The organism is Burkholderia sp. Tr-862 (genome assembly GCF_011753085.1).
In the GTDB taxonomy this organism is placed as follows: domain Bacteria; phylum Pseudomonadota; class Gammaproteobacteria; order Burkholderiales; family Burkholderiaceae; genus Burkholderia; species Burkholderia ambifaria.
This window is the reverse complement of the sequence record NZ_VWWG01000009.1, coordinates 1-57,671: the sequence shown is the minus strand read 5'-3', so window position 1 is coordinate 57,671 and position 57,671 is coordinate 1. Positions and strand designations below refer to the sequence as shown.

Sequence of the window (57,671 nt, the reverse complement as noted above, 5' to 3'; positions counted from 1 at the left end):
TCAAAGAGTTGCTCGCATGGGACCTTGAGGCCGACCGCCTCTAGCAGCTCCTGCCCCTGTGACAGTACCTGGGCAACTGCGGGCGACATCTTGATTTCCGGCTTGGCGCCGTCAAAGACATAGGCGGCCACGTCGATGTCGAAAGCGAGTGGGGTCAGCTTCGGGAGGTCGCCCACCGCCCTAGCCAGAGATATCGCCTTGCTTCCTACCTCGTTGGCATACCCAGCAGCTTTGACGTAGCTCTGAATTTCGTGCGCCGCATGGCTTGAAAGGACGTCGGTTAGCACGGCCTCGGCCTGCCGTTTAGCCCAGTCCTCAACGACGTCCAGCTTCTGGCGTACCCCCTGCAACAGAAGCTCACAATCGGCGCCGGCATCGTCTATGGACTTGAGCAGTACATCGCGGGCCGTTCCTGCCAGTCCCTCGATCTTCGCGGTCATCGCCTGCACCTGCCGCGCAATGCGTTCCGAGGAAGGAGCAGCGGCTCGGTATAGTTCCTCCACGACATGGACCACTGCGTTGTCAAGGGCAGTCCTAGCCTCGCTGGTCACTTGCGCATACCGGGCGCGGAGCTGGTTTGCGCCGTCGTCAAGCTCGCGCTCGGCCGCCTCGAGAGCGGCAATTGCGCGGCTGCTGCTTCCTGCGGCGATGGCTTGGAGGATTTCTCCGATCCTGGCGTCTGCCGCGCTCACGAACAGGGCTTGCAACTGCGCTTCGGCCCTTGTCGCGAGCGTGTCGAGTACGTCGCCGAAGTTGGCTTCCAGGACGCCGGCGAGTTGCTCCACTTCCTCGACCAGCAATGCGAGGGCATCCGAAATGTCCTGTGCCACTGCGGGGGCGACACCCGCGACAAGGTCACCGGCTTTCGCAATCGCTTCCAGTTGGTGGCCAACGAGCGCCAGCCAGCCCGACAGCGGCTCCAGTGACTTCCTAAATGTCGGCGGGGTCTTGTCGAGCTTTGCGATAGGCTCGCCGAGCTTGTCTCGCGCGGCTCCTGCATTCGTCGAAAGCTGGGAAGCACTCTTCCTCAAATCGGTAGCCGCCTCATGGGCCGCCGTACTCGTGGCGACGCATGCGTCCTTCAGGGCAGCCACTGGAACGGTCAGGTGCTGGTGCAGGCGATCCTTGCACTCGTTGACGAATTGCTGGACTTCGGCCGATGCTCCCGTGAGTGCTCGCTTGGTCGCTTCGCCAAGGGTCGGGACGTTGGCCGGGATGTGCGCGCGAAGTTCGCGGAGCGTTCCGCGCAGCGCGGCTGTTCGCGCCTGCATGACCGCATCGGCGAGCATGGCACGCGAGATGAGCTGAGCGCCAATGGCCCTGTAGTCCCCCAGTACCGATTCTTTCCCGCGCGAAATCATCGCGGCCAAGTCGGTGCTGCTGAGCGGGTTCAGGTTTGACAGCAGCCGGGCGTAGGCAGAGTCCACTTCTCCCTTCAGCGCGCCCGTGATGCTTGAGCACGAGAAGCCCTGGCCCAGATTCCTCGCGACCATCTCCTCGATGCGATCGCGCAGAGCCTGGACGGTCGGGAGCAAGTTTCGGCTCGCCTGCTGTGCATCGGCGGTCCTGTGGAGGGTCTCGACGGCCGTGCGGAGCTCGGGAACTTTCGTGATAGGCACCGGCGTGGACTGTGAGCTGCGGCTGATCGATACCCTGTCGAGCAGGACGAGCATGGGTGTCTTGCCTCGGCCATGCTGTAGATTCACGGGCCCTTCTGACTCCACGGCGAGATCGAACCGAATGGAGGTGCAAAGGTCCCGGTTGGCGGGCTTGCGCTGCTCCAGCCCCTTCGTCTTCAATTCGGTCACGTCCCAGCGCGGGAGTTTCTCGAAGTCGACGCCAGCCTCGGGGATCCACGTATCTGTGTCGGGGCCAGACTTGGGGGCTGTCGAAGTGAAGAAGTAAAGCCGGTCAGGTTCACGGAACCATAGCTTGGTGAGGTGATCCTCTTCGCCGAAGCATTCGAGAAAGATCTTTGGCCTCGGATAGAACTTCGGGTTTCTCTCCGATGCGGCGCGATCCCACAGGGGTAACTCGTATCCTTGCCCCAAGTCGCGTGCCCATGCGCCATTGACGTAGATCCTCGTGCTTGCGAAAGCCGACGCGCGTATGAAGCCTGTCGTGTTGCTGTCCTTCTGCTCTTCCTTGTAGAAGTCACGCTCTACCTGGATCGGCTCGACATATTCCTCGGTCTTTCGCAGGAGAGGCCAGCCGTCGAACCTACCCGTAAGCGACTGTTCATCGGCAAACTGCGCCGAGCGGGCGGCGCTGCGCTCGTAGACTACGACGTGCTTGGCTTTGTTCCAGAGCGCACCCACGCGGCCGATGCGCGTCTTGACAAGCCGCGAGAGTTGTCCATGTGCCGCAACTACCGCAAAGCTCGTCTTGCCACTTGCAAACGAGGCCTCCATGCGGCCAGTGGCGCCAAGAGCCGAGAGCGTCAGTGCCTCCACCACACCGGCAACGGCCTGCGGTGTTTCTAGAACCTCGGCAAGCTCGCTGGGCATCTCGAAGGAATGCAAGAGGCCGCCGCGAATCGCGCCGTCGGTCTCGCGCGCCCAGTCGTCGTTTTTGAGGAACCGTCGAAACGCTTGGCTGACCTGGTCGAGGTCAATTGGGCTACTGGGGGGCAACGGGTCGGCCAGCGGAACTTCGTCTTGCGCGTAGTTGCGCAACCTAAATGTGATGTCCTCCGACAACGCCAGATCGTTGCGGGGGCGGGTTGGGTCCAGCAGATGGAGCTCGGCGAGACGATTGGAGTAGTTCAAGTGGACGAGGTCTTGCCTGCCCATGAGCTCGGTAAGTGCGTCAACATACGTCTTGTGGTCGACCGGTGAGAGGGACTCGAAGTATTGGTCGAGGGGCCGCGGCAGTTCCCTTCCTTCGTCGGAGACAGAGACGCGCTCAGTGGGGACGCCAAAGAAATCGCCGGCTTCCGCGATCACCAGTTGGCGGCTAGGCACCTTGGGACGCTGGTAGACAACGCTCAGCGGGTAGGCCATCTCGAACGCGAGCCGCTGCACATGGCTGCCGCGCATGAGTTGGCGAAAGTTCACTGGAGAGCCTTCGAATCGGCGGTTCTGCTCAGCCGGCGACGGAAGTAGAGTGAGGTACGCAGGTGGGGAGAAGCGGTAGCGAATGGGCTCCAAGTACGAGATGTCCGGCCTCGTTGGGTCAGCGTAGAAGCGATCCCCTCGCTCCATCTCCTCAACGACGGCTTGAGGTGGAAGCACTGCCGTAACGGTGGGATCCTCGACGCGCCACTGCGCACCTTGGGGGTCGTCGCTGCGCCAGGTCAGCGTGACCCGTGGCGCCTCCGAGTCAGGAAAGTCGACCAGCGCCGTCATGAATGGGCGCAGGTTCAACCAGAGTGCGGAGCCACGGGTAGAAGAGGCGCTCGTCTCTAGTTCGACCCTGAGCTCTGTCGTCGCATCGAGTCCCTGCCGGTAAGTTGTCTTTGCGGTCAACCATCCCTGCAGGGCCTTCGCTGGTGCGCCGGACCTGTCCCTCTCTAGGATCCGATGAACGATGGGAACCGACTCGCTCTCTTCGTCGACCTGCTCGCCGTCGAGTGTTGCCCATTCTCGTCGAGGGTCGTCGCCTGCGGCATATCGAATTTCGCATCGCAGGTTGCGCATCTCAGTCCTGGGGAATATCGCGGTGCCGCCCGTCCCCACCATGCCAGACACCTCGAACTTCAGCAGCGTCGCCCTGCCTGCTTCGGCTGTCGGGTTGTCGATGACCCGCAGTTCCATACTTCCAAGCCGGAGCCAGCTGCCCTCATCGCTGGCAGAGGGAGAGACAAGCCTGCAGTTGAGCAGTTCAAACTGCGCAAGTAGCTTCTTCCCTTTCATGTCGCTCGCTGCATCGAGCATTGACTTGAACGTGGAGGTCAGCTGCTGGCCGTTCCCCTCGTCCCACGCGCGCAAGAACTGATTCTGGTTTTCTCCGCCGTCAATCTCCCCGCGCAGCGTGAACCCTGTCCGCGCTTTCGAGAAGAAGTCATCCCTGACAGGTGAGAACCAATCGATATCGGCGAGCAGACCCTTGTCCTTGGCTTCGACACCGAGTTCGAGTCTCAGCAGCTTTGCCCCCCAGGCGCGCGGGTTCGCTGTGGAACGATCCTCCAGCGCGAGGAGTATCAAGGGATCGAAGTTCGGTTGGTCGGCCCGAAATGTCGGCACCAGTCCCTGGAAGGGCAGGCTTCCCTGTTGCGTACCCCTGACTTCACGCAGGGCCAGATTGAGGGCATCGAAGGCAATGTCTGGGTTGCGAACCGGCTGTACCCCATTGCTGTCACCTTGAGTGGTAACCGAGCGTTGCAGCACGTACCAAGGGCTGGGGTCCGCGCCCTGCTTCTCCAGCCGGTGGAAGAAGGCCGTTGTCTCCATGTACCAGCGCCGAGCGCTTGGCCCTCCCACTGGCAAGCCGACAGGATGGATGGCCACAACCCCAGATTCACCGCCAAGGTTGGTGCCACCTGGTCGAAGCTGGAGCCAATGCTCATTGCCTTGTTTGAACACCCCCGCGGCGAGCTGTGCCTCAGTGCTTCCCATGCCGCTCCAGAAGTCGAGGTTCGGTCGCGGCTCGATGTTTGGAAGGCCCAGCCGCTCATGGTGGGCATGGGTTCGCGCCAGCGACAACTTGAAGCGCTTAGCCCGCTCCTCACCTCCTGCGCCCAGCAAGTCGTCCTGGTCAACTGCAATGGGTCGAGGGGAAGTCGGGAGCGAGTCCAGGAGATCTTCGTCTCGCCACACCTTGTGAATGCTGTCCCACTTGGCACCGGTTCCGACCGGAATCTCCCAAGTTCGATTCGAGAATAGGCTGGGTACGAACCTTAGCTCTGCCATGAGGAACTCCTTGGGACGAATCGGTCAGCCCATTCACAGTGCTGGACCTCAACGATTGTCACTAGTGCCTCACGGCGGCGGCGATTCGCCGACGCACCGCAGGCAATGTGTGGTTCAACCTACTGCGAGTGTCAGTCGCGGAGACGCTGGATCGCTAGTAGCCCTAGAGCGATCGTCAATTCGATCATTGACTAAATCGGGCGATCCGGTGCGGGTACGCGGCATCTGAAGAAAGCGAACTTAGAACCGCGAACTCTTGAAGAGCTCACGGTCATAGAAGCCGTTCTTCGACCTAGGCCGTGCCCCAGGTTCTCGAACATCAATGAATGCGACCGTATCAGACTCGCCGATGTACACGGTGACGTGCCCCATGCCAGCCGAATTGGTCCAGCCGGCAATGTCTCCGGGGGCAAGCGATGGATAGGGCGGCCGAGATCCGACTGAGGTCGGAGCCGCACCCATAAGGTCGTTGGCTACTTCGTAAGGTACGCCAAGGACGGCGCTCACGAACTCGCTACACCCTCTCGGGTAAACCTTTCCTTCGGCGAGCAACCGCTTGGCCTCAGCGACACGCTCGTTGCGTGGTCTGACGTTAGGCAGGAGATCCCATTCAACAAGTGGCTCAACTGTTGCTGAAGCTTTTGTCCCCTCGGGTGCGAGGTAGAAGTTTTGAACCGTGCCAGTGCTCGATGTCGGTGACACCGCGCTCGTGGAGGTCGTGCGGAACATTGGTGTGATGGTGGGCTTGGCATCTGTCCCATACCCGAATCCGTCAGCAGGGTTCTTTCGTCTACCGTCAAGAAACCAGTCGGCATCAAAGTTGGTCGACTTTTTAACCAAACCGACCAGCACGAGAAAGTAGCCGAAGAACCCAGTAGCGAGGCCAACGCCATACCAGCCGAACAAATCTGGAGAAGATCCTTCACCTTTGAACAGGGTGAGGATTGTCCCGCCGCCAATGATGCCGATTAAGGTAGTCAGATCACTGAACGCAACATCGCCCTTTCTATAGCGATTCACGTAGTAGACATACCAACCAATAATCAAGCCAAACGCAAAGGCACCCGCCATAGCCATATTCACTTGCATTCTCTGATCTCCTCTCGATACGTTCGATTGATGTCCTGCCTAAGCCTGAACGAGATCGATGCACCCACTACAAGGCCTAGCGCGGCAATTAATGAGCCCTTTAAGCCTGCGAAGCTCCAACACGTTGTCAGCACGGCAATCGTGCTGACAACCGACAGCGACAGATGGCAAATGCGGGCCTGGGTGGTTCTCTTAGACCGAGGGAACCAGATGAACACAATGAGCCACGCAACAACATTGCCACAAGCGAAGGATCCGGCGTAATCAATGCTCATTGATATGCTTACCGAGCGGGTGCCAATTTCCAGGACTCGCCGCTAGGCAAGCTGCAGCGGCAGGAGACGGCGACGCCCCGGCTTCGTCGCCACGTGCCAGTTCACGCCGGCCCGGGCGTCCGGGCGTTTGTGCACGCCTTGATAGCCCGCATCGCCAAACGCGTCGGTTTTCTCGCCGTACAGCAAGCTGTTGGCTTCGAGAACGTCGCTGACGTTGACAGCGCATAAGAAGGCTGCCTCGACGCGTGCGGGCCCCCGCCCCGACGACAACGGAGTTCGTCATCGTAGTCCCCTCGCTCTACCATGAGCGTTCACGCCTCAGGCGGCGTAGCCATTCTTGTTCATTAACAGGACGGGGCTCGACTACCAAATTTGCAATCTTTTGGCATCGTGCATATATGATCCGTCTCGCCCACTTAATCCGGCGCCCAGAGGCCCGGATACCGTGCCATGAAAATTAGTACAAAAACAGAATTTCCGATAGGGCGGTGGAGGCAGGTGTTTTTACCGAGCCACGCAGAGCAACCGTACCGATAACATACTTTCATTTCACCAGTGAGCGGCCCCCAGCAAACAGTGCCATGATGTAAACGAGTTTTCGGCGGACTTTTTCAGTATGAAAGGAGCCGTACGATGAAACGCAAGCGCTTCAGTGTCGAGCAGATTGTGGCGGTGTTGAAACAGGCCGAAGCAGGCATGCCGGTAGCGGAACTGATTCGTCACGTGGGCATTTCGGAGCAAACCTTCTATCGCTGGAAGAAGGTATATGCCGGTTTGCAGACGGACCAGGTGCGGCAGCTCAAGCAGCTTCGCCTAAAACGGCGAAAGAAGCGTCCGAGTCATTTGCGCGTGGTAATGCCGACACCCAATGGCGCCGACGAAGGCTGGCGCCGGACCAATTCCGGCAATTGCATCAACCGAAAACCGGCGAGCCCACTAACTTACGAATGGTGTACTCGAAGGGGTAAGGTCACGCGGGCACTACGCGTGCTTCAAGATGACGATAGAAATTTCTACAAGACCGTGACCGTCGTGTTCGGTGTACCACCGTTCCGGAGCACCTGGGATCTACATTCGCTCATGGCGAATACGACCTACTTACGCACTCTAGTCCTCGCGTGAGCTTCAGCGGTGCAAATGATCCATTGGGTGCATATCAACTACTCGCGAAAGTGCAATCCGGGCTCCAAGGATCGGGGTGTAGTCGGCTAGCCGTTGCTCCGTTCGGCACGAAACCTACCGCGATCGGCGCAGCGCTTTACTGCGTAGAAAACCACGTCATGCGCGTCATCTATGACTACCCTGTACGGAAGCAGGAAAGGACGAAAGGCGTGCACTGTGTGCATCGTTACAGTATCGAATGGCAGTGAGCCGCGAAGCATCAAACCTTTGGATCTTCGGGACTAAGTGAGGGAGACGTCGATACAGCTCATCTCGGTCATCCTTGGCAATCGCGTCACGATGTTCGCGTCTCGGATACCGATCGACTGCCGCAATAAGTTCAGCCTCCACGCGAATCAGTTGAAGCCCAATGCGTTCCGTAGCTGATGCAACGGAACTCCCCGCCGGTCGACCAAGTCATTGCCCCTTTTTGTTAGAAGGGGATGTTGCCGGGCCACTCGCTTCTCAACTGCCGTCAGTCGTTCGGAAAGTTCGGATCCTGTCGTTGGCGGCATGCGCCAGCACTGGTCCAGATAGCCCGCGTTCTCAGTTTCCTCTAGTGCAGATGCCGCGGGTTCAATGCGAGAAAAATCGAAACCACATCGGCATCGCGCCATATTGGGGCGCGTCATCATGATCGGTTTCTCGCACTGCGGACAGACATCAAGCAATTGGACAGCATGCACGGGACATGCCGTCATCCAGGTAAGCCGATGTGCTGCAAGCATGATGCCGCTGTCTAGAAGGCAGAGCGGACAAATCCGCTCGCGCTCTCGAACAAGCAAGTGCCGTGCCTCAATCACGCGATGCCCCACCGCGTAACTGAAGGCAGCCCCTCGTGCTCGCCCACCGACTTCGACCGGACACATCGATCCCATGGTCGATTGCCCGATCCGGCAAACACGAGACAATTCCGCAATCTCAGCGGAAACTAACGGACCGAACGAGACGCAACCGGCGTCGCGCAGCAACGCCCCAACGCTTCTCAGACCGTTGGCATCCACTAGGCGCATGAGCACCGACGACAACGACTCGTCAGGATAGGGTTCGACGCGAAGCGCAAGCGGTAGCCGTAACATCGCATTCGTCGGTCTGACGGAACACGACATCCAACTTCGATTTTCCATATCGAACTCCAGATCGATGCAGTGCTCGTTCCTAGCGGTAGGCGCCTGTCTGCATGCTCAGCAGCGTCTGGATCACCAGTTCCTCTCCGTCGGCGGTATCGAGGTACGTGACCGGCTTCTTCCACCCGAGTGACGGGACCTCTTCGTGTAACCACGTACACAACCACTTTTTCGCATCAAATCCCTCAGGCTCGCCTGACTCGTTGACCATGCCTGACTCGTTGACCATTTTCTGCACAAGATTCACAAGCCTGTTCCAAACCGGTTCAGGCACGTGCTCGACCATACATTCGGATCGCCATGTGCCGCAACGACACGTTTTCATGATGTTCACCTCATCCAGATTCGAGGTCCTACGCCGGGACCCGTGGCGATCCGATTCGAATCGGATCGCCACGGTTCATTGAGAACACTGCGTCACACGGCCTGCACCACCGGACTGCCTATTGCGTCGACCAATGCGCGATGAAGGAATGCGAACGGTGGCTCCGGCACCTCCGTGAACAAACGCAAGGAAATGTGCTCAACGCTTCGGACCGAGCTCAGGATCGAACCCGACCGAGGTCGGTATTGCCGTTCCGAGTTGACCAGTTCCGCGAATCCCCGAGGCCAGTCCAACATGATCCGTCCGATTTTTTGCATGCGTGGCGTCAGTTCGGAAATGGCCTTCGAGCGCAGCCCCTTGTCTGTCGACCCACTCGTTGCACCACTGACGCGGTACAGAAACGAAAGCACACGCAGCAACTCCCCAAGGTCAAGCGCAGCGAAATCGGGAGGGACGCCTGGCGGACAATCCCGCACATCATGCTCAAAGCTCATACGCCAGCGTCGATCGATGAGCCGAGTGATCATCAGGTCGTCCGGCTTCGCGGGTTGACACGCGGCCGACCCGAGATCCGTCCCACACTGACAACGCGCCAGGCCCGGCCGCATGGACGACACATCACGTCGACAGCTCGGACAGCGATCGAGTAGTTGGACGCCGTGGACAGCGCAGCACGTCGCGAACACGTAAGCATTCACGCCCAGCACATGTTGGTGCTCAGCGATACACACTGGGCATATGCGCTCGTTGGCGCCGACAAGGATTGCATCGGGTTCAACCCAGTGACCGTACAAGCTGAGCTTCGCGTGCTTCACCCCGTTACAGTCCATCGCGCCTACGCTCAGCGGTGTCATCGCCCGGACCAGTTTCGGGGAAAGCCGGCAAACATGGGCAAGCGCATCGACCTCCGAGACGAAGCGCGGGCGCGCGGCCACCATGCCCGCGCGGCGCAGTACCATTCCTGGGCCACTCAGCCCGTTAACCTCCGCAACTCGATGTAGCAGCGACGAGAGCGCCTCTCCACGATGCGGCGCGACGCTGAGAAGAAGAGGCATCGTCATTGCACGTCTCCCGCAAACGGCTCACCCGGTTGGTCGAGCGGCACACCATTGAACTTCGCATCGAAGGGATTGCGCGACGGGGGCGCATCCTTCCAGATATGAACGCGGAACGCTGCGGCGAAATCATGTAGTGCGACGGCTTTCGCACCGCGTCGTTCGGCGATCTGGTAGGCGCCGTTCAACAGCTTGCACATGTAATCCACCAAGCCTGCAGTCGCGTAGTACAGCTTCATCGCAACACGCTTGTCAGCAATGTCCGTCATCGGCAGGGGCATATCCTTGGCAAGCGCCTGCATCACACCATTAAACGTGTGAGCACCCTCCTGGGTGTTCACATCGAACCGACGAATCTCCGTCACGCGCGAGAAACGGCGTCTCAACTGTCCGTTGACCCGCAGCACACCCAGCAGCGACGGGAGCCCGGCGAGCACAACAGCGGCGGGGAGCCGGTCCAGCAGCACCTTCAACCAGTTCGCGACCTGTCTCAGCGAACGACGATCGCCCTCGACAAAGTGCTGAAACTCGTCGAGCATGATGATCTCGACACCACAACCGTGTACCAGCTTGACAATCTGTTCCGTGAGGCGCGCACTCGACTGACCGGCTTGCGGAATCTCGCCCAAGGCAATCAAGATCGCTTCTGCAAGAGACCGAACGGTTGGCACAGCAGGCACGATGACGTACAAAACCGGCGCATGCCGACGCAGCAGCTCTTCGCGCACGGGGAACTTGGCGCGATAGCATTCGAGCACGGTCGATTTTCCGGCGCCAGACTCTCCGATCGTTGCCAGGCAACCGGCCTCGCCGGATTCCCGCAGCCACTGGTGGACGTCCTCGATGCTCTTGAGCGCAGCAACGAAATCGGGATGTTCGACGATGCTTTTGCGGACATTAAATCGTTTCATGATTATCTCCTCACCGTTCGATACGCTTCGTAACTGAAAATTCAGGAACACTATCGAATCTGACGACCGTTGGATCCACTTGATCGAACTGGGTGGAATCGTCCACGGCGTTCCCGCCAGCGGCTCCCAACAAAAGATCCTTGCTCGACTTCCCCTTGATCTGCGCAACCCATTTACGCTTCTTGAGTTTCTGATCAAGCTCCGCCTTGGCAATGTCGTCCGCGAGACGAATACGTGCTTTCCGAAGCGAGACAGGGTTGACGTCGATGCTACTGTCTCGCATGGCGCCAGTGACTTCGTTGTGCATCCATCTGGTCAAATCCTTCGTGTAATCCGGATCGGTACAATCAACGCGAAGGTATTCCTTCTGGCGTAGGTCATAGACGTAGACAAAGCCGGTCTGATCATTGAAATACCGAACCCTGACTTTTTCATCGTCGGGGATGCTGTGACGGAGCAACTGCAGTGCACTGGAGTTGTATGAAAGGTGATCAAACGTCACGCCACTGTTTGTAATCGGGCGCATGATGGTGTCCGAAAACGCGATAGATAGCTGATCCGGATCGGCCGGCATATAGATGGGTGTCAGCCGTGCACTCTCCTGCCAGACCTGGGCTGGCGTCTTGCGCTTCAGGCCGCGATGTGGCGCGTGCTGGTAACACTCCACAATCCAGCGCACGACAAACACCGTCAGCTCTTCGAGAGAGACGCACGCAAGCTTCTCGGACGGGTAGTCTCCACGGTCCTTGGTGTTCGATCGGGTCGTCCCGGGAATCAAGTGAAAGAGCTGTTCCGCTATCGTGCGCATGAACCGTTCGATGCGGCCTTTGAACCATGGCGCACGCCTCGGGCAGTACACGAGTGAAATCCCCAACTCGTCACAGCCTGCTCGCATGGCGGACCCGTGGAATTCCCACGCGTTGTCCCCGACGACCATCTCTGCCACACCTCGCGCCAGCCATTCAAGGTGCCCCAGACCCAATCGATTCAACAAATCGCGCTTGCTGAGCATGGCCATTCTCATTGCCCATCCGACTTCCTCCTGGCCAGGCGAGCGCGCCCCAATATGAAAGCCCATCACCATGCGGGTGTGCGCGTCAATGATGAGCGTCAGAACCGGACGGACAATGACCATACGGGTGCGCTCACAGACACACATCAAGTTCACCGGCGTGTGGTCAATCTCCCACCGTTCGTTGAGTCGCTTTGTTTTGAGCCGGCGAAACACCGGCCGATACCGCTTCAGTGCTTCGGTGCGGCCCTCCCGGGCCGCGGTGACGAGATAGCCATTCAGTTTCTCGACATGGCGATAAAGCGTCGCCTTACTAATTATTGGAAGCGGATTTTCCGGATCACGTTCGTTATGAACGTCAATGGCCTCCTCTACACGATCGTACAATCTCGCGACGTTGAGTTTCTGGTCATTGAGGTAGTGCGTCTCGATGACATCTTCCACCAGCGTGAGCAGTGGACCGTCAATGATCTCGCGTCGCCCCTTGTTTTCATGGCGAGGCACCACGTCCATCACATCACGTGAATGTCGGTAGCGCTTGCGCCAGCGACAGAACGTCCGATAGTCCGGCGGCATCGATGCGCCAACCTCACACGCCACCCGTTTGATGACGGTTTCGACCTCGTGAACGCGCGAGCACTTCGCCTCCTCGACGGCTCTCAGGTATACGAGCCTCGCGCGCATCACGACAATATCCTTCTCTTCGAATGTTGAAACATCGCGCCGGGCAACGACGATCGGCGACGCACCCGTCTCGAGCAGCGATTCGATACTGACGGACCATTGGCCATTACCATGCCGTGCCCAGATTTCAGTTTCGTGCAGGCGTATTGGCGAGCCGTAGTCTGAGCTGAGCTCGATACGACCATCGGGCAGCGCACTCTGGACACGCCAGACGTACTCGCCCTCACGGAACTCGACGCCACGCTTAATCAAAAATTTTTGCATGACGCACCTCCGAAGGAGCGACGTAAATGGCTGCGTCGGAGGTCAGCGGCACATCGAGATCGATACCCGCGGCGCCATTGGCGATCCATGTCAACGCGACATCGCGCGTACGGGCCAGATGCACGAGGTTTCGGAAGGTTTTCGGACGCTTCTTTTCAACAAGCCACTGTGCTTCCCGAATCCGTTCGGGCGCCATTCGCCCCCGCCACGGCCGCAAGAGCCGCAGCGTCTCGTGGCGCGTGCCGCAGATGTAGGTGCGTTCATCCCAAATGAAGAGGGCATGTCCATGCTGCGCGAGGACGGCTCTCGCACGCGCCATGCGGGCCCGCACCGAAGGTTTCTGTAAATCCTGTGCAGGCTTGGCTTCGACGAAGACAGTCGAGCCGTCGCGACGCACAATTTCGTAGTCGGGCGTGTATCGAAAAGTCTGGCCGCTCTCGCGGAGAAGAAATGTTCTATCTTGAGCACTGCGAAAGCGCAGTACCTCCGGGCTGAACTCGAGCAGGAGGGTCGACGCCTCTTCGGCCAACGAGTACCAGGGCATCGAGCAAGCGTTTTTGATGGAAGGCGTGAAACCTCTAAAATTCCCGCCACTGCGGGTATCGTGGGAAGGCATGGTGATGTCTCCTGCGCCCTTTTTGGGCGCGTGGATGTCGGGGGCGCCGGTCCACATGGACGAGCGCCGGCCGCGTGGATGTCATTTCCACGCAACGAGGAGACGAGTTGGGCTTGACGCGGACGAGAGGAGGGCTATACTGGGACTTACCAGATCGCCAGTGCCCCCGGCTCGGCCGGGTCGAAGAAATCAATCCGTCCTCGATGGGTTGGTTTTTTCTTTTTTGTCGAATAGGCAGCACTCCTAATCCATTAGGTTGATGGGAAAAGACATCTTTGAGGAACGTTACCGGTCGAGCCTCATCACCAGTTCATCAAGCAAGGTGACTTCGTCACCGCTCAGACGCGTCGACACTCGCACCAAGCGATTGATCAGACGCAACGTATCCGAGTGCAGGTCGTCAGGTAGTCGCAGTTTCTTTTGTGAATCCCGGGCCGCCTCGAGCAATGAAGCGACATCTGCTTCGCCCATGCTCAGTGCCGCGGCAATGCGCTCGATTTGCTCGACTGACGGCGGTGGCTTCACTCCGCGCTCAAGCTTCCACACGTACTGGATCGCGACCCCGAGTTGCTTGGCCAGATTCGTCTGACTGAGGCCGGCGCGCTTTCGGTAATTCACCAGTGCCTTCGAGAACGGGGTCATTGCTTCTCACATGGACGTTTCCTGTCTCTCAATTTATGTCGTGACCCAGCCGGCCGGCAAGGGAATTTTTCTTTTTCTGCCTAACAACGCAGGCAGAAGAAGTCTCATGTGAATAGAAAAATAGTGGGGCTTGTTATGGGAACGCAGAAAATTAGAAGAAAATAATTTCCCTTTTTGTACAAGTGCCGACTCGCACTTTTCCCGAGTAGGCTCAATTCATTCGTCAAACTTCTGAATAGCGTACGCAGAGAAATCGACAAAAATTGATCTATAGGTGTTCAAACGACGCACAAGTTATCGGCGACCGATGAGCAGCGGTCGGCAGCCAACAGGCACCTGTTGTGTGAAAGTTACACTTTCAGGACAACTGCGAGCTGGATCGCGAAGAGGCGTGGCTAGCCATGTATGTGGTGCATATCACGACAAGAGGATTTGTGCGGTGATAACGTGTACTCGCCGCAAGACGGCCGCGCTGAACACCCCACCTTACTTTGGAAGTCGTTGAGACGATCAACAACACTGTTCCGCGCGATCCGCTCGCGCTCTCTCGAAAGCATGGTGCCGACCTCCGATTTCGAGCGACACAGAGTGGCATCCACCTTCAAAGGCTCGGCGAGTTCTCGAATGTGCGTCTGTTACATAAGCCTCTCTAGTGCCTCCAAGATCAACTCACATGCCGCACGATGCTCGACAGAGCGCGCCGCGAAGTTACGAAACCGCTCCTCACGCGTTTGGGACGCGCCTCGGCCTGAAGTGTCCTGGTCCAGCTCGCTTTGGTCTACCCGCACATATCCGTGCGCACGAAGGAGTTGCAAATGGGCACCGTGTGGCCGACCGGCCAACACAGATAGCGTGCGCCCAACGCCTGAAGTCGATGCTTGCCGACGAAATGGCCGGGTACGGGATTTGAGGCCGTCAATGTTAGATCGAGCTATAATGTCTTGTTTACATGGGGAAATGAGAGCTAGTCATAGCGGCGAACGGCGATGTGCGGAACTTGGGCTGTGTGCCCGCAGTGTCCGACTGCACGGTGCTAATGTCTCTATACAAGATCTCACGGCTCGCAACTTACAGCTTGGCTACTGACGAACGGAGGGGAACATGTCGACTAAGCAAGTTCTCGCACTCCTGAGTTCGCATATTGATGGGGACGAAGATCAGGTCCTCTCAATCGCATTGCAGATCGCGGCCCAGGAGGCCCGCCAAGGCCGACCCGAGGACGCAGATAAGCTCAAGCGCCTCGTCCAAAAAGCTCGGGATCAGCGCCGGACGAGCCAGCCTGCTGGTGGCCAAACACCGATACCTTTGGCGCGACCCAGAGGCGAACTACAGGGCCTGGTCGAGAGCGTCTATCCGAAAACCACTTTATCGAGCATGGTGCTGTCAGGCGATGTCGCCAAACGACTCACGCGAGTTGTCCGCGAGCAACAGGAGCGTGCTACCTTACTCGAGTACGGCCAGATACCGCTGACTCACATGTTGCTCGTCGGTCCGCCTGGCACAGGTAAGACAATGACTGCCTCAGCCTTGGCGGGTGAACTGCGCTTGCCGCTCTTCACAGTGCGTCTTGAAGCTCTGTTCAGCCGCTTCTTCGGTGAAACGGCCAGCAAGCTGCGATTGCTTTTCGACCAGATCGCTCAGACACGCGGGGTCTATCTGCTGGACGAATTCGATGCGATCGGAGCGCGCAGGGGTGATCCGAATGATGTGGGAGAAATCCGCCGCGTGCTGAATTCTGTTTTGGCATTCATGGAAGAACCCAATTCCACCAACAGCCTTGTGTTGGCGGCAACGAATCATGTAGAAATACTGGATGAGGCGCTGGCTCGTCGCTTCGATGAAGTGATCGAATACACGTTGCCAGATTCAGCTTCTGCTCGCGAAATCGTCGAGCGTCGCCTTGGGAAGTTCAAGCCGACCTCTAAAACTTGGACTACGCTTTCAAACTCGCTTGAGGGCCTCAGCCAAGGCGAGTTGGTCCGCGCTGCCGACGCTGTAGTGAAACATGCAATTCTCGAAGGTGCCTCGAAGGTGTCGCCCGACTCACTTCGCGAAGCGCTTGAGAATCGTAAAGCGCTGAAAGGGAAATTTAGACGCCGGTCCGACCATTAGACATGGGTCTGAGACCAGTTCAATCGAACGCAAAAGAAAAAGTGGGAACATATGGCGGCTCCCGACAACTTCGATGCAAGAAATCGGCCTCATATCGCAATTGACGCCTTCCGCGAAAGAGCGGACTACATCTTTCCAACGCGCAACCTAGAACGCAAGCCGCGCCGCGATGACTATGCAGCACACGCGGCAATGCTGCTGAGCCAGCTTAGTGTCGCACTCGGAGAAATTCCAAAGGCCGAAGCAGATCCCCGTCTTTCCATTCAGGGACTGAAGCCGGGGACGATCGTCGAGGTTACCACGGCCGAACCGCCCGCCGGCTCCCGCACCAAGGCGATCAAAGTCCCTGCCACGTTGGAGTTTCCCTCTCAAGAGATCGTCGTCCTTCGCTCTCAACGAAACGACAACCGCACCGAAAGCGCTTTGCTGTTCGTTCCCGACGATGCCCGAACTTTCCTAGCAAAGCGGATCACCGACTACGGCAAAGATCCCGGTAATCAACGGCGCCCCGATGTCGAGCGTTTTGAGGTTGTGGAACGAGTCCAAGCGATCGAAACCCGCGCGCTCTTCACAGGCGACACGGATCTCTCGGCAACTGAAATCGCATGGTGGGAAATCTGGGTCCGCCAGTCGGCCACCATGGCAAATCGCTTGATCAGCGCTGCACGCAACGCGCACATCGACGTACATGATGACCGCCTCGTTTTCCCGGACACAACGGTTCTCTTCTTTCATACTTCTGCAGCTGCGCTCTCTGCTTTCGCAATACGAGTACCAGGTGCGATAACGGAAATTCGTCGCGCAGTTGGGACCATCGAGCCGTTTCTTGCTCGAGAAGCGACGGGAATTGGTCAGCACGATTGGACCGAGAATTTAGCGAAGCGAGTATCTGCCCCTAGGCAGGACTCGCCCGTGGTTTGCACACTCGACACCGGCATCGCCGCCGCACACCCTCTTATTGCGCCAGGCCTCCGTGGTGCCTGGGCATACGATGCGGCCTGGGGCATCGACGATCACCATCCTGGCGGCGGCCATGGAACACCCCTAGCGGGACTCGTCTTGTATGGCGACCTTGACCCACTAATGAATGATGCACGCCCGGTGATACTGACCCACGGCACGGAGTCAATGAAGCTGCTTCCACCTCGCGGGTTTCCGCCGACTAAACCACCGAGCTATGGTGTCGTTTCTCAAGGTGCAGTCAGCGCCGTCGAAGCGGAACGACCGAACGTCCTACGAAGCTTCTGCATTGCGACGTCCGCGACCGACTTTCCACCGAACCGGCCGTCGACGTGGAGCGGCGCGATCGATCAGATTGCATCTGGGGCCATGCCGGTAGAAGCAAATGAAGACGGCCCAGCGGCTAGACGCCCGAAGCGGTTACTTGTGGTGGCGACCGGAAATGTCTGGGGAGGAATGACAGCAGACGTTCTTCCATCCCAGCCACTGGAAGACCCCTCGCAGAGCTGGAATGCCCTGACTGTCGGTGGTTTCACACGCAAGGAGCACGTGCCGTCGCCTCCACCCGTGTTGCAGCCAGTGGTACCGGCCAACCATCGCAGCCCCTTCAGTCGCGGCTCCCGCTCTCTCCCCGATGAACTCACACCTATCAAGCCCGAGGTCCTTTTCGAAGCCGGCAATATGGTGTCCGATACCACCGGATTTTGCGGATGGGCACCTACGGTATCGTTACTTTCAACGGGTTCTGACGTGCTAAACGAGCCACTGGTGCCTTTTTGGGCAACCAGTGCCGCCGCAGGTATGGCGGGCAACTTTGCCGGCCGCTTGCAAGCAGCTCGACCTGACCTTTGGCCCGAGACGCATCGGGCACTTACTGTGGATTCCGCGCGTTGGCCGGAACCCATTCGCAAAAAATTTATCGGCCGCGGTGCGCACTGGAAAACAGGCACCAAAGCCGAAAAGCAACTGCATCTTCGCGAATTCGGTTACGGCGTTCCGGACATCGAACGCGCTATCCTCTCGGCACAAAATGACGCGACCTTGATCGCCCAAGCCGAAATTCAGCCTTTTACGACTGGAGCGGACGGTAAGACTGGCGTTTTCCACGAGATGCACTTCTACGATCTGCCCTGGCCGTCTGCAGCGTTGGAGCTCCTCGAAAACGAGGTAGTCACGATGAAAGTCACGCTGTCGTACTTCATCGAACCGAACCTGACCGGTAAAGCAGCCACGCGCCCTGACACATACCGCTCCTACGGTCTTCGATTCGATATGAAGAAACGAGGCGAATCAGATACGCACTTTCGCAACCGGATTACGGCCATCCAAATGAAGGATGGCGCCGAAAGCGATGACGAAACGAGCTATTGGCTGCTAGGACCTAAAGCAATTCAGGCAGGCTCCCTGCACTGCGATCTTTGGCGCGGGCGAGCAATTGAACTAGCCGGTCACGACGCCATCGCCATCTATCCCGTAGGTGGCTGGTGGAAGTCACACATCGGACAGAAGCGCATCACCGATAAGGCACGCTACGCCCTCGTAATCTCGATCTCTGCGTCAGGGCACAATGTTGACCTCTACTCGGAGATCGAGACGTTGGTCGACGCGAAACAAATCCAAGTACCGCTTGGCTGAAATTCCGCGCCAACTCGAAGTGAGCCAGCGTAGCGGTGCTGTCTTGAGCCGCGCAGGGCTGCCCTTGCCAATTCATCAGCGTGACACGCGCTTCGACTGACTACGTCAATTTTTGTATCATGCTTCCGATAAGTGCTCCGATCAGTCTCGACGCGAATTTCTTCTGCAGGGTTACATACACTGCACCTTCGACGCAGAGTCTGGAGAGCGAAGAGCGATCGGTCGAATGCTGTCCGCTGCCCCTGTCGTTGAGCCCCAAATCCTCTTTCAGACGAGCGAACCGCCGGCCGGGCGATTCGGTGCCGTTAGGCGAACGAACAGCCACTGCATGACGTCATTGTCCAAGAGTCCACAGACGAAAACTGAATCCCAGTTGTTCTTTCCGTCGTGAATCTCGTCCGTCAGCTCGAGGTCCTTCAGCAAAACACGCTGAAGATCGTCTTCGCTTTGAGGTGGCTCTGTTAGGGCGCGAATCACCCGCTCCGGCTTCTGGCAAAGATGTTCCCACCTGTGAACGAGATACTTCAAGATGGCCGTCTTGGAAACAATCTCTTGAACATGAAATCCCACCGCGCCGTATTGAGGGTGCGCACGGTCCATCAGGATTTTCAGGCTCACGCGCGGTACACGCCCGAGGTCCTCGAATCGCGCCGCGATGAGCCGATCACCAAGGCAATCATCAAAATAGGGGTGCAGGATACGCTCGCCAGGTCCGATACCAACAGTCCTTTGTCCGCGGTTGATATTGCATTTGCACGCCGGAACCAAATTGAACGAGAAGACGGCAAAGGCGGTGTAAACCTCCTTCGGAAGTACGTGATCCAGCGTTCCTCGATGCATCGAACCGCACATCGGGCAAATGCGATCCTCATCGTCTTGGCGTAAAGCGGTGATATATGAAAGGTCTCCCGGAGGACTCGCGTAGTGAGCCTTCAAATACCCCTTGACCTCCTCCGGAAGTGCAATATTAGCGATTTTGTGCGCATCGCCAAGTGCCGCGCGATATTGTACGTAGCCGGCTGTAATTTGAGGTGCAATCGCCTGCAAATGCGGAAAGCTCTTCACACGTGCATTGTTCGATAACCGCTGAAGAGCACCCGCATCGTCAATTTGTGGTTGCGGTAGCTTATTCATCTCGCCCCCCCTGACTCGAGAGCAATGCGCAACGACCCAAGCATCTCAGGTGACAGTTGGTCTTTGTAGTCCGCGTATAACTTGTCCCAAGTCTGATAGCGTGCGAGCAAGCGACTCTCTACTTCTGATGCCAGTTGGGACGGCCCATCCTCGCCGAAGACGAAGTATGAAATGGAACCGACGTCCGCACCGAAAGTCTGGAGACGCAGCGGCTCACTGAACACATATCCTTCACTGTCCGCTCTAAGTACGGTCACCTGTTCGCGAAATACTTCCCGCACGAAATATGCAGAATGTGTCGCGATTACAGCTGCAGATCCGGTCTGGGTCAGCACCGAGTTGAGCAACGCGACAAACTGACTTACGAAATTTGGGTGAAGATGCGTTTCCGGCTCGTCAAGCAACAACAGCGAGCCATTCTCGATATACAGACTGGTTTGCGCCGCAAATCGCAAGAACGAAATTTCCCCACTGCTCAATGGGTAGTTTTGCCCGTTAACGCACCTGACTGGCTCTCTGTTTCCGTCTATCGACAAGTACAAATCGAGCAAATCATCACCTAATTTCTGATGTTCGGCTGCTACGCTTAGGTCGCCTGCCGCGTCATCAACGTCGCCCACCCTAAGTTCCGACAGGGGAACTGGCGCCTGCTCCTTTTGGGTTTTTAGGAGAACAATCTGCTCCCATTCGGATATGGCCTGAATGGCCGTCAGAAAAATCTTCCACCGAGGAAAGTTCCCTATGTACCCATCCGAACGAGCGACTTGAAGCACTATGTCAGCGACACCACTAGCGCGACGCGTCCGCCCGCCCCGGTTGAGCGCAAAGCGCTTATACCAGACGCTTGCGGTCTTCCTGCGCTCTGCGGGAAAGACTGATGCTGACTCACTGCTCGGTGCGAAAGCCAGAAGCCGATTCATCAGTACACGCCCCCGAGTGCTTGCTTCTCGCAACGATGAAGCATCACCGCTCAATGCAGCTCTCGCAATATTTCCGAGAGCTTGACTCTTGCCGACTCCATTCTTACCTATGACCACCGCGATGCGTTTTGGAAGCTCGTGTTTGTGTTCGAATCGAAACTCCAGTCGATGTCGATTCTTCCGCCCGTCAAGTTGAAAGCTAACCTCAATGTCGTTAGACATTTCTCCAAATCGTTCGGACTCCAACCCTCTCAAAATAGGACCGGCATTCTTGTATGCAAAAAATGCCTCAGATGTTCTCGTAAATGACCGCTGGAAAACTCTGCTCTCTGAGGCAAGCCTTGGAATATCGGAGCGTGGGTTCAATTCTCCAAGAGCAACCACGTCATTGATAGACATTAAAAGCATCTGCGTGGTGTCGACCCCAATTACACGTACAACTCGCCGATAGTCCGCGAGGGAGGGCAACATCGTATAGAAGCGGCCTGATAACTTTCCCGCATCTACGAGACCGGCTTCTCCTCCGCTTCTCAGCTCCCGCTCGAGACGCCCAACGTCACTTCGTTCGTCTGGATTGGACGTGACGTAAGCAAAGAATCCACTGATGGACATCAACTCTAAAGCCCCCACAAGCTTTACATGGATGTCTACGTCGACGCGAAATTCTGAGTCTTTGTACTTCTCTTGACTTGGGACAATAAGAACAGTCCATGGCAGCAGCGAGTCTAGCGAGGAATCAGAGAGGGCGAATGCTACCCGGAATCTTGGATCGAACGTTTCGCTGCTTTTTTTCGTTGTCATCGTTGAATGTTCACAAAGGCCTTGTCGCGGGTTAGCTGACTATCATCAGACTGGCACGTTGCCATTTTAGAAGCATCGGCCGCCTCACCGCATAGCAACCACACGACGCCGCTCTCATCACCCCATAATCCCCTTGTCCATAGCCATCGCTCGTCATTTCCATCACTCTCGACGCACCTCTTCCATTTCGACGAAGTGATAGATTTCCAATTTCATTGAATTTCAGAATAAAAATATCGAAAAACACAATAAATTTGCAAATACGCCGAAGTTTCGCAACCGATGTGAATTTTTATTCAAAGACAACTTATTGAGACTGCGGACATCTTTTCTGAGAGACAACAATAAGGGCGACCAGCGCCGAGCACGCCTCCCCTCCCCGTACCGGCATCCGTCAACAAAACTGTACCGGTACTGTACCGAAAACCGTCGCTACACTGACTCCATCCCTGTCTCGAACACGAATGGAGAATCCGCGATGGAATTCCTCACCCTGAGCGCGTTGCCCGCCGGCATGCTGTTCGCGCTCGTCACGTCGATCACGCCCGGCCCCAACAACACGATGCTGCTCGCCTCCGGCGTCAACTTCGGTTTCCGCCGCACGATGCCGCACCTGTTCGGCATCAGCATCGGCGTCGCGATCCTGATGCTGTGCGTCGGCTTCGGTCTCGGCGAAGCGTTCCGCCGCTTTCCGGTCCTGTACACGATCCTCGAAATCGCGAGCGTCGCCTACCTGCTGTACCTCGCATGGCGGATCGGCACGTCCGGCGAAGTGAAGGCGCAAGGCGCCAAGCCGCGCCCGATGACGCTCCTCGAAGCCGCCGCGTTCCAGTGGGTCAATCCGAAGGCGTGGATGATGGTGCTGACCGCCGCGACGACGATCCGCCTGTCCGCCGACTACGGGATGAACGCCGCGTGGATGGCCGTCGTGTTCATCCTGATCGGCTTTCCGTGCATCTGCCTGTGGGCCGCGTTCGGCCTCGGCCTGCGCCGCTTCCTGTCGAACCGCCGCGCGTTGCGCATCTTCAACGTGACGATGGCCGTGCTGCTGATCCTGTCGCTGTATCCGCTCATCGCACATCTGCTGCCGCAGTAAGCGCGCACCAGCGCACCCGTTGAGCTTCACTTCATGCAGGCGTACCCTTTCGGTACGGGCGCGTGCAACCGCTTCGGCGGTTGCGCCGCAACTGCATGGAGATTGCCGTGAAGCCAATGCTGAAAGCCGGCGAGCACATCGAGGGCATGCACTGGATTGCCGAGTACCATCCGCTGACGCACGAGATCCGCGTGCTGCGCGAAGACATCGAGATCGGCATCTACTGCGCGCCGCCGACGATGTTCGGTGAAGAGGAAGACATGGGCGCCGCGAACCTCGCCGATCATCGCAGCCGGGAAGCCGCGCTACGCGCGTATCTGCGCAACTTCGTCAAGGAACACGACGCGGAGGAGTAACGGCGCCGCGGCCGTGAAATCAACGGGCCGCTGACGCGGCCCGGTCTGCTGTTACGCGTCGGCCGTCTTCCGACCCACCGCAACACACGCGGAGCCGGCGCATCGCCCCGGCCCCGATTGCGCTCAATGCCCGAGCGACTCGATCTTGCCGCCCGGCTGCGCGACGCCATGCGGCCGCGCCATCTGCTTGATCAGCAACGCGAGGCATGCGAGCAGGCCAGCGACCGCGATCGTCCCGAACACGCCTGCGAACGAAAAGTGCCGGCGCGTCAGCTCCGCAACGAGGAACGATCCGGCGATCCCGCCGAAGCGGCCGACACCCAGCATCCACGCCACACCCGTGCCGCGCCCTTCGGTCGGGTAGAACGCGGCGGCGAGCGCCGGCATCGACGATTGCGCGGTGTTCATCAGCACGCCGGCGATGAACACGACCAGCACGAGCAGCCCCACATTCCCCGCCGCCTGCCCGATCGCATACACGCTGATCGCGGTCAGCGCATAGCACACGGCGATCACACGGTTCGCGTTGAAACGGTCCATCAGCACGCCGCACAGCACCGCGCCGACACCGCCGAGCGGGAACAGCGCGGAGATCAGGGTCGCGCTCTTCGGCGTGAGGCCGGCGTCCTTCAGCAGGATCGGCATCCAGTTGATCGACGCGTAGAAGATCACGAGGCCCATGAAGTACGCGATCCACAGCATCACCGAACCGACGATGTACGAGCGCGACAGCACGACGCCGAGCCCCTTGCTGCCCGTCTGCGGCGCGGTTTCGGTCATCACGAACGAGCTGGCGTTCAGCGCATCGCGCGAAATCCGCGCGAGCGTCGTGCGGATCCGGTCGACGCTCTGGCCGTGCGCGACCATGAAGCGCACCGATTCCGGCATCTTCAGCAGCAACAGCACACCGAGCAGCAGCGGCGTCACGCCGCCGAGCATCAGCACGCTGCGCCAGCCGAAATGCGGAATCATCCACGCGGCGAGAAAGCCGCCGAACGCCGCGCCGAGCGGGAAGCCGCAGAACATCAGGTTGATCACGGTCGCGCGACGCTTGTCCGGGCAGAACTCGCCCATCATGGTGACCGCGTTCGGCATCGCGGCGCCGAGCCCGACGCCGGTGATGAAACGCAGGATCGTCAGGTGCCCGATGGTCGTGGAGAACGCGGACACGAGGCACGCGACGCCGAACAGGAATACCGAGCCGAGCAGCAGCGAGCGGCGCCCGAGACGATCGGACAACGGGCCCGACACGAGCGCGCCGCAGGCGAGACCGAACAGCGCGGCGCTCAGCACGGGCGCGAGATCGGGTTTGGTGAGGTTCCATTCGCCGAGCAGCGACGGCGCGATGAAGCCGATCGCGGCCGTATCGAAGCCGTCGAGCAGCACGATCACGAAACACATCAGGAATACGAGCCACTGAAAGCCGCCGAACGGCTGCTCGTTGATGAAGGTCTGGACATCGACCACGGGTGTGCGATTCATCGCTAGTCTCCTTGTCGGCCGAAACTGGCGCTTGAGCGCTTGCTTCGGTCCCATCCAACATTGATATATGCAACAAGCGCGGCCTCGTGGCCGCGCCTTGCCTTCGTTCACGCACCGATTCGCCGCCGGCGCGTTCGTCGATCGTCACGGCTCGCCAGCATCGGCAGGCCGTGCGATCGGATCACTGCCGGCGCTCAGCCGGCCTCGCCTAGGCGGCCCCATCCTGTTCCTTGAAGATCTTGTCCGCGAGATGGAACGCGGAGTTCGCGGCCGGCACGCCGCAGTAGATCGCGGTCTGCAGCAGCACTTCCTTGATCTCGTCGCGCGTCACGCCGTTGTTGCGCGCGGCGCGCAGATGCAGCGCGAGTTCCTCGCCGCGGTTCAGCGCGACCATCATCGCGATGGTCAGCAGGCTGCGCGTATGGCGCGGCAGGCCGTCGCGCGTCCAGATCTCACCCCACGCATAGCGCGTGATCAGGTTCTGGAATTCGTCGGTCACCTCGGTGCGGTTCTCGATCGAACGGTCGACGTGCGCGTCGCCGAGCACCGCGCGGCGCACCTTCATCCCTGCTTCATAACGTTGCTGGTCGTCCATCGTCGGTGCCTCACGCGGTCAGGAAGTCGAGCAGCGCGCGGTTGAAACCGTCGGTGCACTCGATGTTCGAAATGTGCGCGGCGTCGAATTCGACGTGGCGCGCGCCGGGAATCGCGGCAGCCAGCGCACGGCCCTGGTCGGGCGGCGTCGACATGTCCTTCGCACCGGTCACGACGAGCACCGGCAGCGCGATGCCCTTCACTTCCTCGCGCAAGTCGGCCGCGTTCAGCGCGTCGCAGTTCGCCGCGTAACCGTCCTTGTCGGTATGCACGAAGGTGTCGCGAATCGCGTCGAACAGGCGCGGCTCGCGATCGACGAACGCGTCGGTGAACCAGCGCGGCAGCACGGCGTCGGCGAGCGCGGCCATCCCTTCGGCACGCGCCTTCTGCGCACGCGGCGCCCACACTTCCGGCGAACCGATCTTCGCGGCGGTGTTCGCCAGCACGGCACGCACGATGCGCGACGGGAAGCGCGCGGCGAGCGCGGCGCCGGTCAGGCCGCCCATCGAGATCCCGCAGAAGTGCGCGCGATCGATGCCGACGTGGTCGAGCAGGCCGATCACGTCGCCCGCGAGCTGGTCGACCGTGTACGAGCCAGCCGGTGCATCGGAATGGCCGTGGCCGCGCGTGTCGTAGCGCAGGATGTTGAAGTGCTGCGTGAGCGGGCGAATCTGCGGCGCCCACATCTGCAGGTCGGCGCCGAGCGAGTTCGAGAAAACGAGCCACGGCGCGTCGTCGCGCGCGGCACGGTCGATCCGGTAATGCAGTTTCACGCCGTTGACAGTGGCGAAGGGCATCAATGTTCTCCTGGTTGTTTCGCACCCGCGTGCAGCGCGAGCACGGCGTCGACGTAGGCCTGCGCCTCGCCGACGTAATGTGCGGGATCGAGCAGCCGCGCGAGCGCGTCGCGCGACAGGTGGGCCGATACGGTCGCATCGGCGGCGAGCACGTCGAACAGCGTCGCGCCGGTGCGCACGGCCTCCTTCGACGCATGCTCGACGACATGGTGCGCATCGAGCCGGCCGATCCGGTCGCCGAGCGCGAGCATCACGGCTTCGCCGAGGATCAGCCCGTGCGTCAGGTCGAGGTTCGCGGCGAGGCGTTCGGTGTTCACGTCGAGGCCCGCGACGATCTGCGCGATCTGCGCGAGCGCGCCGCCGGTCAGGCGCGCGAGGTCGGGCAGCGCGTCCCATTCGGCCTGCCAGCCGCCGAGCGCGCGCTCGTGCTCCTGGACCATCCCCGCGAACACGGTCGCGACGAGGTTCGGCGCGCGCACAGCAGCCGTCAGCACGGCCGCGCAACCGACCGGGTTGCGCTTGTGCGGCATCGTCGACGATCCGCCCTTGCCGGCGGCCGCCGGTTCGCCGAGCTCGCCGACTTCGGTCTGCATCTGCAGCGACACGTCACGCGCAATCTTGCCGAGCGTGCCGGTCAGCATCCCGAAGCATGACGCGGCTTCCGCGATGCGGTCGCGCTGCGTATGCCACGGCACGGCCGGCACCGCGAGCTTCAGGTCGGCCGCGAGCGCGGCGCTCACGCCGGCCGCATGCTCGCGCAGGCTCGCGAGCGTGCCGGCCGCGCCGCCGAACTGCAGCACCAGCGCGCGCGCGCGCAGTTCGGCGAAACGCGCGCGATGGCGCAGCAGTGCATCGAGCCATTGCGCGAATTTCAGGCCGAGCGTGATCGGCAGCGCCTGCTGCAGCCACGTGCGGCCGATCATCGGTGTCGCGCGATGCGTGCGCGCGAGCGTCGCGAGCGACGCGCACGCTTCGTCGAGCAGCGGCTCGAGCACGTCGAGCGTGTCGCGCAGCTGCAGCACGGTCGCGGTATCGATGATGTCCTGGCTCGTCGCGCCCCAGTGCACGAACTTCGCGGCCTCGGGGTCGTCGGCCTTCACTTGCGCGGTGAGCTGCTTGACGAGCGGAATCGCGAGATTGCCGCCGAGCGCCGCGCCGTGCGCGAGCGCGTCGGCGTCGAGCCGATCGGCGTCGCACGCGCGTTCGATGGGCGCGACCGCGGTGGCGGGAATCACCTGCTGCGCGGCGAGCGCGCGCGTGAGCGCGGCTTCGACGTCGAGCATCCGCTGGATCGTCGCGCGGGGCGACCAGATCCGGTTGAGCGGCTCGGTGCCGCAGATGAGGGAGGTCAGGCGGGCGCTGTCTTCGAGCATGGCATCAGAGTGGGGAAACGGCGTGCGCCTATTGTCTACCCAAGCGTGCCGGCGTGCGCTGGATCGCGCGCGCCGGCACGCTTGCCGTTCAGGCCGCGGCCTTACGCGTCGCGTCGATCAGCGGCACGCCGGTCAGCTTCTGCAGTTCGTCGAACGACAGGTCGGTGAAGATCTCGCTCACCGCCAGGCCGTCGGCCGTCACGTCGAGCACGGCGAGATCGGTATAGATGCGGCTCACGCACTGCACGCCAGTGACCGGATACGAGCATTGCGCGACGATCTTGCTCTCACCCTGTTTCGTCAGATGTTCCATCATCACGAACACCTGCTTCGCGCCGATCGCGAGGTCCATCGCGCCGCCGACGGCCGGAATCGCATCGGGCGCGCCGGTATGCCAGTTCGCGAGGTCGCCGTTCGCCGACACCTGGAACGCGCCGAGCACGCAGTAGTCGAGATGGCCGCCGCGCATCATCGCGAACGAATCCGAGTGGTGGAAATAGGCGCCGCCGGTGAGCAGCGTCACGTGCTGCTTGCCGGCGTTGATCAGCTCGTCGTCTTCCTCGCCGGGCGCGGGCGCCGGGCCCATGCCGAGCAGGCCATTCTCGCTGTGCAGGAAGATCTCCTTGCTCGGATCGAGGTGGTTCGCCACCAGCGTCGGCACGCCGATGCCGAGGTTCACGTAAGCGCCTTCGGGGATGTCCTGGGCGACGCGCTTGGCCATTTCATCGCGGGTCAGTCGTTTCATTTCGAGTTCCTCAGGGCAGTCAGGCGGCTTGGGATGCGGCACGTTCGGCAGCCAGCTCGGCCGCATGCGCGGCCTGCGGCACTTCGACGACACGCTGCACGAAAATACCCGGCGTCACGATGTGTTCCGGGTTCAGCCCGCCGAGCGGCACGACTTCCGACACCTGCACGATCGCGACCTTCGCGGCGCTCGCCATGATCGGCCCGAAGTTGCGCGCGGTCTTGCGATACACGAGGTTGCCCCAGCGGTCGCCCTTGTACGCCTTCACCAGCGCGAAATCAGCGTGGATCGGCGTCTCGAACACATACGACTTGCCGTCGATCACGCGCGTTTCCTTGCCTTCCGCGAGCTTCGTGCCGAAGCCCGTCGGCGTGAAGAAGCCGCCGATGCCGGCGCCGGCCGCGCGGATCCGCTCCGCGAGGTTACCCTGCGGCACGAGCTCGAGCTCGATCTCGCCCGCGCGGTACAACGCGTCGAACACCTGCGAGTCGCTCTGGCGCGGGAACGAGCAGATGATCTTGCGCACCCGCTTCGCCTTGAGCAGCGCCGCGAGGCCCGTCTCGCCATTGCCCGCGTTGTTGTTGACGATCGTCAGGCCGCGCGCGCCCTGCTCGATCAGCGCGTCGATCAGCTCGGACGGCATGCCTGCCGTGCCGAAGCCGCCGATCATGATGGTCGCGCCGTCGTGGACGTCCGCGACCGCCGATTGAAGCGATTCGAAAATCTTGTTGACCATGTCTCTTCCTGATACGAACCCGCGGCACGATGCGCGGCCTGTCGAGGGGACACGCGGTGTCGCGTGCCGCGCCGGAGGCCGTTGTCGACCTTCGGTATTTGTTCGCCATTCGAACCTAGATTCGATTAGCGAACGATGGCCGATCATAGAGTCGCGCACAGCGCGTTGTCAAGGCGGGATCCCTCGGGGGTCGGCTGGTCGTCGAACGGCAGGCCGACGTAGTTTTCGGCCAGCGACTGCGCGGCGGCCCGCGAGCGCGTCACATATTTCAGTTCGGCAAACTTCAGGCGATTGACGAACGGCGAGTCGTCCGGCGACGCATGCAGCATGTTCGTCATGAAGTAAGAGAAGTGCTCGGCGCGCCACACGCGTTCGAGACAGGTCGCCGAATAGCGCTCGAGCAACGTCGCGTCGCCGTCGCGGTAGCGGGCGCCGAGCGCACGGGACAGCGCGCGGACGTCGGCCACCGCGAGGTTCATCCCCTTCGCGCCGGTCGGGGGCACGATGTGCGCGGCGTCGCCGGCGAGGAACAGGCGGCCGTGCTGCATCGTCTCCGAGACGAAGCTGCGCATCGGCGTCACGCTCTTCTGCGTGATCCGGCCCTCGGTCGGCGTCCAGCCGGTGTCGTTCGAGAAGCGCGTGTGCAGTTCGTCCCAGATCCGCGCATCGGACCATTCGGCGAGGTTTTCGTCGGGCTTGCACTGCAGGTAGAGGCGCGTGACCGTCGGCGAGCGCATCGAGAACAACGCGAAGCCGTTCTCGTGATGCGCGTAGACGAGTTCGTCGAGCGACGGCGCCGCGTCCGCGAGGATGCCGAGCCATGCGAACGGATACACGCGCTCGAACGTGTTCAGCCGCTCAGCGGGAATCGTCTGGCGCGCGATGCCGTGGAAGCCGTCGCAGCCGGCGATGTAGTCGCAGTCGATGCGGTCCGCGCGGCCGTCCGCGTGCTTGAACGTGACGAATGGGTGCTCGCTCTCGACATCGTGCAGCGCGACGTCGGTGACTTCGAAGTGCATCGCGTGGCCATGCGCGTCGCCGGCCGCGATCAGGTCGCGCACGACTTCATGCTGGCTGTAGACAGTGATCGCGCGCCCGCCGGTGAGCGCGCTCAAATCGATGCGATGGCGCTGGCCGGAGAACAGCAGCTCGATGCCGTGATGCTCGAGCCCTTCGCGGCGCATCCGCTCGCCGAGGCCGGCTTCATTCAGCGTGTCGACGGTGCCCTGTTCCAGCACGCCGGCACGAATCCGGTTCTCGCAATATTCGCGCGAACGCGCTTCGACGAGGATGGCATCGACGCCTTGCAGGCGCAGCAGATGGGAAAGCAAAAGGCCGGACGGACCGGCGCCGATGATGGCGACCTGGGTGCGCATTGTTCGTCTCCTGTGTCGACCGGAGTTAGTGCTTCAGCACTTACTTCGGTCCCATGCCTTGTGCGGTCGGCCCGACTTGGCGCTTCAGCGCTTAGTCGGGACCCATGCAAGGCAAATTGGTTCGAGTAATTGAACACATTTGAGCGCTTTCCCGACTATGCAGCAACGCGATTCAGGAGATATGTTGTATACGCTTTCTAGATACTGGCCCCGGCGATGGACACGCTCGATCTGAACCTCATTCCTTACCTCGTCGCGCTCGACGACACGCGCAACGTCAGCCGCGCCGGCGACCTGCTCGGCGTGAGCCAGCCGCGCGTGAGCACGGCGCTCGGCCGGCTGCGCGCGTATTTCGGCGATCCGCTGTTCGTGCGCACGTCGCGCGGAATGGAGCCGACGCCGCGCGCGCTCACGTTGCTGCCGGCCGCGCGCGACGCGCTCGCGCAGATCGAGCGCGGCCTGGTCGCGCCGCACGACTTCGATCCGACGGCGAGCACGCATACGTTCTCGATCGCGCTGTCGGACGTCGGCGAGATCGTGTTCCTGCCGAAGCTACTGCAGGCATTCGCGTCGCGCGCGCCGCATGCGAACCTGCGCTCGGTCTCGCCCGCACACGACGAAGTCGGCCGCGGCCTCGAAGCCGGCTCGATCGATCTGGCGGTCGGCTACTTCCCCGATCTCGACGGCAACAACTTCTTCCAGCAGCGGCTGTTCACGCACCGGTTCGTCTGCCTGATGCGACGCGGCCATCCGTTCGAACAAGCGCCGCCGTTCACGGTCGAGCAGTTTCTCGGTTGCGGGCACGCGGTCGTGCGCGCCGAAGGACGTAGCCAGGAAGTGCTCGAGAAATACCTCGCGAAGCAGCGCATGCACCGGCGCGCGGTGCTCGAGACGCCGCACTTCATGAGCCTGCCGTTCATCCTCAGCCGCACCGACCTGATCGCGACGGTGCCGCACGCGATCGGCTATGCATACGCGGCCGAGCACGCGTTCATCGTGCCGGTCGAGCCGCCGCTGCCGCTGCCGCGCTTCGACCTGAAGCAACACTGGCATCGCAAGTTCCACAACGATCCGCGCACCGCGTGGCTGCGCGGAGTGGTCGCGTCGCTGTTCAACGACGAGCAGGACGAGTGGCCGAAGTGAAGCCGGGTGAGCGGCGGCCCGCACACACGAGCCGCGAAAGCATGAAACAATGGCCGGATATCCGCGCCGCCGCAGGCGGCCGCATTCGATGGAGCGACTAGATGGGTAAAAAATCCGCGCGGCCCGAGCCGGCCGCATCCCGCCCGAGCCGGAAAGAAGCCGAGGAAGCCGTTCGCGTGCTGCTGCGCTGGGCCGGCGACGATCCCGCCCGCGAAGGCCTGCACGACACGCCCGCACGCGTCGTGCGCGCGTACGAGGAGTTCTTCGCCGGCTATGCGCTGGAGCCGCGCGAGATCCTCGCGCGCACGTTCAGCGAAGTCGACGGCTACGACGAGATGATCGTGCTGAAGGACATCCGCTTCGAGAGCTACTGCGAACACCACATGGTGCCGATCATCGGCCGCGCGCACGTCGCGTATCTGCCGAACCATCGCGTCGTCGGCATCTCGAAGCTCGCGCGTCTGGTCGACGCATTCGCGAAGCGCCTGCAGATCCAGGAAAAAATGACCGTGCAGATCGCCGACACGCTGTTCGACGTGCTGCAGCCGAAAGGCGTCGGCGTGATCCTCGAAGCCGCGCACCAGTGCATCTCGACGCGCGGCATACACAAGCCGGGTGTCGAGATGGTCACGTCGCGCATGCTCGGCACGTTCCGCACCGACCCATCGACGCGGCGCGAATTCCTGTCGATCGTCGCGAATCCTTCTTCAGTCAACCTGACGAATACGTAATGCAGTCCACGAAGCAAGCGGCGAACGCGCCGGTCGTACTCGTGACCGGCGCCGCGCGCCGGGCCGGGCGCGCGTTCGCCGAGTATTTCGCCGCACACGGCTATCGCACCGCGGTCCACTACGACCGCTCAGCCGATGCCGCGCATGCGGCAGCCCGCACGATCGCCGAACGCGGGCACGACTCCGTCGCGCTGCAGGCCGACCTGTCGGATGCCGCGCAGATCACCGCGCTGATCGACCAGGTGTATGCGCGCTTCGGCCGCCTCGACGTGCTGGTCAACAACGCGTCGGTGTTCTGGCAGGACCATTTCCCGAGCTTCGACCTCGCGGCGTTCGACCAGGCGTGGGCCGTCAACTGCCGCGCGCCGATCCTGCTCACGCGCGCGTTCTACGAACGGGCCCGCGCGGCCGGCACGCAGGGTGTCGTCGTGAACGTGGTCGACCAGAAAATCAAGGAAAACTTCCACCGCGACCATTTCAGCTACACGGTCGCGAAGGCTGCGCTCGGCAACCTCACGCAGATGCTCGCGCTGTCGTCGTCGCCGGTGCTGCGCGTGAATGCGGTGTTCCCCGGGCTGATGCTGCCGAGCGACGACCAGACGCAAGCCGACTTCGAACACGCGAGCCGCGCATCGACGCCGCTCGCGCGCATCGCCGGCCCCGACGACGTCGCGAGCGCGATCCTGCTGCTGACGGGCAGCGCCTACAACGGCGTGGATTTCGTCGTCGACGCGGGGCAGAACCTGATTCGCGTCGACCAGGACGTGCTGTACAAGCATCGCTCGCCGGCCGGCAAGCACTGACCCCGGATGAGCGGCGCCGTTCGCGCGCCGCGTTACGGCTTCTCGGCGCTGCCGCCTTCGCGAACCTTGCCCTGTGCGACGCTCGTGCCGGGCGGCACGCTATGCGTGAGCCACACATTGCCGCCGATCACCGAGCCGCGCCCGATCGTCACGCGGCCGAGAATCGTCGCGCCCGCGTAGATCACCACGTCGTCCTCGACGATCGGATGGCGCGCATTACCCTTCACCAGCGTGCCTTCGCCATCGGCCGGGAAGCTCTTCGCGCCGAGCGTGACGGCCTGATACACGCGCACGCGCTCGCCGATGATCGCGGTTTCGCCGATCACGACACCGGTGCCGTGGTCGATGAAGAAGCTCGGGCCAATCTGCGCGCCCGGGTGAATGTCGATGCCGGTGGCCGAGTGCGCGATTTCATTGATGAATCGTGCGAGCAGCGGCACACCGAGTTGGTGCAAGGCATGCGCGAGCCGATGGTGCATCATCGCGAGCACGCCGGGATAGCACAGCAGGATCTCGGTGATGTGCTGCGCGGCCGGATCACCCGCATACGCGGCCTGGATGTCGCTGACCAGCAGCGCGCGAATCGACGGCAACCGCCGGCCGAACTCGCGCGCGATCTCGAACGCGCGTTCGTCGAGCTCGGCGAACGGCGTGTCCGCATGCTCGGGCAGGAACGGCAGCGCGCGGCGAACCTGCTCGGACAGGATCCGCAGCGTGCTTTCGAGCGTGTGGCCGACGTAGTAGTCGACGCTTTCGTCGGTCAGATCCGGCGCGCCGTAGTGCGTCGGAAACATCGACGCGCGCAGGCCGGTGACAATCTTGCAGATCGCGTCGCGCGACGGCAGCTCGCGGATGCCGCGCGGATGACGTGTGCGATGGAGTTCCTCGCGCGACTCGCGCAAGCCGGCGACGATTTCCTCGAGGCCCCACTGACGGACGGGTGATGTCGACATATGCCAATGCAGGCGGCCGCGCTCGATCGCACGGCCGCTAATAAAGTGACGGGTTCCGCAAGATTACCGCGTTTTCGTCCGGCAGCGGCACGCCGGAGGGATCGGCCGGACGGCCAACGTCGGCGCCGCGTGACGGCGTCAGATCGTGATGCTGCTCGCGTCGATCCAGCGCACGGCCCAGTCGCGCGCGTGCGCGATTGCGTCGCCTTCGTCGTTGAACTGGAGCTCGGTCGGGAAAAAACGGTTGGCGACGAGCTCCCCGTCGCTCGATCGGGAGATCACGACGTAGGGCTTGAACGACCCGTCACTGGCGCGCGCGGGCGCGCAATTCAACAGATAACCGCGGTGCGTGAAAGCAGTAGTCGCTTGCATGAATCCACCACCTCTAGTCCCTTGCTTTGTTGTTCACTACCCGTCTCTAAGGGTGCTGCGACGTCCCCGTGCGGGCAGAGGCGGCGAGACCGCATCCCCTGTCGCCGCTTCGCAGGAAAAGAATCATACTCTGTAGAAAACGGCGGTTCTAGCTGAAATAAATCATGACAAATCAGCGCGCGCCGGGCGATCGCGGCGATCGCCCGCGCGCCGTCTTCCCGTCTTGCCCGGAACGGGACTTGCTTCGATCCGGAGCGCTTCGCCGCCAGGAGAGCCGCGATGGAAACGTCAGCTCAAGGGCACGCCGTGCACCCGCGCAGCATCGAACTCGACAACGATGACACGCACGACAGCACCGTCGACACCGACGGCAAGAATCGCGAGGCCGCCCGTCTCGCGAGCGGCCTCGCGTTCTCGCCCGACCAGATCACGCGCAGCAACGCGTCGCTCGTCAACGCGATGCCGGAGGGCGCCGACGGGTTCGCCGGCTTCGACAGCCGGCCCGGCGGCAATCATCCGGCGTTCGCGCTGCGTGCCGGCTACATGGTGATCGAGAAGGGGTTCGACGCGCCGTCGCACCCAGCCGACGAGCCGTACGGCCCGATTCATCGGATGTACGGCAGCACGTACTGGCCCGGCCACGGACGCCGGCCGGAACGGGTGATCGAAATCACGACGGTGCCGGAGTAGCGCGCGCGGCGTTTGAATCGGTCGTCCGAGTGCGGGGTCGAAGCGGGGCCGGCGGCCAACGCGCGCCGGTTGTCCGGTCGGTATGTCGACCGCGCGATCTTTCGGATCGGCGCTGGTATCGATATCAGCGCCGGATTTCGGCATTCTCGGTTTCGCGACGTCGGGCGTCGAAACCCGAGCGACGCCGATGCACGGGCGTTGATCGAAGTCACGCCGTCGCGGCCGCGGATGCGGTCCAATGGAGGGCGAGGTTAGCGGTTTGTCAGGTGGTCGTCGGCATGCGCCGACGACGCCGGTGTGCGGCCCGGACGCGCTCGCACGCCGCGCCGTCGCACGATGCCCGTGCAACCGCGACCGGTGACGAGCCGATATCCGCACGACGCTCGCGCGCTGTCATTGCGCGCGGCCAACCGTTGCGATCTGTCGCGTCCATCGCGAAACGCGGCATGCAGCGCGCGCATGGCCCGCGATCGCTGCGCGCCGCCGCGACGGCCGAAGCGCCGCGATCGCGACGACCGGCACGTCGCTGCAGAGTCCCTGCCGTTGGTTTACTCTGCCTCGCAGCAACGCACCACCCGCTCGGCCGTTCGGCCGACTTTCGTCCAACCCGCCACTCGGAGACACTATGTACAAGCGCATTCTGGTTGCCATCGACGGCAGCGACACGTCCCGCCACGCGTTCGACGCCGCCCTCGTGCTCGCGAAGGAGCACGGTGCCGAACTGCAACCGTTCTACGTCGTCGAGAACGCCGCGATCTACTACAACGTGCCGGGCTATGACCCGTCCGTGCTGCGCGACCAGCTCGTCGCGCAAGGCAATGCGCTCGCGGCGGATTTCACGAAGCTGATGCAGGCGGCCGGTGTGAAGGGCGCGACGGTGATGAGCGAAGCGTCGTCGATCAACGACGTGTCGACGCTGATCCTCGATGGGGCGAAAGCGTTCGGCGCCGATCTCCTGGTGCTCGGCACGCACGGCCGCCGCGGGTTCCGTCGCCTCGTGCTCGGCAGCATCGCCGAACAGTGCGTGCGGCATGCAACGCTGCCCGTGCTGCTGATCCCGGCCGCCGCGCATACCGACGATCAGGAGGGCTGAGCGTCGGCGGCGTGCGCGGCGTGCGCAGCGCACACGTGCAACGGCATGCGTGCCTGCATGCCGCTGCGATGCCTGCGGCATGCGCGCGCGGTCGCGACGTTTTGTCACCCGACAGCGGCAAGTTGCGGTGGGACAATGATTTCGTCGATTCAACGCCGGAGTAAACGATCATGCTGACGCCCGTCGCCACACGCCCCGCGGCCCCGTTCCATGCAGCCAGCCGGGCTCCCCGCCAGGCCCCGCACTGCTCGTCGTGCGCCATGCGGCACCTGTGCATGCCGCAGGGCCTCGCACCCGAAGCGCTCAGCCGCCTCGAGTCGGTCATCTGCGCGGCGCGGCCGGTCAAGCGCGGCGAAGCGCTGTTCCGCGAAGGCGACACGTTCGACAACCTGTACGCCGTGCGCTCGGGTTCGCTGAAAACCGTCGCCACGCGCCACGACGGCCGTGAACAGGTCACCGGCCTGCACCTCGCGGGCGAAGCGCTCGGCCTCGACGGCATCTGCGACGATACCCACCCGCGCACCGCGGTCGCGCTGGAAGACAGCTCGGTCTGCGTGATTCCGTACAGCGCGCTCAAGTCGCTGTGCTCGGAGGCCGGCACGATGCAACTGCGCATGCACAAGCTGATGAGCGAGCAGATCGTGCGCGAAACGTCGCAAACCATGCTGCTCGGTTCGCTGAACGCAGAAGAGCGCGTCGCCGCGTTCCTGCTCGACGTGTCGTCACGCTACCTGAAGCGCGGCTATTCGCCGTCGGAATTCAACCTTCGGATGACGCGCGAAGACATCGGCAGCTATCTCGGCATGACTCTCGAAACGGTCAGCCGCACGCTGTCGAAGTTCCAGAAGCGCGGCCTGATCGAAATGCAGGGCCGCCTCGTGCAAATCGTCGATTTCGACGGCCTCCATCAAGTCTGACCCCGCGCGGCGCGCGACCTGCGCGCCGCCGCCCGCCCCTCCCGCCTCTCCCGCTTCGATCAGTCGAGAAACAGCGCGGCACGCGCCTTGAGCGCCGCGCTGAAGTCGTCGAGCCAGCCGATCGACAGGCGCCAGCTCTGCCAGTACAGCTCGATATCGACGGTCCGCCCGCGCGACATGTCGACCAGTTCGCCCGCCTGCAGTTGGCGATCGACCATCCGGTCCGGGCACATTCCCCATCCCAGCCCCGTTTCGCATGCGCGCAGGTAGCCCGCGACGTGCGGGATCCAGTGTTGCGGCGGATCGAGATCCGCACGCGTCACGCGCCGGATGAAGCGTGCCTGCAGGCCATCCTTCGGATTGAACATCACGCACGGCGCGCGGCGCAGCGCATCGCGCGTGATGCCCGCGCCGAAATAGCGGTCATAAAACGCCGGCGAACACACCGCGCGATAGCGGATACGCCCGAGCCGCGTCGACCGGCATCCCTGGATCGGCTCGGCCTGCGCGGTCACCGCGCCCTGCACGCTGCCGTCGCGAATGCGCGCGGCCGTGTAGTCCTGGTCGTCGATCACGAGGTCGAGCAAGGTCTCGCGCTCGGTACAGAACGGCCCGACCGCATCGATGAACCAGGTCGCGACACTGTCGTCGTTGACGGCCACGCGCAACGTCGGCCACGCGCTCGCGATCTGGCCCGGCAATGCGGGCATCCGGCCGCCCAGTTCGGCCTCGAGCAACTGCACGCGCTCCGTATGCCGGCACAGCAGCGCGCCAGACGTCGTCGCGACGCACGGCTGCCCGCGCTTGACGAGCACGCTGCCGACGCGCTCCTCCAGCAGCTTCACGCGCTGCGATACCGCCGACGGCGTGACGTTCAGCTCCTTGGCCGCCCGTTCGAACGAACCGTGCCGGATCACCGCGGCAAGGGCGTCGAGCAACGCATAGTCGAGCATTAGATTTCCTTAATCAGCATTAGGTGAATTAGCTTCTCTTATGTTGCGGCTGACCGCAGACTAGCGCTAACCGATTCCCCCGTCTACCGCCTCACCTTTCCCCATCATGAACTGGATCGCTTTTTCCCACGGCGCCGCCCTGTGCGGGTCGCTCATCGTCACCATCGGCGCGCAGAACGCCTTCGTGCTCCGGCAAGGCATCATGCGCTCGCATGTCGGCAAGATCGTGCTGCTGTGCGCGCTGTCCGACATGATCCTGATCGGCGCGGGCGTCGGCGGCGCGTCGGTGCTCGTCGAACGCTATCCGACCTTCGTCCATGTGGTGCTGTACGTCGGCCTCGCGTATCTCGCATGGTTCGGCTTCAACGCGCTGCGCCGGGCATTCAAGCCGGGACACGAAACGCTCGACGTCCGCGGCGACGCCGTCGCGCCGCCGCCGCAGAGCACGGTCGCGATCGTGCTGATGACGCTCGCGTTCACATGGCTCAACCCGCACGTGTATCTCGATACGTTCCTGCTGATCGGCACGGCCGGTGCGCGCGAGCCGGAAGGCGCGCGCCTCGCGTTCGCGATCGGCGCGATGGCGGTCAGCGTCGTGTGGTTCCTCGGGCTGGGATACGGGGCGCGACTGCTCGCGCCGTGGTTCCGCAAGGCCGTTGCATGGCGCGTGCTGGATGGCGCGATCGGCAGCATGGTGCTGTTTCTCGCGGCCGTGCAGTTGCGGTAACGCTTGATGCTGACGGATCGCGGGCGGCCACTAGCCGCCCGTGTTTCGTTCCGCTCCGATGCTGCGTCACAGTACGCCGGTTTCCACCCGCCTCTCGACCGTCCGCCGCCGCGCCCAGCCACGGCAAAATTCGGTTCCCGATCGAACGCAACCACACGAATCGTGCACATAGCGGACGATTCGCCCGTCATCCGCCGCAAGTCCTCCGTCACCGCGGCCACGCGATCGCTGCACGATTCCGGTCGATCGGCGAGAATATTCGAGCACCCCGCGACAACGGCGAAAGCGCGTCGCCCCTCCGCCATCCCATCGCATTCAACTCGGCCGATCCCGCGGTTCAATCCCGTCACCCCGCAGCATCAGGAGAGCAACATGGCACTACGCACCCTCGGCACGTCGGACATCCAGGTTTCCCCGCTCGCCTTCGGCGGCAACGTCTTCGGCTGGACCGTCGACGAAAACGCATCGTTTGCGCTGCTCGACGCGCTCGCCGACACCGGCATCAACTTCATCGATACGGCCGACGTCTATTCGGCCTGGGCGCCCGGCAACAGCGGCGGCGAATCCGAAACGATCATCGGCCAGTGGCTCAAGCGTTCCGGCAAGCGCGACCAGGTCGTGATCGCGACCAAGGTCGGCCTGCTCGAGGCGCGCGCGGGCCTGACGAAGGACAACATCCTGAAGGCCGCCGACGATTCGTTGCGCCGCCTGCAGACCGACTACATCGACCTGTATTTCTCGCACCGGGATCTCGCCGACACGGCCCCGCTCGAGGAAACGCTCGCCGCCTACCAGACGCTGATCGACGCGGGCAAGGTACGCATCATCGGCGCGTCGAACTACAGCGGCGCGCGCCTGCGCGAAGCCGCCGACATCAGCAAGCGCGCCGGCCTGCCGGCTTACCAGGTGATCCAGCCGGAATACAACCTGATCGACCGCGCCGAATACGAGCGCGATCTCGAACCGGTCGTGCGCGACCTGAAGCTCGGCGTCGTCAACTACTACGCACTCGCGAGCGGCTTCCTGTCGGGCAAGTACCGCAGCGAGGCCGACCTGAAGAAGAGCGTGCGCGGCGATCGCGTCGCCGGCTATCTCGATGCGCGCGGCCTGCGCATTCTCGCGGCGCTCGACGACGTGTCGGCGAAGCACGGCACGCAACCAGCCGCGATCGCGCTCGCGTGGCAGATCGCCCGGCCGACGATCACCGCGCCGATCGCGAGTGCGACGTCGCTGTCGCAGCTCGCGCTGCTCGGCGAAGCGATCCGCGTGAAGCTCGATGACGAAGATATCCGCAAGATCGACAAGGCCAGCGCGGTCTGAGGGCGTTCGCGGCCGGGCGGCGGCTTGGATCGCGGGGTTCGCGGTTCAACGGATCGATGGATTGCGGATCCGCGATGCGTTGGCGAGCATGATCGCGAATTGATGCGGCGTGCCCACGCCGCGACGAAAACACAATAAAAACGAAAACGGCGCGTGAACCACGCGCCGCTTCAACACCGGTTCCGCTGTTTCAACAGGCGCTGCGCAGCGCCATCGGCGACGCACCGTAGCGTTCGCGAATCGCGCGGCTGAAGTGCGCCTGGCTCGAGAATCCCCAGCGAAACGCGATCTCGCCGATGCTCGTCTTGCGCAGGCGCGCATCGACCAGTTCGCGATGCGCATGCGACAGCCGCTCGGACCAGATGTGCTGCGTGATCGAGTTGCCTTCGGCGGCAAAGAGCCGGCTCAGGTGCCGCAACGACAGCCCGACCGCATCGGCGACCGCCTGCGGCCCAAGCTCCGGGTCGCCGAGATGTGTCGCGATGTATTGCTTCGCAGTCAGCAGGTACGACAGCGACGCGCGCGATGCGCCCGCGCCGTTCACTTCCGCGTCGATGAGCTCCGCGACCAGCGTGCGCGTATGTTCGACGAAGCGCGCGGCGTCCTCTTCGACCGGATCCCTCATGAACCGCTCGACGCTCGCGCGCAGCGTCGCGCCGAGCATCGCGCCCGCGCCCGGTTTCGGCGCGATCCGCAGCGGCAGCGCCGCCAGCTCCGCGTCGAAGCGGTCGTCGAACGTGGTGATCGGAATGTCGACCAGCAGCTGCCGCATCGGCGTCAGGAATCCGAACAGGTAGGGCACGCGCGTGTCGTACACGACGACATCGCCGGCTTCCGCGAGCAGGCAGCGGTCGCGCTGGATGAAATACGCACGACCGCTCAGGATCTGGCACGCGAACAGCGACTCCTTCGGCAGTTGACGCACCAGCGCGGGGCTACGCTCGATCACGTGATCGCGGCCGCTGATGTCGGCGACGCCGAGCCCCGGCAGCGCGAGATCGGTTTTCTCGACCTCGAGCCCCGCCAGCGACAGCGACGAGCAGCGCAGGCCGACCAGCGTCGCGGCGTTGAACGCATCCCAGTACGCCATCCGGTCGCGCACCGGCACGTCGGCCGTCGAGCCTCGCGTGCATGAAAGAACGGTCGAATTCGTCACGTCGCCTCCTGGAATCGCCTGTCGTGCGGAGCGGCACGGATTGGGGGATGGTGCGTATGGGTATTGATGCAGTGCGGTGCGATGTCCGGCCCGATCAAGCAATTCGTCCAGCCCAGTCAAGAGCGCCGCGCACCGGCTGGCTAAAGTCGACCCCACGATACCCAACGACAAGGAGACACACCGTGGTCGACAAAGCCGTATCCGAATTCTGGCAAAACATCGCGCCGATTGCCAATCCGTTCAAGCCCGATGCGCTGCCGGAAGCTTACATCCCGAACGCGGCCACCGACGACGAGCGCTATTACGTTCCGTTCACCGAAACGGTTTCATCGCGGCCGCTGTGGATCTCGCCGTCGCAGAACAAATGGTGCGACATCCTGATGGCGAAGGAGGCGGGGCTCGTGAACCGCCACTATCATCCGCACGAAGTGTTCGCTTACACGCTGTCGGGCAAGTGGGGATATCTGGAGCACGAATGGACCGCGACGCGCGGCGATTTCGTGTATGAAACGCCCGGCGAAGGCCATACGCTCGTCGCGTTCGACCATCCGGAACCGATGCGCGCGTTCTTCATCGTCAAGGGCCCGCTGATCTGGCTCGATGACGAAGGCAACCCCGACGGCTACTTCGACGTGCATTCGTACATCGCGATGTGCAAGGCCCATTACGAGCAGGTCGGCCTCGGCGCACAAGCGATCGAGAAGCTGTTTCGCTGACGCGCGACGAGGCCGCTCATGACATCCCACCCCTCCTCCAGACCGGCATGGACGTATGAGAACAGGCTGCTGCTGATCCTGTTCATGACGTTCGGCTTCGTGTTCTTCGACCGCCTCGCGCTGTCGTTCCTGTTCCCGTTCATGTCGGCCGAGCTGCATCTGTCGAATACGCAACTCGGCATGGTGTCGTCCGCGCTCGCGCTCACGTGGGCGCTGTCGGGTGCCGCGACCGGCGCTTGGTCCGATGCGCGCGGCACGCGCAAGCCGCTGCTGATCGCCGCGGTGCTCGGCTTCTCCGTGTGCTCGGCGCTGTCGGGGCTCGTCGGCGGCTTCGCGAGCCTGATCGCGTTTCGCGCGCTGATGGGCATCGCCGAAGGGCCCGTGCTACCGCTGTCGCAATCGCTGATGGTCGAGAGCTCGACGCCGAGCCGCCGCGGACTGAACATGGGTCTGCTGCAGGGCTCGGCCGCCGGCCTGCTCGGCGCGATGATCGGCCCGCCCGTCGTGATCGGCATCGCGACCGCCTACGGCTGGCGCGAGGCGTTCTACGTCTCGTGCATTCCGGGCTTCCTGATCGCGTTCTGCATCTGGCGCTGGGTGCGTGAAGTGCCGCCCGGCGGCGTACGGCACGCACAGGCCGTCGGCGCCGGCGCGCCGGCCGCGAGCGGCGCGGCGATCAACCGCTGGACGCTGCTGAAGGAACGCAACATCCTGCTCTGCGTGCTGATCAGTTGCTTCTTCCTCACGTGGTTCGTCGTGATCATCTCGTTCGCGCCGGTCTTCCTCGTGGAAAGCCGTCATCTGTCGCCGGCCGACATGGGCGTCGTGATGACCTGCCTCGGCGCCGCGTGGGTGTTCTGGGGCTTCGCGGTGCCTGCGATCTCCGACCGCATCGGCCGCAAGCCGACGATGATCGCGTTCGCGCTGATCGCGGCCGTATGCCCGGTCGTGATGATCCATGTCGGCTCGGTCTGGGCGCTCGGCGCACTCGTGTTCGTCACGTACACGGGCCTCGGCTGCTTCACGCTGTTCATGGCGACGATCCCGGCCGAAACCGTGCCGCCCCGCGCGATCGCCAGCGCGCTCGGCCTGATCATGGGCGCGGGCGAGCTGATCGGCGGCTTCGTCGCGCCGACCGTCGCGGGCTTCGCGGCCGACAGGTACGGCCTGCAGTTCGCGATGTGGACGTCGGCCGCCGGCGCGATTCTCGCGTGCGTGCTGTCGTTCGGCCTCGTCGAAACCGCGCCCGCCGTGCTGCGCAAACGCGCGCTCACCGACGCCACCGCCCGTCTCGATACCCAGAACCTCGGAGGACGCTGACATGCGTGCACTTCAATGGCACGGCCCGCGCGACCTCCGCGTGGTCGATCTCGACACGCCGCGCGCCGGGCCCGGCGAGGTCCGCATCGCGGTCGCGTATTGCGGCATCTGCGGCAGCGACCTGCACGAATATGCAGACGGCCCGCACGCGATTCCCGTCGACACGCCGCATCCGCTGTCCGGCCGCACCGCCCCGCTGACGCTCGGTCACGAGTTCTGCGGCACCGTCGTCGAAGTCGGCGCGGGCGTGACGACGCTGACCCCGGGCGACCGCGTCGCGGTCGAGCCCGAGTATCACTGCCACCAGTGCGCGTACTGCCGCTCGGGCTCGTACAACCTGTGCGTATCGATGGGCTTCGCCGGCCTGATGGGCGATGGCGGGATGGCCGACTTCGCGGTCGTGCCGGCCTACATGCTGCATCGACTCCCCGACGACGTCAGTCTCGAACAGGCCGCGGTGATGGAACCGGCGGCCGTCGCGTTGCATGCGCTGCGGCGCGGCGAGCTGCGGCTCGGCGACACCTGCGCGGTGTTCGGGCTCGGGCCGATCGGCCTGCTGCTGATCATGCTCGCGAAGCTGCAGGGCGCGACGACCATCGTCGCGGTCGACGTGTCGCCCGAGCGGCTCGCCGCGGCCGCGCGCTTCGGCGCGACGCACGCGTTCGACGCGCGCTCGCTCGACGCGCAGGTGCTGCGCGACGCGATCCGCGAAGCGGCGGGCGGGCTCGGCGTCGACGTGAGCTTCGAGGCGGCCGGCCTGCCGGCCACGTTCGAGGCCGCGATGCAGGGGCTGCGCAAGGGCGGCCGCCTCGTGATGGTCGGCCTGATGCCGCATGCGGGCTTCGATGCGTTCCGCGCGGTCAACGACGAGCTGACCTTCACGGCGAGCGTCGGCTACCGGCACGTGTATGAAGACCTGCTGCGGCTGATCGCGTCCGGCGCGCTCGATCTCACGTCGATCGTCACGCGCACGGTCGCGCTCGACGATGCCGTCGCCGACGGCTTCGACGCGCTGCTCGCCGATCGCGCGCAGATCAAGATCCTGGTTGCGCCGCCGCGCCGGCATGCGCGCCGTCTTCACACCGTCTGGAACATCGAGCATGAGCCGCCCTTGGTCGTTTGACGGCAAGACCGTCGTCGTGACGGGCGGCACATCGGGCATCGGCGCGCGCACCGCGTGGCGTTTCGCGGAAGCGGGCGCGTCGGTCGTCGCGCTCGGACTCGAGGCCGCCGGCCCGCATGCGCCGGTGCATCCCGGGATCCGCTGCGTGGAGCTCGACGTGACCGACAGCGAAGCGTTGACGCGCAGGATCCGCGCGCTGCCGCGCGTCGACGCGCTCGTCAACGGCGTGGGCATCAGCCGGCACGCCGACGAGTACAGGCTGGACCAGTTCGAGCTCGTGCTGAACGTGAACCTGACGTCGGTGATGCGAGCATCCGACGCCGCGCTGCCGGCGCTGTCGGCGAGCGGCGGGAGCATCGTCAATGTCGCGTCGATGTACACGTACTTCGGCAGCAAGGACCGCCCGGCCTACGGCGCGAGCAAGGGCGGCATCGCGCAGCTCACGCGCTCGCTCGCGCAGGCCTGGGCCGAGCGCGGCATCCGCGTGAATGCAGTGGCGCCCGGCTGGATCGACACGCCGCTCAGCAGCGCGCTGATGGCCGACACGCAGGCGTCGCGGCGGATTCTCGAGCGCACGCCGCTCGCGCGCTGGGGCACGGCCGACGAGGTCGCGGAAGTGATCCTGTTCCTGTGCTCGCCCGGCGCGTCCTTCGTCACCGGCGCGATCGTGCCGGTGGACGGCGGGTATTCGACGGTATAGCGGCCGGCGCACGCGGGCATCGGCGCATGCGCTGCGCGCCGATTCACTACCTTCATATCAATCAGTAGTCCCATCAAAAATATTCCGGAAAGACCGGAAACATGTGAGGAGCATCTGGAGATGACGAAAAAGACCCTGCTGGCCCTCGCGGCCTGCACGATCCCGGCCGCGGCCTTCGCGCAGAGCAGCGTGACGATGTTCGGGCTGCTGGATGCCGGCATCAGCTATGTCAGCAACGAAGGCGGCCACGGCAACGCGAAATTCGACGACAACATATTCTTCCCGAACCTGCTCGGCTTCGAGGGCAAGGAGGATCTCGGCGCCGGCACGCGCGCGATCTTCCGGCTCGTCAATCAATTCTCGCTCGCGAACGGCTCGATGATCGGCGGCGGGTTGTTCGCGCGCACGGCCTATGTCGGACTGCAGAACGACCGCTACGGCACGCTGACGCTCGGCAACCAGTACGAGTTCATGGTCGATTCGCTGGCCGCGAGCGGCAACGAGATCGCGCAGGATCTCGTCGGGCTGTACGGCTTTCGCAACGGGCCGTTCGACGCGCTCGCGCTGCCGAACAACCCGACCGGCGCATTCGACTGGGACCGCGTCGCGGGCAGCAATCGCGTCGCGAATTCGGGCAAGTACACGAGCGCGTCGATCTCGGGCCTGACCTTCGGCGCGCTGTACGGCTTCGGGAACGTCGCGGGGTCGGTCGGCGCGAACAACACGGTCAGCGTCGGTGCGAGCTACGACAACGGCCCGTTCGGCGCGGGCGCGGCCTATACGAACCAGAAGTACGGCGCGGCGGATGGGCGCCCGGCTACCACCGTGCGCAACTGGGGCGCGGGCGCGCACTACACGCTCGGCACGGTGACGGCGAAGGCGCTTTTCACGGCCGTGCACAACGCGTGGAATGGCGCGGGCGTGTGGTCGGCGGAGGCCGGCGCCGCCTGGCATCCGTCGCCGGTCTGGGTGATCGGCGCCAGCTACACGTACATGAAGGGCAACGACACGCTCGAGAACACGCATGCGCACCAGCTCCTGGCCGCCGTCCAGTACTGGCTGTCGAAACGCACGATGGTGTACGTCGCGGGCGTGCATCAGCGCGCGAGCCACGGCAGCCACGCGCAGATCAACGGCGTGATGGACGCGAACGGCGCGTCGAGCGGTGCGCTGCAGTCGGTCGCGCGGATCGGGTTCAGTACGCGGTTCTGAGCGGCAGCCGCTTGTGACTGAAACGCCCGCCCGGTCCTGCCCGGGCGGGGTTCGCGGGAGGTGGCTTCGTCAGAAGCGAATGGTCACCGCTTTCGGCTCGGTATAGGCGTCGATGAACGACGAACCATATTCGCGGCCGATGCCGGACCCCTTCGCGCCGCCGAACGGAACGGCCGGGTCGACCAGCGTATGCATGTTCACCCACACGGTGCCGGCTTCGATGCGCGACACGTAGCGCAGCGCCTTCGACAGATCGTTCGTCCACAGGCTCGCGGTCAGCCCGAACGGCGTGTCGTTCATCATCGCGATCAGCTCTTCCTCGTCGTCGAACGGCACGAACGCGCCGACCGGCCCGAAGATCTCCTTGCGGTACGAAGCCGATTCCAGCGAACGCGGCAGCACGATCGTCGGCTTCACGTAGAAGCCGTCGCGCGCGTACGCGCCGCCGCCGGTGACGATCGTGTCGCCTTCCGAGCGTGCAAGGTCGAACGCGTCGACGCACTTGCGGAACTGCGGTTCGTTGCAGACGGGGCCGATCATCCCGGCGTCGTCCATCGGATCGGCCGGCTGGAAGGTGTCCAGGCGCGCCTTCATCTTCTCGACCACCTCGTCGAACGTCGAACGATGCACGAAGAAGCGTTCGGCCGACGCGCACACCTGTCCGCTATGCAGGAACCCGGCCTCGACGATGCCGTCGAGAATCCTGTCGACCGGCGTATCGGCCAGGAACGCCGCCGCGTTCTTGCCGCCCAGCTCGAGCGTGAAGCGCGTGAAGTTCGCGTTGACGGCTTGCTCGCCGATGATGCGACCGGTCGGCACCGAACCCGTGAACGACACCTTCGCCACGCGCGGATCGCGGATCACCTTCGCGCCGACCTGGCCGGTGCCGTTGATCACGTTGAGCGTGCCGGCGGGCAAGCCGGCTTCGGTCGCCAGCTCGGCGATGCGCAGCATCGTGAGCGGCGTGAACTCCGACGACTTGATGAGCACCGTATTGCCCGTCGCGAGCGCCGCGCCGAATTTCCACACCGGGATCATCACCGGGAAATTCCACGGAATGATCCCGAACACGACGCCCAGCGGTTCGCGCAGCGTGAACGACGTGTAGCGCTCGCCGTTCATGCTGGGAAACGACGGGGCGAGCGTTTCGCCCGCGATCTTCGTGGCCCAGCCCGCGTAATAGCGCAGCCAGCGGGCAGACCAGCCGACCTCGATCACGCGCGACAGCCCGATCAGCTTGCCCGACTGCGCGGTTTCGATCTGCGCGATCTCTTCGCCATGGGCTTCGATCAGGTCCGCGAAGCGCAGCAGGATGCGCTCGCGATCGGCCGGCGTCAGGTTTGCCCACTCGCCGCGGAACGCGCGATGCGACGACGCGAGCGCGGCTTCGACGTCGTCGTCGGTCGCCTGCGCGACCGAGCCGATCACCGCGCGCGTCGCCGGATCGTGCACGTCGATCCGTTCGCCGCGGCCGGCCACCGCGCGGCCGTCGATGTAATGACCGTGTTCGCGCGCGAGAAACGCCCTGACTTCGTCCAGCATCCGAACCAGTGCCATCTGTATTCCTCCGGAAATCCAATTGAGTATGAAAGACCCGATCAGGCCGCGTGGGCGATCAGGTCCGACGCCTTTTCGGCGAGTGCGATGGTCGGCGCGTTCGTGTTGCCGCTCGGGATGCTCGGCATCGTCGAGCTGTCGGCCACGCGCAGCCCCGCGATACCGTGCACGCGCAGTTGCGGATCGACGACGGACGACGCCGCATCCGTGCCCATCCGACAGGTGCCGACCGGGTGATAGACCGTCTTCGCCGCGCCGCGCACCCAGTCCTCGATCCCCGCGTCGTCGTCGGGCGGGCAGTCCGGCGAGAAGATCTCGTCGACGTGCTCCGCGAGCGCCGGCTGGCGCAGGATCTTCAGCGCGAGCTTCGCCGCCCGGATCTGGCCGTCGACGTCGCGGCGGTCGGCCAGATAGCGGCCGTCGATGCGCGGCAGCTCCTGCGGGTTCGACGAGCGGATCGTCACGCGGCCGCGCGAATACGGTTGCAGATGGCCGGTCTTGATCGTGATGCCATGCGTGCGACCTGCCGTCACGCCAATCGGATCGTCGAACGAGTCGATCGTCGGCAGGAAGTGGAACTGGACGTCCGGCTGCCCCTGCCCGCAGGTATCGACGAACGCGAACCCTTCGAGCACCGGTGACGTCAGGATCCCCGAGCGGAACCACTTCCACTGGATGCCGTGCTTCAGCGCGCGCCATCCCTTGTCCTGGCCGTAGAGCGACACCGGCGTGCGGATCGTCGCATTGACCGACATGTGCATGTGATCGTGGAAGTTCTCGCCCACCGGCAGCACGTGCCTGACCTGCACGCCGGCGTCCTCGAGCACCTTTTGCGGCCCGATGCCGGACAACTGCAGGATCTTCGGCGAGCCGATCGCGCCGGCCGACACGATGATTTCGGCCCGGGCGCGCGCCGTCACGCGACGGTTGCCCTGCCGATACGTGACGCCGGTCGCGCGGCCGCCTTCGATTTCCACGCGCTCGACCAGCGCATCGACTTCGAGGCTGAGTTCCGGACGGTTGCGGATCGCGCTCAGGTAGGTCGCCGCCGTGGAGCCGCGCTCGCCGTTGAAGATCGTCGCCTGATAGAACCCGACGCCCTGCTGCCGCTCGCCGTTGTAGTCGACCAGGTAGTCGAGCCCCATCTGCTGGCCCGCCCGCACGAACGCCTGCGACAGCGGATGGCGATAGCGGATCTCGGTGACCTGCAAATGCCCGTTGTTGCCGTGATAGGGCGCCGTCAGCGATTCGTTGTTCTCGGCCTTCGCGAAGTAGCGCAGCATGTCGTCCGCGCCCCAGCCCTTGCAGCCGAATTCGGTCTCCCAGCGGTCGTAGTCGTTGCGGTGCCCGCGCACGTACAGCATTCCGTTGACCGAACTGGAGCCGCCGAGCACGCGCCCCTGCGGCACCGCGATCGAGCGGCCCTTCACGTCGTCCGACGGCTCGGCCGCATAGGGCCACGTGTAGCGCGGAATCGCCTTCGCCAGCCCGCCCGGCATGTGGATGAACAGATCCTTGTCGTGCCCGCCCGCTTCCAGCAGCAACACGGTGCCCAGGCCGCGCTCGACGAGATGGGTCGCGATCGTGCAGCCCGCCGAGCCGGCGCCAATGACGATGTAATCGAAAGTTCTATCGGACATCCTGGTATGCGCCCGCTGTCGTGCGCGCGACGTTCACCGGCGCGCGCTGCCGCCGCATGCGTCCGTCGCCCGGCCTGCGGCGGCGTCTCCTTGAAAATCGGTGGTTGTTTCTCATGGCGCGAGCCAGCCCGTGCGATTCGACGCGCCGACGGGCTGCGTGCAAGCAAGTGCCCGATTCGACAGGACAGCTTGCCGACCGCTTTCCGATTCTAGGGATGCGCCGTCGGCGCCGTTCGGCGATGCGTGCACACTTTTGGCTTCAGCGTGCAGATCGATGCCGTCGCGCGACGGCGACCCCGGAGAACGTGGAGAAACCACGATTGACGCCGCTGGGCCAGGCTGTCGACAATGGCGGTGTCTGAACGCGCGTCCCGATCGTTTGCATTAACCTTGGCGCGTTCCCCGGCCCTCTCCCTCTTCAGGCAATGGCACACGAACTCGTCGTCGACGCCAGCAACAGCAGCGCGAATCTGCGCGACCTGATCGCGGACAGCTTCCTGCCGCTGGTCTTTCACGACACCGGCTCGCAGTTCCGGATGTCGGTGCGGGTTGCGACGGTGGGCGGCCTGCGCATGGCGGAGGTCGACACCACCGCGATCCGCGTCGATCGCGACCGCTCACTCGCGTCGCGCGCGGACAGCGATTGCTACAAGATCCTCTTCCAGATCGCCGGACAAAGCCGCGTCACGCAGCGCAACGCGACGTCGATCGTCAATCCCGGCGAGTGGGTGATCTACGATGCGACGCAGCCGTACATGATCGAATCGACGAACGCGTCACGCTTCGTCGCCGCGCTGACGCCGCCGAGAAGCGGCACGATGTGGCGCTGGTTCGTCGAGCGTGCGGGCGTGCAGGTACGCCGAACCGTCGGCAATGCGCAGTTGGCCCTTCAATCGATCCACTACCTGATGGACGGGCAGGTGCCGAACGATCCGGAAAGCCTGTTCGGATTCGAGCAGTCGACGCTGATGCTGCTCGATTCGGTGATTCGACGCGAGGCGAGCGATTCGCTGACCGGCGCGGATGCGCGCAGCGCTGCCCTGCGCATGAACGCGGAAATCTACCTGTCGCATCACTACAGTGATCCCGACTTGTCGCCGGACAAGCTGGCGAGCGCGCTGAACGTGTCGCGGCGCACGTTATATAGCGCGCTGGCCGCATCCGAGCGGACACCGCAGAGCCTGATTCAGGAGTATCGGCTGCAGGCGAGCCGCCGCGCGCTGGAAGATCCGGCCGATACCAATCGCACGCTGCTGGAACTCGCGATCGCGTGCGGGTTTTCGGACATCACGCATTTCGGGCGGGCGTTCAAGGCACGGTTCGGGTGTAGTCCCGGGGTGTATCGGGATGCGTATCGGAGTGCTCCGAGCGAGTGATGTAATCCGCATGGTGCGAATCCGCTGATCGGTCGGGCGGATCGCAGCGTCCTGCTGCAAGGCTTTGCGCAGCCCCCACGAGCCCAATATTTTCGCGAATCCGGATCGCCCGACGATGAAGGCGCGGCGCCGGCTCGAGTCGTTGCTTTCGTCCCCCTCGACGACGACTACTGCCCCCCTGCTTCCCTCATGTCCTGCCGGCCTTCGAGCTTGTCTGCCCAGAAGCCGGCGAAACAGCTCAGCGTGTCGATCGACATCGGCAGATCCCGGGGCACGAAGCATCGACATATCCGGCCCACTGCAGGACGCGGGTTCCGGCGACGCCGGGACATCCGTGCACCGGATGCAGGATTCAAATGCACGCGTGCTGTAAGCGTGTGTAATCGATTCGCGGATCGATCCTTCGTACGCTGTCGATACTCTTCCGCGCGCCGCCTTCTCCGCAAGCGCCGCTTCGCAGGATGGGAGAGATGCAGATGCCACGGGCGTCGTCACTCAGCAGAGTGTTTTTCAACGAGAAAGCGTGAAAGGAACTGCCATGCCCAAAATCTTGGATACCTTCAAAATCGTCGATGTGCTGATCGCGTTCGATGTCGACGAGATCCTGAAGAGCAACAACAACTCGCTCAGCCAGCATCCGGACCAGCCGACGTCGCTCGGGAACAATCCCGATACCGTCTACATGATCACCACGCTGGCGAATGCGGCGTACGGCTACGGCCAGGGCACGACGCAGGGACAGAGCGAGGGCGAAGGAGGCAGCAATCTGCGGATCAAGGCCGAGGTCGCCGACGAGATCCGCTGGCGCACCGTGTCGCTGACCGGCACGGCCGAATACAAGTGCTTCTTGTATAACTTCGTTCCGAAGACCGCCAATCTGCTGGGCTACGTTTCGTACCTCACCGACAACAGCACGGAGCCCTATCCGGCGCCGGGCTGGCCCGAGAACAACAGCGTGAACGAGGAAGCACGCGCGGACTACTACGCGAAAGCGACCGTGGTCCGCCCCGGCAACAACGAAACGTATTCGTTCGTCGCCGCCATTTACGATCGGCACGCGCAACTGAAGGGCTACGTCACCTGGGATGCGTACCTCACCATCAGCAACCAGTGATGCCGAACAGGCACCTCGACATGGCCGGGGCATGATCCGCACGCGGTGCCCGGCGGCACCGGGCGTGCCGAATCGGTCCGCCCGGCGCGTTCCGCCGCCGCTGACGCGCCCGCGGTCATGTCACAGAAACAGCAGCGCCGGATTCAGCTCCATCTCATCGCAAGGCTGCGCACGCCAACCCCGTTCGACCGGCACCGAATACAACCGTCGCGCGCCGAACCGCGGCCAGAAATGACACAGCCCCGGCGCGATGACCTGCACCACGGACAAGCCGATGTCGGGCCGCGTCTTGTCGACGACGAGCACGTCCATGCCGGCCGCCGCGATGCGCCCCGTGCAATGCGCGAGCGCTGCCGGTAACGACGCGGCCTCGACCGGTTGCCACGTCGAACGCGTCGTCGCACGCGCGCCCGCCGCCGGATACAAAAATTCGGTGGCCGGGAGCTTGTCGCGGTCCCACGGAGGCGGCGCATCCGCGGCGACATCGAGCAACTGGTTGACTTCGGTCAGTGCCCGCTGCACCGCGATCCGGCCGTCCGGATGACAGCCGAAGCCGATCGAGAAGCGCCCGTCTTGCGGATTTTCCGCGAGCGCGGCCACGGCCGGCACCGCGAGATCGGTGGTGATGTCGAGCGCCCACAAACGCCACCCGAGCGTCGCGTATTCGTGCACGAGCGCATCAAAATACGAATCATCGAAACTCGCGAGATCGATGCCGGGGCGTGCAAGCCGGTTGTACCACCAGATCGCGACCGCATCGCGCTCGATCAATTCGAGCATGCCTTGCAGAATCGCCTCGTCGATGCTCGAACCCGCCGCGCAGCCGTTTGGGTTGTGCACGCACGCGGCCGGCGCCTGCGCACTGTCCGGCGTTTCCGCATAGCAGTAGCTCAGCGGCACGAGGCGGCGCCTGCCGCTCACCAGTGACCATGCAGGCGTCCAGTCGATCACGTCGCGCGACGTGAAGCGCGGAGGCACCTGCTTGCGGACATCGCGGGTCAATGCATTGATCGCGTCGCGCGCATCGAATTGCCGTTCGCTGAACTGCTGAAGATCGTTCACGTGGATGGGCTCGGCGTCGCAAACCGGATCGGCGAGCAGGCTTTCCATGCTGCCGGTCAACCTCGCCTCGTCGCCCTGATACACGCTGCTGAATCGTTCGAGCGCTTCGCATAGCGCGCTCACGCGTGCTTGCTCGTCGGTGCGGCCTTTGCCGGAGCAGATCCTGTCGAACCGGTTGCTGCCCGGTACGGCGGCCGGGCACACGAGAAAGCCCGACGCATAGACTTTGCGCAGGCCCGCGTGCCGCTTCGGCATCGGGTGCAGATAGGCGATCGCGCCACTGACCGGCGAGATCAGATGGGCATAACGCTCGAACACCTGTTGCGGATCGGCGGTCCGGTAGCCGCCGTCGGTGCGCGTCAACGGCGCATGATCGGCGAGACGCGGCGCACGCGCCGCCTGTGAGCGCATCCACGCGGGATCGCCGCAGCACGGGCATTGTGGACGCTTGAGCACGCGATGCCGTTCAGCGGCCAACGTATCGATGCGCTGCGCCACGATATGCGTTTGCGAACGTTCCGCTATCGTGCGGTTGACCACGATCTGCTCGACCGCCGCCGCAACGAGCGCCGCGGCGGCAGCGGCGCCGGCACGCGACGCGGCCGGCGGCAGACGCGTTGCCGCGCTGCCGTGATGGCGCGCACGCAGCGCCTCGACCGGCCGGTTGATGCGAATCCAGTAGCGCACGCATTCGACGCATGGCGCATCGGCCTGCGCGCCGCCGCCCAGCAACGGCCCGATCAGCGTCTGCACGCCACCGGCCGCCACAAGGAGCAATGCCCCGCCGCGCGCCGCCACGCGCTCGGCGCACGCGGCGAGATCGTCGCGGTCGTGCGTATCGGCGATCGCGACGGTCAGTTCGGCCTCCGGTACGACATCGATGCCGGCCGTGTCGAGCGCGCGCCTGAGCGCCGCATCGTCGGCGCCGAACGCCTCGACCGCGACGCGCAGTTGAACGGCGCGCGCGCAGGCCGCGTCACCGTCGAGACCGGTGCGCTCGAAGAAGCCGCGAGCGGCATCGTCGTAGTGCGGCGAGTCGGCGCGCACATACCCACGACGCACCAGGTGATCGAGCCGCGCGAGCACGTCCCATTCTCCAAACGTGCCGGCAAGCGATGTCACGATCTCGGCGATCGTCATCCGCGCCCGCAAGCAGGCGGCGATCCGCACGAAGATCGCACCGGACAGCATCGTGCGCTTGAACTCGTCGACGACGAACAGGGTTTCGGGCCCCGCATCGAGCACGAGCAAATGCGGCTTGAAGCGCAACACGCGCGAAAGGTCATCAAGCATCGTCGGATTCCGTGCGGAGGATCAACAAACATCGCGCGACCCGGGCAACCGCCCCGGGTCGCGCGATGGGGTGCGGCTCGGCCGCACCAGGTCAGCAGCAGGTGAACAGGTAGCTCGGCCCGGCGTCGCAGTAGGCCGCGAGCGCGACGGCCTCCTCGTCCAGGTTCGTCGGTTGCTCCGGTATGCCGACCGTCATCACGTTGCGCGGCAGGTTCCAGCTCCCGCCGCCTTTCCCGTCGCTCGTCCAGCCATGATCACCGTGCGTCTTCTCGATCTCGATGTCGAGGATCCACGGACACTGGTAACCGAAGTATTTAGCGAGCGTATCCAGCGGCTGGTCCAGCAGTTCGTGCTTGAATGCCGGGTCCCGCCATGAAAGCGCGATCGCACGCAGATAGACCTTCTGAAACTCCAGCATCGATTCGAGCGTCGGATTAGCGTTGTCCTTTGCCATGTCGGTTTCCCCGAGGTCATTCCATGATGGTGATGTGGTTCGCGTTGTACGCGGCCAGCGCCTGCGCGAATTGCGCCTCGTCCGCCGGCGCGGGCGGCAGATACAGGGTGAGCTTGTTTTTGTGGCCGGCCGTCCAGTCGCCGTTGACGGTCGGCGTCCACGCCGACGATTTGATCTGCACCTTCAGGTCGAGCTTGAACGGAAAGTGATAGTCGAAATGCTCGCGCAATGCATGGACCGGATCGTTCTCGAGTTCGTCGAGAAATGCCGGCGAATGCCATGCGAGGGCGATTGCCCGGATGACGGTCGCGCGGTATTCGAGAAACTGCTCGTACGTCGGTAATCGAAGATCCTTGCTCATCGGTCTGTTCTCCTGAATGACGAATGGAACTGCTTACGGCAACGACTGCAACGTCGCTTCGGCGAGCCTGGCGATCCGGCCCATGCCCGCCGTCGTTGCAATTTCGACTGCGCGCCGGCACGCGTCCAGCGCGGCCACGCCGCCGCAGCGCGGATCGGCCCGGCGCAGGTACTCGCACTCCTTCAGCAACAGCTGGGCTTCGTAATACCGTTCCCCGGTCGACTCGCACCATGCGAGGCATTGCCGGATCTGCGCGAGCGCGGCGTCGTAGTCGCCGCGCCCGGCATCCAGCTCGGCAAGCAGCGACGCATAGTAGGTCAGCCCGAGCAGGCCGCCCGACTGCCGCTGCGCATCGAGATGCGCGACGACGCCCGCGCGATCCGCTTGCGTCCACGCATGGATGATCGCGGCGTAGTGCCCGACCGCGCGCAGCCGGTGCGCCTCCGACAGCCGAAGCAGCGCTGCCGACAACGATCGCGCCGCGTCGCGATCGCCCGCGAGCTGGTACGTGCGTGCGAGGTACAGCATCGTGACGCCGAGCGTCGGCAGATGGTCGAGGCAGGTCGCGCAATACACGGCTTCGCGCGCCATCGCGAGCGAGGCCTGCGGGTTGTCGTCCATGCACCAGCGCACGCTCGCGAGCGATGCCATCGTCCATGCGCGCGTATCGAGCCCCAGGATGCGTCGGTGGCCCGCGTCGCGCCGCACGTCATAGCCGGCCAGCACCGCGTCGAACGCGGCGCGGGCGCGCGCATAGTGGCCGTCGACCCACAGGCTCATGCCGCGCATCGCGTCCGCCGCGACCTGAACGCCGGCATCGCCGCGCTCGGTCGCGAGCGCGTCGAGCCGCAGGCCGATCCCGCGCACGGTGGGACGATCGCCTGCGACGTGGTAGTAGGTCGACAGTGTCCATAACGCGCTGATCTCGAGTTCCGGATCGTCGAGCGTCTGCATTTGCCGCAGCAACTGCTCCGCATGCTCGCGTACCTGCGGATCCGCCCAGCCGAAGCGCGCCATCGTCGCGTGCGTCAACGTGGCGCGGATACGCGCACTGTCATGCTCGCGCTGCGCGTAGTCGGCCGTGCCGAGCCACTCGAACACGGTCTGCCCGTAGCGGATCGCGTCGTCGTACCGGGAACGTTCGAGCGCGCGGCGCGCCGCGTCGATGCCGTGGGCGATCGCCTCCGCGCAAGCGCCTGCGCGCGCGAAGTGCCCGGCGACGCCGAACGCATGCGCACCGGCGCCGCGATCGGCTTGCGCGACCAGCGCACGGCCGACGCGCGCGTGATTGCCGCGCCGCACGGCCGGCGGCATCGATTCATACGCGGCATCGCGAATCAGCGCATGGCGGAACGAATAGAACACGCGATCGCGCCGATGCTGCGCATACACGATCCGCTCTTCGAGCAGCAGCCGCAGATGCGCGTCGAGCGTGGCCCGGTTGTGCGGTGATGCGTCGGCGAGCAGTTGCGCATCCACCTCGAGCCCGATGGTCGCGGCGAGCTGCGCGGTGTCGCGCGCGCCGTCGATCCGGTCGAATGCAAGACCGAGCATGCCGCCGAGACTGAGCGGAAGCGGATAAGGGTCCGTTGCCCCCGGCCCCGCGGGCGAGCCGTCCGCGCCGCTCATCGTCAACTCGCGCGCGACGGCCTCGATAAACAGCGGGATACCCGCCGTGCGATCGGCAAGCTGGTCGAGCCACGCCGGATCGAACGCGCCCTGGCCCAGATGCGCCGACAGCAGGCGCTGCGCATCGTCGCGCGGCAGGCGGCGCAGCACTACGCGGTCGGTCGCGCCGCGCCAGCGAGCGAGCTTGTCGGGGCGCGACGTAAGCACGATGCACAGGGCCGCCGCGCGCGGCGAGCGCTGCAGATACGCGAGAAAGTCCTCGGTCGAGCGATCGAGCCATTGAACGTCCTCGATCACGAGCAAGACCGGCGCGCCATTGCCGAGCGACACGATCAGTTGCTCGAGGACATCGAACAACGCGTGCTGCTCGCGCACGCTCGACCACAGGAGCCCCTTCGCATCGCAGGGCAGCCCCAGCCAGGTCGCGAGCGCGACACGGGCGGCCGCATGATCGCAATCGAGCGGCGCGATCATCGCGTCGATCGCCGCGAGCGCGATGCCGGGCGGGCTATCGGCATCGATATGCCAATGCGCGCCGATGAACCGCAGGACCGGAAACAGCGCGTGGTTCTCCCGCTCGGGCAGGCACCCGCAATGCGCGAAGGCGTGGCCCCGGGCCCGGACGGCCTCGCACAGCGCGTGCACGAGCCGCGACTTGCCGAGCCCCGCGTCGCCGACGACGAGCCGCGGCACACCGTGCGGCGCCGGCTCGCCGCGCATCGCGCGACGAAGGCGCCCTTGCGTTTCCCGCCACGCGCGCAGCAGCACGTCGAGCTCGCGCGCGCGGCCGACCATGGGCGCACGCAGGCCGGCGTCGAGCGAATCGAACGGCGTATCGGCGTGCCGCTCGCCGAGCAACTCGTGAACCGGCTGCGGCACGAGGCCCGCCCGCGCCAGCCGCAACGCGGTCGGCCGGAAATCGGCATGCCGTTCGAGCGCGAGCCGCGCATCGTCGCTGATCAGAATCTGTCCGGGCCCGGCCAGCCGCAGCAGCCGCGACGCCGCGGCGGGCGTCGAGCCGCCCGACATGTGCGACGCATGCGCGAGCGCCTGCCCGACGTGAATCGCGGCCGCCACTTCAACCCGCCAGCAGTCTCCTGCCCCGGCAACGCGGCCGCCGGCCGCCGA

The 57,671-nt window shown here is 63.5% G+C and carries 46 protein-coding genes and 2 pseudogenes (1 of these 48 running past the window's edge); 20 read left to right on the top strand and 28 right to left on the bottom strand.

What is annotated here, in order from left to right; all coding sequences use genetic code 11:
- The 3 genes and pseudogenes from F3J14_RS05390 to F3J14_RS35400 form a co-directional block, all read right to left on the bottom strand.
- On the bottom strand, positions 1-4,850 hold the 5' portion of the coding sequence (locus F3J14_RS05390) for an apolipoprotein A1/A4/E family protein (RefSeq protein WP_166722117.1). 1,108 nt of this gene lie to the left of the window's left edge; only the first 4,850 of its 5,958 coding nucleotides appear in the window; it begins with the start codon at positions 4,848-4,850; the stop codon falls past the left edge of the window.
- A 240-nt stretch (positions 4,851-5,090) separates the two neighbouring features.
- A complete protein-coding gene (locus F3J14_RS05385; RefSeq protein ID WP_166722116.1) occupies positions 5,091-5,939 on the bottom strand; it encodes a hypothetical protein in 849 nt (282 codons plus the stop codon).
- A 335-nt stretch (positions 5,940-6,274) separates the two neighbouring features.
- Positions 6,275-6,436 (bottom strand): annotated as a pseudogene (locus F3J14_RS35400) (IS5/IS1182 family transposase); the annotation flags it as partial.
- 411 nt (positions 6,437-6,847) lie between these two features.
- Here F3J14_RS35400 and F3J14_RS36160 point away from each other — a divergent pair.
- A pseudogene (locus tag F3J14_RS36160) lies at positions 6,848-7,027 on the top strand (transposase); the annotation flags it as partial.
- 1,506 nt (positions 7,028-8,533) lie between these two features.
- Here F3J14_RS36160 and F3J14_RS05370 read toward each other — a convergent pair.
- The 6 genes from F3J14_RS05370 to F3J14_RS05345 form a co-directional block, all read right to left on the bottom strand.
- The gene (locus tag F3J14_RS05370; protein ID WP_166722114.1) at positions 8,534-8,788 is read right to left on the bottom strand and encodes an antitoxin Xre/MbcA/ParS toxin-binding domain-containing protein; all 255 of its coding nucleotides are present in this window, start codon (positions 8,786-8,788) and stop codon (positions 8,534-8,536) included.
- 131 nt (positions 8,789-8,919) lie between these two features.
- Positions 8,920-9,888 (bottom strand): TniQ family protein, encoded by a 969-nt coding sequence (locus tag F3J14_RS05365; RefSeq protein WP_166722113.1) that lies wholly within the window; start codon positions 9,886-9,888, stop codon positions 8,920-8,922.
- Positions 9,885-10,793, bottom strand: a complete 909-nt coding sequence (locus F3J14_RS05360) for a TniB family NTP-binding protein (RefSeq protein WP_166722112.1) — start codon at positions 10,791-10,793, stop codon at positions 9,885-9,887. Before F3J14_RS05360 ends, F3J14_RS05365 begins: the two co-directional genes overlap by 4 nt.
- 10 nt (positions 10,794-10,803) lie before the next feature.
- A complete protein-coding gene (locus tag F3J14_RS05355; protein WP_166722111.1) occupies positions 10,804-12,753 on the bottom strand; it encodes a Mu transposase C-terminal domain-containing protein in 1,950 nt (649 codons plus the stop codon).
- The gene (locus F3J14_RS35550) at positions 12,734-13,426 is read right to left on the bottom strand and encodes a hypothetical protein (RefSeq protein ID WP_247682133.1); all 693 of its coding nucleotides are present in this window, start codon (positions 13,424-13,426) and stop codon (positions 12,734-12,736) included. Before F3J14_RS35550 ends, F3J14_RS05355 begins: the two co-directional genes overlap by 20 nt.
- 228 nt (positions 13,427-13,654) lie before the next feature.
- Entirely contained in the window at positions 13,655-14,011 is a 357-nt protein-coding gene (locus F3J14_RS05345) for a helix-turn-helix transcriptional regulator (protein WP_166722110.1), read from the bottom strand.
- A 1,101-nt stretch (positions 14,012-15,112) separates the two neighbouring features.
- Here F3J14_RS05345 and F3J14_RS05340 point away from each other — a divergent pair.
- Positions 15,113-16,123 (top strand): ATP-binding protein, encoded by a 1,011-nt coding sequence (locus F3J14_RS05340; protein ID WP_081087900.1) that lies wholly within the window; start codon positions 15,113-15,115, stop codon positions 16,121-16,123.
- Between the two features lie 51 nt (positions 16,124-16,174).
- Positions 16,175-18,718, top strand: a complete 2,544-nt coding sequence (locus F3J14_RS05335; RefSeq protein WP_166722109.1) for a S8 family peptidase — start codon at positions 16,175-16,177, stop codon at positions 18,716-18,718.
- A gap of 267 nt (positions 18,719-18,985) precedes the next feature.
- On the opposite strand, the gene F3J14_RS05330 is transcribed toward F3J14_RS05335, so the two are convergent.
- Together F3J14_RS05330 and F3J14_RS05325 are read right to left on the bottom strand one after the other, a co-directional pair.
- The gene (locus F3J14_RS05330) at positions 18,986-19,852 is read right to left on the bottom strand and encodes a hypothetical protein (protein ID WP_166722108.1); all 867 of its coding nucleotides are present in this window, start codon (positions 19,850-19,852) and stop codon (positions 18,986-18,988) included.
- Positions 19,849-21,573, bottom strand: coding sequence for an AAA family ATPase (locus tag F3J14_RS05325; protein WP_166722107.1), 1,725 nt, complete (start codon positions 21,571-21,573; stop codon positions 19,849-19,851). Before F3J14_RS05325 ends, F3J14_RS05330 begins: the two co-directional genes overlap by 4 nt.
- Positions 21,574-22,051: 478 nt before the next feature.
- On the opposite strand from F3J14_RS05325, the gene F3J14_RS05320 reads away from it, so the two are divergent.
- Both F3J14_RS05320 and F3J14_RS05315 read left to right on the top strand, forming a co-directional pair.
- The gene (locus F3J14_RS05320; RefSeq protein ID WP_166722106.1) at positions 22,052-22,669 is read left to right on the top strand and encodes a LysE family translocator; all 618 of its coding nucleotides are present in this window, start codon (positions 22,052-22,054) and stop codon (positions 22,667-22,669) included.
- Between the two features lie 107 nt (positions 22,670-22,776).
- Entirely contained in the window at positions 22,777-23,025 is a 249-nt protein-coding gene (locus tag F3J14_RS05315) for a hypothetical protein (RefSeq protein ID WP_006749284.1), read from the top strand.
- A gap of 123 nt (positions 23,026-23,148) precedes the next feature.
- Here the strand turns inward: F3J14_RS05315 and F3J14_RS05310 are convergent, their stop codons facing one another.
- The 7 genes from F3J14_RS05310 to pobA all read right to left on the bottom strand — a co-directional run bounded on the left by F3J14_RS05310 (position 23,149) and on the right by pobA (position 30,128).
- Positions 23,149-24,507 carry an MFS transporter gene (locus tag F3J14_RS05310; protein WP_166722105.1) on the bottom strand — a complete coding sequence of 453 codons (1,359 nt, stop codon included), beginning with the start codon at positions 24,505-24,507 and terminating at the stop codon, positions 23,149-23,151.
- Between the two features lie 208 nt (positions 24,508-24,715).
- Complete coding sequence (gene pcaC, locus F3J14_RS05305) at positions 24,716-25,102, bottom strand: 4-carboxymuconolactone decarboxylase (RefSeq protein WP_006749282.1); 387 nt, start codon at positions 25,100-25,102, stop codon at positions 24,716-24,718.
- Between the two features lie 10 nt (positions 25,103-25,112).
- On the bottom strand, positions 25,113-25,898 hold the full coding sequence (gene pcaD / locus F3J14_RS05300) for a 3-oxoadipate enol-lactonase (RefSeq protein ID WP_012365078.1): 786 nt from the start codon (positions 25,896-25,898) through the stop codon (positions 25,113-25,115).
- On the bottom strand, positions 25,898-27,271 hold the full coding sequence (locus tag F3J14_RS05295) for a 3-carboxy-cis,cis-muconate cycloisomerase (protein WP_166722104.1): 1,374 nt from the start codon (positions 27,269-27,271) through the stop codon (positions 25,898-25,900). Before F3J14_RS05295 ends, pcaD begins: the two co-directional genes overlap by 1 nt.
- An 88-nt stretch (positions 27,272-27,359) precedes the next feature.
- Complete coding sequence (locus tag F3J14_RS05290) at positions 27,360-28,016, bottom strand: CoA transferase subunit B (RefSeq protein WP_012365076.1); 657 nt, start codon at positions 28,014-28,016, stop codon at positions 27,360-27,362.
- 19 nt (positions 28,017-28,035) lie between these two features.
- Positions 28,036-28,752, bottom strand: coding sequence for a 3-oxoacid CoA-transferase subunit A (locus F3J14_RS05285; RefSeq protein WP_006756646.1), 717 nt, complete (start codon positions 28,750-28,752; stop codon positions 28,036-28,038).
- A gap of 143 nt (positions 28,753-28,895) precedes the next feature.
- Complete coding sequence (gene pobA, locus F3J14_RS05280; RefSeq protein ID WP_166722103.1) at positions 28,896-30,128, bottom strand: 4-hydroxybenzoate 3-monooxygenase; 1,233 nt, start codon at positions 30,126-30,128, stop codon at positions 28,896-28,898.
- Positions 30,129-30,344: 216 nt separating this feature from the next.
- Here pobA and F3J14_RS05275 point away from each other — a divergent pair, with 216 nt between their 5' ends.
- From F3J14_RS05275 to F3J14_RS05265, 3 genes are all read left to right on the top strand, one after another.
- Positions 30,345-31,271: a LysR family transcriptional regulator gene (locus tag F3J14_RS05275; RefSeq protein ID WP_166722102.1), complete on the top strand. Its 927-nt coding sequence runs from the start codon at positions 30,345-30,347 to the stop codon at positions 31,269-31,271.
- A 101-nt stretch (positions 31,272-31,372) separates the two neighbouring features.
- The gene (gene folE / locus F3J14_RS05270; RefSeq protein WP_166722101.1) at positions 31,373-32,002 is read left to right on the top strand and encodes a GTP cyclohydrolase I FolE; all 630 of its coding nucleotides are present in this window, start codon (positions 31,373-31,375) and stop codon (positions 32,000-32,002) included.
- On the top strand, positions 32,002-32,805 hold the full coding sequence (locus F3J14_RS05265; RefSeq protein ID WP_166722100.1) for an SDR family oxidoreductase: 804 nt from the start codon (positions 32,002-32,004) through the stop codon (positions 32,803-32,805). Before folE ends, F3J14_RS05265 begins: the two co-directional genes overlap by 1 nt.
- 32 nt (positions 32,806-32,837) lie before the next feature.
- Here the strand turns inward: F3J14_RS05265 and epsC are convergent, their stop codons facing one another.
- Positions 32,838-33,758: a serine O-acetyltransferase EpsC gene (epsC, locus tag F3J14_RS05260; protein WP_166722099.1), complete on the bottom strand. Its 921-nt coding sequence runs from the start codon at positions 33,756-33,758 to the stop codon at positions 32,838-32,840.
- A 138-nt stretch (positions 33,759-33,896) separates the two neighbouring features.
- Positions 33,897-34,130 carry a hypothetical protein gene (locus F3J14_RS05255; protein WP_011659947.1) on the bottom strand — a complete coding sequence of 78 codons (234 nt, stop codon included), beginning with the start codon at positions 34,128-34,130 and terminating at the stop codon, positions 33,897-33,899.
- Between the two features lie 279 nt (positions 34,131-34,409).
- On the opposite strand from F3J14_RS05255, the gene F3J14_RS05250 reads away from it, so the two are divergent.
- The 3 genes from F3J14_RS05250 (at position 34,410) to fnr (ending at position 36,830) form a co-directional block, all read left to right on the top strand.
- The gene (locus F3J14_RS05250) at positions 34,410-34,820 is read left to right on the top strand and encodes a DUF3005 domain-containing protein (RefSeq protein WP_166722098.1); all 411 of its coding nucleotides are present in this window, start codon (positions 34,410-34,412) and stop codon (positions 34,818-34,820) included.
- A gap of 625 nt (positions 34,821-35,445) precedes the next feature.
- Positions 35,446-35,913: a universal stress protein gene (locus F3J14_RS05245; protein ID WP_166722097.1), complete on the top strand. Its 468-nt coding sequence runs from the start codon at positions 35,446-35,448 to the stop codon at positions 35,911-35,913.
- A 170-nt stretch (positions 35,914-36,083) separates the two neighbouring features.
- On the top strand, positions 36,084-36,830 hold the full coding sequence (gene fnr / locus F3J14_RS05240) for a fumarate/nitrate reduction transcriptional regulator Fnr (RefSeq protein WP_166722096.1): 747 nt from the start codon (positions 36,084-36,086) through the stop codon (positions 36,828-36,830).
- A 59-nt stretch (positions 36,831-36,889) separates the two neighbouring features.
- On the opposite strand, the gene F3J14_RS05235 is transcribed toward fnr, so the two are convergent.
- Complete coding sequence (locus tag F3J14_RS05235; RefSeq protein ID WP_166722095.1) at positions 36,890-37,783, bottom strand: LysR family transcriptional regulator ArgP; 894 nt, start codon at positions 37,781-37,783, stop codon at positions 36,890-36,892.
- A 106-nt stretch (positions 37,784-37,889) separates the two neighbouring features.
- Between F3J14_RS05235 and F3J14_RS05230 the strand changes: the two genes are divergently transcribed.
- Both F3J14_RS05230 and F3J14_RS05225 read left to right on the top strand, forming a co-directional pair.
- Positions 37,890-38,510 (top strand): LysE/ArgO family amino acid transporter, encoded by a 621-nt coding sequence (locus F3J14_RS05230; protein ID WP_011659942.1) that lies wholly within the window; start codon positions 37,890-37,892, stop codon positions 38,508-38,510.
- Between the two features lie 372 nt (positions 38,511-38,882).
- A complete protein-coding gene (locus tag F3J14_RS05225) occupies positions 38,883-39,830 on the top strand; it encodes an aldo/keto reductase (protein ID WP_166722094.1) in 948 nt (315 codons plus the stop codon).
- Between the two features lie 190 nt (positions 39,831-40,020).
- Here the strand turns inward: F3J14_RS05225 and F3J14_RS05220 are convergent, their stop codons facing one another.
- On the bottom strand, positions 40,021-40,986 hold the full coding sequence (locus F3J14_RS05220) for a helix-turn-helix domain-containing protein (protein WP_166722093.1): 966 nt from the start codon (positions 40,984-40,986) through the stop codon (positions 40,021-40,023).
- Positions 40,987-41,168: 182 nt separating this feature from the next.
- Between F3J14_RS05220 and F3J14_RS05215 the strand changes: the two genes are divergently transcribed.
- The 5 genes from F3J14_RS05215 to F3J14_RS05195 all read left to right on the top strand — a co-directional run bounded on the left by F3J14_RS05215 (position 41,169) and on the right by F3J14_RS05195 (position 46,057).
- Positions 41,169-41,702, top strand: a complete 534-nt coding sequence (locus tag F3J14_RS05215) for a 2,4'-dihydroxyacetophenone dioxygenase family protein (protein ID WP_166722092.1) — start codon at positions 41,169-41,171, stop codon at positions 41,700-41,702.
- Positions 41,703-41,720: 18 nt separating this feature from the next.
- Positions 41,721-43,022, top strand: a complete 1,302-nt coding sequence (locus tag F3J14_RS05210) for an MFS transporter (protein ID WP_166722091.1) — start codon at positions 41,721-41,723, stop codon at positions 43,020-43,022.
- Between the two features lies 1 nt (position 43,023).
- Entirely contained in the window at positions 43,024-44,145 is a 1,122-nt protein-coding gene (locus F3J14_RS05205) for a 2,3-butanediol dehydrogenase (protein WP_166722090.1), read from the top strand.
- A complete protein-coding gene (locus F3J14_RS05200; RefSeq protein WP_166722089.1) occupies positions 44,123-44,845 on the top strand; it encodes an SDR family NAD(P)-dependent oxidoreductase in 723 nt (240 codons plus the stop codon). The genes F3J14_RS05205 and F3J14_RS05200 overlap by 23 nt, the downstream gene beginning before the upstream one ends.
- A 120-nt stretch (positions 44,846-44,965) precedes the next feature.
- Positions 44,966-46,057 carry a porin gene (locus F3J14_RS05195; protein WP_166722088.1) on the top strand — a complete coding sequence of 364 codons (1,092 nt, stop codon included), beginning with the start codon at positions 44,966-44,968 and terminating at the stop codon, positions 46,055-46,057.
- Between the two features lie 69 nt (positions 46,058-46,126).
- On the opposite strand, the gene F3J14_RS05190 is transcribed toward F3J14_RS05195, so the two are convergent.
- Both F3J14_RS05190 and F3J14_RS05185 read right to left on the bottom strand, forming a co-directional pair.
- Positions 46,127-47,614, bottom strand: coding sequence for an NAD-dependent phenylacetaldehyde dehydrogenase (locus F3J14_RS05190; RefSeq protein WP_166722087.1), 1,488 nt, complete (start codon positions 47,612-47,614; stop codon positions 46,127-46,129).
- 41 nt (positions 47,615-47,655) lie between these two features.
- Positions 47,656-49,254, bottom strand: a complete 1,599-nt coding sequence (locus tag F3J14_RS05185; RefSeq protein WP_166722086.1) for a GMC family oxidoreductase N-terminal domain-containing protein — start codon at positions 49,252-49,254, stop codon at positions 47,656-47,658.
- A gap of 425 nt (positions 49,255-49,679) precedes the next feature.
- On the opposite strand from F3J14_RS05185, the gene F3J14_RS05180 reads away from it, so the two are divergent.
- Both F3J14_RS05180 and F3J14_RS05175 read left to right on the top strand, forming a co-directional pair.
- The gene (locus tag F3J14_RS05180; protein ID WP_166722085.1) at positions 49,680-50,630 is read left to right on the top strand and encodes a helix-turn-helix domain-containing protein; all 951 of its coding nucleotides are present in this window, start codon (positions 49,680-49,682) and stop codon (positions 50,628-50,630) included.
- A 538-nt stretch (positions 50,631-51,168) separates the two neighbouring features.
- Complete coding sequence (locus F3J14_RS05175) at positions 51,169-51,744, top strand: AidA/PixA family protein (RefSeq protein WP_166722084.1); 576 nt, start codon at positions 51,169-51,171, stop codon at positions 51,742-51,744.
- A gap of 120 nt (positions 51,745-51,864) precedes the next feature.
- Here the strand turns inward: F3J14_RS05175 and F3J14_RS05170 are convergent, their stop codons facing one another.
- The 4 genes from F3J14_RS05170 to F3J14_RS05155 all read right to left on the bottom strand — a co-directional run.
- Complete coding sequence (locus F3J14_RS05170) at positions 51,865-54,099, bottom strand: TOMM precursor leader peptide-binding protein (protein ID WP_166722083.1); 2,235 nt, start codon at positions 54,097-54,099, stop codon at positions 51,865-51,867.
- A gap of 91 nt (positions 54,100-54,190) precedes the next feature.
- Positions 54,191-54,553, bottom strand: a complete 363-nt coding sequence (locus tag F3J14_RS05165) for a BMA_0021/BMA_0022 family TOMM bacteriocin (RefSeq protein ID WP_166722082.1) — start codon at positions 54,551-54,553, stop codon at positions 54,191-54,193.
- A gap of 16 nt (positions 54,554-54,569) precedes the next feature.
- Positions 54,570-54,914, bottom strand: a complete 345-nt coding sequence (locus F3J14_RS05160; RefSeq protein ID WP_006749244.1) for a BMA_0021/BMA_0022 family TOMM bacteriocin — start codon at positions 54,912-54,914, stop codon at positions 54,570-54,572.
- Positions 54,915-54,947: 33 nt separating this feature from the next.
- Positions 54,948-57,671 (bottom strand): TOMM system kinase/cyclase fusion protein (locus F3J14_RS05155; protein WP_166722081.1); only part of this gene is annotated, 2,724 nt, incomplete at its 5' end.

Coding starts and splice junctions, on each gene's coding strand:
- F3J14_RS05385 (WP_166722116.1), bottom strand. CDS start 5,939: ATGCAAGTGAATATGGCTATGGCGGGTGCCTTTGCGTTTGGCTTGATT.
- F3J14_RS05370 (WP_166722114.1), bottom strand. CDS start 8,788: ATGGTCGAGCACGTGCCTGAACCGGTTTGGAACAGGCTTGTGAATCTT.
- F3J14_RS05365 (WP_166722113.1), bottom strand. CDS start 9,888: ATGACGATGCCTCTTCTTCTCAGCGTCGCGCCGCATCGTGGAGAGGCG.
- F3J14_RS05360 (WP_166722112.1), bottom strand. CDS start 10,793: ATGAAACGATTTAATGTCCGCAAAAGCATCGTCGAACATCCCGATTTC.
- F3J14_RS05355 (WP_166722111.1), bottom strand. CDS start 12,753: ATGCAAAAATTTTTGATTAAGCGTGGCGTCGAGTTCCGTGAGGGCGAG.
- F3J14_RS35550 (WP_247682133.1), bottom strand. CDS start 13,426: ATGTGGACCGGCGCCCCCGACATCCACGCGCCCAAAAAGGGCGCAGGA.
- F3J14_RS05345 (WP_166722110.1), bottom strand. CDS start 14,011: ATGACCCCGTTCTCGAAGGCACTGGTGAATTACCGAAAGCGCGCCGGC.
- F3J14_RS05340 (WP_081087900.1), top strand. CDS start 15,113: ATGTCGACTAAGCAAGTTCTCGCACTCCTGAGTTCGCATATTGATGGG.
- F3J14_RS05335 (WP_166722109.1), top strand. CDS start 16,175: ATGGCGGCTCCCGACAACTTCGATGCAAGAAATCGGCCTCATATCGCA.
- F3J14_RS05330 (WP_166722108.1), bottom strand. CDS start 19,852: ATGAATAAGCTACCGCAACCACAAATTGACGATGCGGGTGCTCTTCAG.
- F3J14_RS05325 (WP_166722107.1), bottom strand. CDS start 21,573: ATGACAACGAAAAAAAGCAGCGAAACGTTCGATCCAAGATTCCGGGTA.
- F3J14_RS05320 (WP_166722106.1), top strand. CDS start 22,052: ATGGAATTCCTCACCCTGAGCGCGTTGCCCGCCGGCATGCTGTTCGCG.
- F3J14_RS05310 (WP_166722105.1), bottom strand. CDS start 24,507: ATGAATCGCACACCCGTGGTCGATGTCCAGACCTTCATCAACGAGCAG.
- pcaC (WP_006749282.1), bottom strand. CDS start 25,102: ATGGACGACCAGCAACGTTATGAAGCAGGGATGAAGGTGCGCCGCGCG.
- pcaD (WP_012365078.1), bottom strand. CDS start 25,898: ATGCCCTTCGCCACTGTCAACGGCGTGAAACTGCATTACCGGATCGAC.
- F3J14_RS05295 (WP_166722104.1), bottom strand. CDS start 27,271: ATGCTCGAAGACAGCGCCCGCCTGACCTCCCTCATCTGCGGCACCGAG.
- F3J14_RS05290 (WP_012365076.1), bottom strand. CDS start 28,016: ATGAAACGACTGACCCGCGATGAAATGGCCAAGCGCGTCGCCCAGGAC.
- F3J14_RS05285 (WP_006756646.1), bottom strand. CDS start 28,752: ATGGTCAACAAGATTTTCGAATCGCTTCAATCGGCGGTCGCGGACGTC.
- pobA (WP_166722103.1), bottom strand. CDS start 30,128: ATGCGCACCCAGGTCGCCATCATCGGCGCCGGTCCGTCCGGCCTTTTG.
- F3J14_RS05275 (WP_166722102.1), top strand. CDS start 30,345: ATGGACACGCTCGATCTGAACCTCATTCCTTACCTCGTCGCGCTCGAC.
- folE (WP_166722101.1), top strand. CDS start 31,373: ATGGGTAAAAAATCCGCGCGGCCCGAGCCGGCCGCATCCCGCCCGAGC.
- F3J14_RS05265 (WP_166722100.1), top strand. CDS start 32,002: ATGCAGTCCACGAAGCAAGCGGCGAACGCGCCGGTCGTACTCGTGACC.
- epsC (WP_166722099.1), bottom strand. CDS start 33,758: ATGTCGACATCACCCGTCCGTCAGTGGGGCCTCGAGGAAATCGTCGCC.
- F3J14_RS05255 (WP_011659947.1), bottom strand. CDS start 34,130: ATGCAAGCGACTACTGCTTTCACGCACCGCGGTTATCTGTTGAATTGC.
- F3J14_RS05250 (WP_166722098.1), top strand. CDS start 34,410: ATGGAAACGTCAGCTCAAGGGCACGCCGTGCACCCGCGCAGCATCGAA.
- F3J14_RS05245 (WP_166722097.1), top strand. CDS start 35,446: ATGTACAAGCGCATTCTGGTTGCCATCGACGGCAGCGACACGTCCCGC.
- fnr (WP_166722096.1), top strand. CDS start 36,084: ATGCTGACGCCCGTCGCCACACGCCCCGCGGCCCCGTTCCATGCAGCC.
- F3J14_RS05235 (WP_166722095.1), bottom strand. CDS start 37,783: ATGCTCGACTATGCGTTGCTCGACGCCCTTGCCGCGGTGATCCGGCAC.
- F3J14_RS05230 (WP_011659942.1), top strand. CDS start 37,890: ATGAACTGGATCGCTTTTTCCCACGGCGCCGCCCTGTGCGGGTCGCTC.
- F3J14_RS05225 (WP_166722094.1), top strand. CDS start 38,883: ATGGCACTACGCACCCTCGGCACGTCGGACATCCAGGTTTCCCCGCTC.
- F3J14_RS05210 (WP_166722091.1), top strand. CDS start 41,721: ATGACATCCCACCCCTCCTCCAGACCGGCATGGACGTATGAGAACAGG.
- F3J14_RS05205 (WP_166722090.1), top strand. CDS start 43,024: ATGCGTGCACTTCAATGGCACGGCCCGCGCGACCTCCGCGTGGTCGAT.
- F3J14_RS05200 (WP_166722089.1), top strand. CDS start 44,123: ATGAGCCGCCCTTGGTCGTTTGACGGCAAGACCGTCGTCGTGACGGGC.
- F3J14_RS05195 (WP_166722088.1), top strand. CDS start 44,966: ATGACGAAAAAGACCCTGCTGGCCCTCGCGGCCTGCACGATCCCGGCC.
- F3J14_RS05190 (WP_166722087.1), bottom strand. CDS start 47,614: ATGGCACTGGTTCGGATGCTGGACGAAGTCAGGGCGTTTCTCGCGCGC.
- F3J14_RS05185 (WP_166722086.1), bottom strand. CDS start 49,254: ATGTCCGATAGAACTTTCGATTACATCGTCATTGGCGCCGGCTCGGCG.
- F3J14_RS05180 (WP_166722085.1), top strand. CDS start 49,680: ATGGCACACGAACTCGTCGTCGACGCCAGCAACAGCAGCGCGAATCTG.
- F3J14_RS05175 (WP_166722084.1), top strand. CDS start 51,169: ATGCCCAAAATCTTGGATACCTTCAAAATCGTCGATGTGCTGATCGCG.
- F3J14_RS05170 (WP_166722083.1), bottom strand. CDS start 54,099: ATGCTTGATGACCTTTCGCGCGTGTTGCGCTTCAAGCCGCATTTGCTC.
- F3J14_RS05165 (WP_166722082.1), bottom strand. CDS start 54,553: ATGGCAAAGGACAACGCTAATCCGACGCTCGAATCGATGCTGGAGTTT.
- F3J14_RS05160 (WP_006749244.1), bottom strand. CDS start 54,914: ATGAGCAAGGATCTTCGATTACCGACGTACGAGCAGTTTCTCGAATAC.